Origin of the sequence: Serratia sp. BW106 (assembly GCF_002607755.1) — a bacterium.
Classification (GTDB): Bacteria; Pseudomonadota; Gammaproteobacteria; order Enterobacterales; family Enterobacteriaceae; genus Serratia; species Serratia proteamaculans.
This window is the reverse complement of record NZ_MCGS01000010.1, coordinates 57672-115342: the sequence shown is the minus strand read 5'-3', so window position 1 is coordinate 115342 and position 57671 is coordinate 57672. Positions and strand designations below refer to the sequence as shown.

General features: G+C 55.2%; 51 protein-coding genes (2 of these 51 cut by a window edge). 28 read left to right on the top strand and 23 right to left on the bottom strand.

Annotation, left to right across the window (positions count from 1 at the left end; translation table 11 throughout):
• Both BEI65_RS08325 and hslJ read left to right on the top strand, forming a co-directional pair.
• Positions 1-89 carry the end of a 2-hydroxyacid dehydrogenase gene (locus BEI65_RS08325; protein ID WP_099062918.1) on the top strand. The gene continues 904 nt to the left of window position 1, outside the view, so only the last 89 of its 993 coding nucleotides appear in the window; the start codon falls outside the window, past its left edge; it ends in the stop codon at positions 87-89.
• 22 nt (positions 90-111) lie between these two features.
• Positions 112-540, top strand: coding sequence for a heat shock protein HslJ (gene hslJ, locus BEI65_RS08320; RefSeq protein WP_099062917.1), 429 nt, complete (start codon positions 112-114; stop codon positions 538-540).
• Between the two features lie 41 nt (positions 541-581).
• On the opposite strand, the gene BEI65_RS08315 is transcribed toward hslJ, so the two are convergent.
• Together BEI65_RS08315 and BEI65_RS08310 are read right to left on the bottom strand one after the other, a co-directional pair.
• Positions 582-842 (bottom strand): DUF333 domain-containing protein, encoded by a 261-nt coding sequence (locus BEI65_RS08315; protein WP_099062916.1) that lies wholly within the window; start codon positions 840-842, stop codon positions 582-584.
• Positions 843-1278: 436 nt separating this feature from the next.
• Positions 1279-1611 carry an SMR family transporter gene (locus BEI65_RS08310; RefSeq protein ID WP_085116991.1) on the bottom strand — a complete coding sequence of 111 codons (333 nt, stop codon included), beginning with the start codon at positions 1609-1611 and terminating at the stop codon, positions 1279-1281.
• A 251-nt stretch (positions 1612-1862) separates the two neighbouring features.
• Between BEI65_RS08310 and nifJ the strand changes: the two genes are divergently transcribed.
• On the top strand, positions 1863-5396 hold the full coding sequence (gene nifJ / locus BEI65_RS08305; protein ID WP_099062915.1) for a pyruvate:ferredoxin (flavodoxin) oxidoreductase: 3534 nt from the start codon (positions 1863-1865) through the stop codon (positions 5394-5396).
• A gap of 201 nt (positions 5397-5597) precedes the next feature.
• Here the strand turns inward: nifJ and BEI65_RS08300 are convergent, their stop codons facing one another.
• Positions 5598-7397, bottom strand: a complete 1800-nt coding sequence (locus tag BEI65_RS08300; protein ID WP_099062914.1) for an alpha-glucosidase — start codon at positions 7395-7397, stop codon at positions 5598-5600.
• Between the two features lie 504 nt (positions 7398-7901).
• Between BEI65_RS08300 and BEI65_RS08295 the strand changes: the two genes are divergently transcribed.
• The 3 genes from BEI65_RS08295 (at position 7902) to BEI65_RS08285 (ending at position 11053) form a co-directional block, all read left to right on the top strand.
• Entirely contained in the window at positions 7902-8780 is an 879-nt protein-coding gene (locus BEI65_RS08295; RefSeq protein WP_369804751.1) for an oxidoreductase, read from the top strand.
• A 155-nt stretch (positions 8781-8935) separates the two neighbouring features.
• Positions 8936-10231 (top strand): MFS transporter, encoded by a 1296-nt coding sequence (locus BEI65_RS08290; protein ID WP_099062913.1) that lies wholly within the window; start codon positions 8936-8938, stop codon positions 10229-10231.
• Between the two features lie 15 nt (positions 10232-10246).
• Entirely contained in the window at positions 10247-11053 is an 807-nt protein-coding gene (locus BEI65_RS08285) for a substrate-binding domain-containing protein (protein ID WP_099062912.1), read from the top strand.
• Here BEI65_RS08285 and BEI65_RS08280 read toward each other — a convergent pair.
• Positions 11028-11927, bottom strand: coding sequence for a LysR family transcriptional regulator (locus BEI65_RS08280; RefSeq protein ID WP_099062911.1), 900 nt, complete (start codon positions 11925-11927; stop codon positions 11028-11030). The two genes, BEI65_RS08285 and BEI65_RS08280, sit on opposite strands and share 26 nt — an antisense overlap.
• 242 nt (positions 11928-12169) lie before the next feature.
• Between BEI65_RS08280 and BEI65_RS08275 the strand changes: the two genes are divergently transcribed.
• Positions 12170-12823, top strand: a complete 654-nt coding sequence (locus tag BEI65_RS08275) for a hypothetical protein (RefSeq protein WP_099062910.1) — start codon at positions 12170-12172, stop codon at positions 12821-12823.
• A 161-nt stretch (positions 12824-12984) separates the two neighbouring features.
• Here BEI65_RS08275 and BEI65_RS08270 read toward each other — a convergent pair whose 3' ends face one another.
• On the bottom strand, positions 12985-13590 hold the full coding sequence (locus BEI65_RS08270) for a TetR/AcrR family transcriptional regulator (protein ID WP_099062909.1): 606 nt from the start codon (positions 13588-13590) through the stop codon (positions 12985-12987).
• 144 nt (positions 13591-13734) lie between these two features.
• Between BEI65_RS08270 and BEI65_RS08265 the strand changes: the two genes are divergently transcribed.
• The 5 genes from BEI65_RS08265 to BEI65_RS08245 all read left to right on the top strand — a co-directional run bounded on the left by BEI65_RS08265 (position 13735) and on the right by BEI65_RS08245 (position 17735).
• On the top strand, positions 13735-14142 hold the full coding sequence (locus BEI65_RS08265; RefSeq protein ID WP_099062908.1) for a RidA family protein: 408 nt from the start codon (positions 13735-13737) through the stop codon (positions 14140-14142).
• A gap of 368 nt (positions 14143-14510) precedes the next feature.
• Entirely contained in the window at positions 14511-14867 is a 357-nt protein-coding gene (umuD, locus tag BEI65_RS08260) for a translesion error-prone DNA polymerase V autoproteolytic subunit (protein ID WP_198404421.1), read from the top strand.
• Positions 14867-16135 carry a translesion error-prone DNA polymerase V subunit UmuC gene (gene umuC, locus BEI65_RS08255; protein WP_099062906.1) on the top strand — a complete coding sequence of 423 codons (1269 nt, stop codon included), beginning with the start codon at positions 14867-14869 and terminating at the stop codon, positions 16133-16135. Before umuD ends, umuC begins: the two co-directional genes overlap by 1 nt.
• Before the next feature lie 127 nt (positions 16136-16262).
• Positions 16263-17195, top strand: coding sequence for a tRNA 2-thiocytidine(32) synthetase TtcA (gene ttcA / locus BEI65_RS08250; RefSeq protein WP_099062905.1), 933 nt, complete (start codon positions 16263-16265; stop codon positions 17193-17195).
• A gap of 141 nt (positions 17196-17336) precedes the next feature.
• Positions 17337-17735, top strand: a complete 399-nt coding sequence (locus BEI65_RS08245; protein ID WP_099062904.1) for a VOC family protein — start codon at positions 17337-17339, stop codon at positions 17733-17735.
• Positions 17736-17952: 217 nt separating this feature from the next.
• Here BEI65_RS08245 and zntB read toward each other — a convergent pair whose 3' ends face one another.
• Positions 17953-18936, bottom strand: coding sequence for a zinc transporter ZntB (gene zntB / locus BEI65_RS08240; RefSeq protein ID WP_099062903.1), 984 nt, complete (start codon positions 18934-18936; stop codon positions 17953-17955).
• A gap of 145 nt (positions 18937-19081) precedes the next feature.
• Between zntB and BEI65_RS08235 the strand changes: the two genes are divergently transcribed.
• Positions 19082-20158 carry a hypothetical protein gene (locus tag BEI65_RS08235; RefSeq protein ID WP_099062902.1) on the top strand — a complete coding sequence of 359 codons (1077 nt, stop codon included), beginning with the start codon at positions 19082-19084 and terminating at the stop codon, positions 20156-20158.
• 83 nt (positions 20159-20241) lie between these two features.
• Here the strand turns inward: BEI65_RS08235 and BEI65_RS08230 are convergent, their stop codons facing one another.
• From BEI65_RS08230 to BEI65_RS08220, 3 genes are all read right to left on the bottom strand, one after another.
• On the bottom strand, positions 20242-21876 hold the full coding sequence (locus BEI65_RS08230) for an ABC transporter substrate-binding protein (protein ID WP_099062901.1): 1635 nt from the start codon (positions 21874-21876) through the stop codon (positions 20242-20244).
• A 161-nt stretch (positions 21877-22037) separates the two neighbouring features.
• Positions 22038-22388 (bottom strand): hypothetical protein, encoded by a 351-nt coding sequence (locus BEI65_RS08225; RefSeq protein ID WP_099062900.1) that lies wholly within the window; start codon positions 22386-22388, stop codon positions 22038-22040.
• An 85-nt stretch (positions 22389-22473) separates the two neighbouring features.
• The gene (locus BEI65_RS08220) at positions 22474-23424 is read right to left on the bottom strand and encodes an NADP-dependent oxidoreductase (protein ID WP_099062899.1); all 951 of its coding nucleotides are present in this window, start codon (positions 23422-23424) and stop codon (positions 22474-22476) included.
• A 207-nt stretch (positions 23425-23631) separates the two neighbouring features.
• Here BEI65_RS08220 and mpaA point away from each other — a divergent pair, with 207 nt between their 5' ends.
• Positions 23632-24339 (top strand): murein tripeptide amidase MpaA, encoded by a 708-nt coding sequence (gene mpaA / locus BEI65_RS08215; RefSeq protein ID WP_099062898.1) that lies wholly within the window; start codon positions 23632-23634, stop codon positions 24337-24339.
• On the opposite strand, the gene ycjG is transcribed toward mpaA, so the two are convergent.
• A complete protein-coding gene (ycjG, locus tag BEI65_RS08210; protein WP_099062897.1) occupies positions 24336-25316 on the bottom strand; it encodes an L-Ala-D/L-Glu epimerase in 981 nt (326 codons plus the stop codon). The genes mpaA and ycjG overlap by 4 nt on opposite strands.
• A 223-nt stretch (positions 25317-25539) precedes the next feature.
• On the opposite strand from ycjG, the gene tpx reads away from it, so the two are divergent.
• Positions 25540-26043, top strand: coding sequence for a thiol peroxidase (gene tpx / locus BEI65_RS08205; protein WP_099062896.1), 504 nt, complete (start codon positions 25540-25542; stop codon positions 26041-26043).
• A gap of 71 nt (positions 26044-26114) precedes the next feature.
• Here the strand turns inward: tpx and tyrR are convergent, their stop codons facing one another.
• From tyrR to pspA, 7 genes are all read right to left on the bottom strand, one after another.
• On the bottom strand, positions 26115-27686 hold the full coding sequence (gene tyrR / locus BEI65_RS08200; RefSeq protein WP_099062895.1) for a transcriptional regulator TyrR: 1572 nt from the start codon (positions 27684-27686) through the stop codon (positions 26115-26117).
• Positions 27687-28015: 329 nt separating this feature from the next.
• On the bottom strand, positions 28016-29077 hold the full coding sequence (locus BEI65_RS08195) for a YcjF family protein (RefSeq protein ID WP_099062894.1): 1062 nt from the start codon (positions 29075-29077) through the stop codon (positions 28016-28018).
• Positions 29074-30471: a YcjX family protein gene (locus BEI65_RS08190; protein WP_099062893.1), complete on the bottom strand. Its 1398-nt coding sequence runs from the start codon at positions 30469-30471 to the stop codon at positions 29074-29076. Before BEI65_RS08190 ends, BEI65_RS08195 begins: the two co-directional genes overlap by 4 nt.
• Complete coding sequence (gene pspD / locus BEI65_RS08185) at positions 30452-30718, bottom strand: phage shock protein PspD (RefSeq protein WP_099062892.1); 267 nt, start codon at positions 30716-30718, stop codon at positions 30452-30454. The genes BEI65_RS08190 and pspD overlap by 20 nt, the downstream gene beginning before the upstream one ends.
• Positions 30719-30813: 95 nt before the next feature.
• Positions 30814-31173 (bottom strand): envelope stress response membrane protein PspC, encoded by a 360-nt coding sequence (gene pspC / locus BEI65_RS08180; RefSeq protein WP_099062891.1) that lies wholly within the window; start codon positions 31171-31173, stop codon positions 30814-30816.
• Positions 31173-31400, bottom strand: coding sequence for an envelope stress response membrane protein PspB (pspB, locus tag BEI65_RS08175; RefSeq protein ID WP_012145351.1), 228 nt, complete (start codon positions 31398-31400; stop codon positions 31173-31175). Before pspB ends, pspC begins: the two co-directional genes overlap by 1 nt.
• A 58-nt stretch (positions 31401-31458) precedes the next feature.
• Complete coding sequence (pspA, locus tag BEI65_RS08170; RefSeq protein ID WP_085117009.1) at positions 31459-32124, bottom strand: phage shock protein PspA; 666 nt, start codon at positions 32122-32124, stop codon at positions 31459-31461.
• 184 nt (positions 32125-32308) lie between these two features.
• Between pspA and pspF the strand changes: the two genes are divergently transcribed.
• Positions 32309-33316 carry a phage shock protein operon transcriptional activator gene (pspF, locus tag BEI65_RS08165; protein ID WP_099062890.1) on the top strand — a complete coding sequence of 336 codons (1008 nt, stop codon included), beginning with the start codon at positions 32309-32311 and terminating at the stop codon, positions 33314-33316.
• 193 nt (positions 33317-33509) lie between these two features.
• On the opposite strand, the gene zigA is transcribed toward pspF, so the two are convergent.
• From zigA to folE2, 3 genes are read right to left on the bottom strand one after another with little or no spacing between them, the layout of a single operon-like run.
• Positions 33510-34697, bottom strand: coding sequence for a zinc metallochaperone GTPase ZigA (zigA, locus tag BEI65_RS08155; RefSeq protein ID WP_085117011.1), 1188 nt, complete (start codon positions 34695-34697; stop codon positions 33510-33512).
• A 12-nt stretch (positions 34698-34709) separates the two neighbouring features.
• A complete protein-coding gene (locus BEI65_RS08150; protein WP_099062889.1) occupies positions 34710-35270 on the bottom strand; it encodes a carbonate dehydratase in 561 nt (186 codons plus the stop codon).
• Entirely contained in the window at positions 35260-36189 is a 930-nt protein-coding gene (gene folE2, locus BEI65_RS08145; protein ID WP_099062888.1) for a GTP cyclohydrolase FolE2, read from the bottom strand. The genes BEI65_RS08150 and folE2 overlap by 11 nt, the downstream gene beginning before the upstream one ends.
• Before the next feature lie 205 nt (positions 36190-36394).
• On the opposite strand from folE2, the gene sapA reads away from it, so the two are divergent.
• The 6 genes from sapA (at position 36395) to BEI65_RS08110 (ending at position 43357) form a co-directional block, all read left to right on the top strand.
• Positions 36395-38047, top strand: a complete 1653-nt coding sequence (gene sapA, locus BEI65_RS08140) for an ABC transporter substrate-binding protein SapA (protein ID WP_099062887.1) — start codon at positions 36395-36397, stop codon at positions 38045-38047.
• On the top strand, positions 38044-39009 hold the full coding sequence (sapB, locus tag BEI65_RS08135; RefSeq protein ID WP_099062886.1) for a putrescine export ABC transporter permease SapB: 966 nt from the start codon (positions 38044-38046) through the stop codon (positions 39007-39009). Before sapA ends, sapB begins: the two co-directional genes overlap by 4 nt.
• Positions 38996-39886 carry a putrescine export ABC transporter permease SapC gene (gene sapC / locus BEI65_RS08130; protein WP_099062885.1) on the top strand — a complete coding sequence of 297 codons (891 nt, stop codon included), beginning with the start codon at positions 38996-38998 and terminating at the stop codon, positions 39884-39886. Before sapB ends, sapC begins: the two co-directional genes overlap by 14 nt.
• Positions 39886-40878 (top strand): putrescine export ABC transporter ATP-binding protein SapD, encoded by a 993-nt coding sequence (gene sapD, locus BEI65_RS08125; protein WP_012145360.1) that lies wholly within the window; start codon positions 39886-39888, stop codon positions 40876-40878. The genes sapC and sapD overlap by 1 nt, the downstream gene beginning before the upstream one ends.
• A gap of 1 nt (position 40879) precedes the next feature.
• Positions 40880-41692, top strand: a complete 813-nt coding sequence (gene sapF / locus BEI65_RS08120) for a putrescine export ABC transporter ATP-binding protein SapF (protein ID WP_099062884.1) — start codon at positions 40880-40882, stop codon at positions 41690-41692.
• A 474-nt stretch (positions 41693-42166) separates the two neighbouring features.
• The gene (locus BEI65_RS08110) at positions 42167-43357 is read left to right on the top strand and encodes a peroxidase-related enzyme (protein ID WP_099062883.1); all 1191 of its coding nucleotides are present in this window, start codon (positions 42167-42169) and stop codon (positions 43355-43357) included.
• Position 43358: 1 nt separating this feature from the next.
• On the opposite strand, the gene BEI65_RS08105 is transcribed toward BEI65_RS08110, so the two are convergent.
• Together BEI65_RS08105 and dacD are read right to left on the bottom strand one after the other, a co-directional pair.
• Positions 43359-44255, bottom strand: coding sequence for a LysR family transcriptional regulator (locus BEI65_RS08105; protein ID WP_099062882.1), 897 nt, complete (start codon positions 44253-44255; stop codon positions 43359-43361).
• Between the two features lie 80 nt (positions 44256-44335).
• Positions 44336-45505 carry a serine-type D-Ala-D-Ala carboxypeptidase DacD gene (gene dacD / locus BEI65_RS08100; protein WP_099062881.1) on the bottom strand — a complete coding sequence of 390 codons (1170 nt, stop codon included), beginning with the start codon at positions 45503-45505 and terminating at the stop codon, positions 44336-44338.
• Positions 45506-45786: 281 nt separating this feature from the next.
• Between dacD and BEI65_RS08095 the strand changes: the two genes are divergently transcribed.
• From BEI65_RS08095 to BEI65_RS08085, 3 genes are all read left to right on the top strand, one after another.
• A complete protein-coding gene (locus BEI65_RS08095) occupies positions 45787-48093 on the top strand; it encodes an FdhF/YdeP family oxidoreductase (protein ID WP_099062880.1) in 2307 nt (768 codons plus the stop codon).
• A 208-nt stretch (positions 48094-48301) separates the two neighbouring features.
• Positions 48302-50236: an exoribonuclease II gene (locus tag BEI65_RS08090; protein WP_099062879.1), complete on the top strand. Its 1935-nt coding sequence runs from the start codon at positions 48302-48304 to the stop codon at positions 50234-50236.
• Between the two features lie 239 nt (positions 50237-50475).
• Complete coding sequence (locus BEI65_RS08085; protein WP_099062878.1) at positions 50476-52533, top strand: carbon starvation CstA family protein; 2058 nt, start codon at positions 50476-50478, stop codon at positions 52531-52533.
• 226 nt (positions 52534-52759) lie between these two features.
• On the opposite strand, the gene fsa is transcribed toward BEI65_RS08085, so the two are convergent.
• On the bottom strand, positions 52760-53425 hold the full coding sequence (gene fsa / locus BEI65_RS08080; protein ID WP_085117024.1) for a fructose-6-phosphate aldolase: 666 nt from the start codon (positions 53423-53425) through the stop codon (positions 52760-52762).
• Positions 53426-53571: 146 nt separating this feature from the next.
• On the opposite strand from fsa, the gene BEI65_RS08075 reads away from it, so the two are divergent.
• The 3 genes in view from BEI65_RS08075 to BEI65_RS08065 are tightly spaced (at most 48 nt apart) and all read left to right on the top strand, a layout consistent with a single transcriptional unit that may run on beyond the window.
• On the top strand, positions 53572-54471 hold the full coding sequence (locus BEI65_RS08075; RefSeq protein WP_099062877.1) for a glycyl-radical enzyme activating protein: 900 nt from the start codon (positions 53572-53574) through the stop codon (positions 54469-54471).
• A 4-nt stretch (positions 54472-54475) separates the two neighbouring features.
• Positions 54476-56908 (top strand): formate C-acetyltransferase/glycerol dehydratase family glycyl radical enzyme, encoded by a 2433-nt coding sequence (locus BEI65_RS08070; RefSeq protein ID WP_099062876.1) that lies wholly within the window; start codon positions 54476-54478, stop codon positions 56906-56908.
• Between the two features lie 48 nt (positions 56909-56956).
• On the top strand, positions 56957-57671 hold the 5' portion of the coding sequence (locus BEI65_RS08065; RefSeq protein ID WP_099062875.1) for a DNA-binding transcriptional regulator YciT. It continues 32 nt past the right edge of the window; 715 of the gene's 747 nt are visible here — the first part of the coding sequence; it begins with the start codon at positions 56957-56959; the stop codon falls past the right edge of the window.

Genomic DNA, 57671 nt, shown 5'->3' with positions numbered 1-57671 from the left:
AGGCGCTGACCAGCATCTCGGAAACCACGTTGAAAAACATTAATCAATTGGATCGCGGTGAGAACTGCCCTAATCAGCTCAATGCCTGATGATTTTAACAAGGAAGAAAATATGAAGAAGTCCATCTCAGTGGCGTTAACGGCGCTGCTGTTAGCGGGGTGCGGAATGAGCCAGAACGGTAAAACGGTGACAGAAAGTGACCTGTTGCATCATAATTTTGCGCTGAAAAGCGTCGACGGCGTGGCGGTGAAGTCGCGTCCCGGTAACGGACCCAACCTTGAGTTCGGTGAGAAAATGCATATTTCCGGTGCCATGTGTAACCGCTTCTTCGGTAGCGGCCAATTGCAGGATGGCGTGTTGACGGTGCCGGGGCTGGCTTCTACCCGCATGGCCTGCTCTGACCCGCAACTCAACCAGTGGGACTGGGTGATTGGCGACGTACTGGCTAAAGGGGCAACAGTCGCCCTCAGCGCTCAACAGTTAACGCTGAGCGGCAGCGGCCACGTCCTGGTCTATACCCAGCGAGACTGGGTGCAGTGATCCCTGTTCACCAGGCCTGATGGCCTGGTGTTCCTTTCGGCTTACCCGGCGGTTGAGCAGGCTCCCTGACCCAGGGTCCATTCTTCACACTGCTTGCCGTTCGGCATCTGGCACATTCTTACAGCCTCACCGTTTAAATTGTGGGCCACGGTTGTGGTGCCGCCCACGCTGGCGCAGTTCGCGCTGGTCTGTAAGGTATTGATTCTGGCACTGTTGCCCTGCTGCACTGGCTCTTCATTCTTGCTGCTGCATGCGGCCAAAAGCAGTACGGCGCTGGCCAGCAACCATTTTGATGTCGTCATTATTCCACTCCTGAACCCGGAACTACGCTGTGTAAAATCGCCATTGCTGATAACTCGCATCACTTTATGCGGACGCGTTTTGTTATCTTTGATGCAAACCTGTTTAATCTAGCCTGATATATAAATAATGAAAATATATTCCTGCAATTATTTGGCGTTTATTTGAGCACTGTGATCTTTATTAGGGTTCCCTGGGGGGTCACCCGCGTGCCTGGACAGCCACAGAGCGGTCTGAGCGAAGGGAGCTGTGCCGGTTTGACGGAGAGATTGGGGGGGCAGTAAGACGGACTGGGAATGGTCAAACAACAGTAACAAAACAGCGCCTGTTTTGTTACTGGGTTGATATAACTAATTCATTATTTTCAGTTATTATTACTGAGACCTTCAGCCAGCGTCACTGAATGTCACGCTGGCTATATTTACCTTAAAATAACAATTAGTGCGCCGCCGTTTTCGACAGTAAATTAATCACCAGTACACCGGCAATAATTAACCCCATGCCAAACACCGCCGGTAGATCCAGCTTTTGCTGATAAACAAATACCGCCGCTATCGATACCAGAACAATCCCCATGCCCGACCAGATTGCATAGACAATGCCCAATGGCATGGTTTTCACCACCATCGACAGCCCCCAAAAAGCAACCGCGTAACCGACCACCACCACCAGTGACGGCCACAGACGGGTAAAGCCTTCAGAGGCTTTCAGCATGGTGGTGGCGATGACTTCCGCCACAATCGCCATGGTCAAATACATAAATCCGCTCATCGTTTTTTCTTCTCTAAGTTCACCTGTTCAACAGTATGACGTGCCGGAAATAAATTGTCGTTAAACAACCGCAACAATTCTTCGTCATCGCGCAGTTTTAATTCAGGAAATATCAGCTTACAGCAATTTTTGTCGATTTTTGCTCCGCCACACAAACGCGATAAAGGGCCAATATATCCCTCTGCTAGACTTTGTTAATTACTGCGAGAGGTGACTTTTGCAGCTTTTTGAGCAATGAAAGGTAAAGTCGAATGATTACTACAGATGGTAATAATGCAGTCGCTTCCGTCGCCTATCGCGCCAGCGAAGTGATTGCCATCTACCCGATCACTCCCAGTTCGACCATGGCAGAACAGGCGGATGCCTGGTCCGGCGACGGACGTCAAAACATCTGGGGAGACGTACCGCGAGTGGTAGAAATGCAGTCGGAAGGCGGAGCGATTGCCACAGTGCACGGTGCGTTGCAGACCGGCGCGTTGTCGACCTCGTTTACCTCATCGCAGGGCCTGCTGCTGATGATCCCGACGCTGTACAAACTGGCCGGTGAACTGACGCCGTTTGTCCTGCACGTTGCCGCACGCACCATCGCCACCCATGCGCTGTCGATTTTCGGCGATCATTCCGATGTGATGGCGGTACGCCAGACCGGTTGTGCCATGCTGTGCGCCAGTAACGTGCAGGAAGCGCAGGACTTTGCATTGATTTCTCAAACGGCGAGCCTCAACAGTCGCCTGCCGTTTATTCACTTTTTTGATGGCTTCCGCACCTCGCATGAAATCAACAAAATCGTACCGCTGAGCGACGATACCCTGCGCCAGATGCTGCCGCAGGAGGCGATTGATGCGCACCGCAGCCGCGCGCTGTCGCCAGACCATCCGGTGGTGCGCGGCACCTCCGCCAACCCGGACACCTATTTCCAGTCACGTGAAGCGACCAATCCCTGGTACGACGCGGCCAGCCGGCACGTGATTGATGCGATGGACAAATTTGCCCAGATCACCGGCCGGGCCTATCAGCCTTTCGAATATTACGGTCATCCGCAGGCCGAGCGCGTGGTGATCCTGATGGGTTCCGCTATCGGTACCTGCGAAGAAGCGATCGATGCCCTGCTAACCCGTGGCGAAAAAGTCGGCGTACTGAAAGTGCGACTGTTCCGGCCATTCTCCGCACAATACCTGCTCAACATGCTGCCGGAGAGCGCCAAGAAAATCGCCGTGCTGGACCGCACCAAAGAGCCGGGAGCGCTGGCCGAACCCTTGTATCTGGACGTGATGACCGCACTGGCCGAAGCCTTCAGCCGTGGCGAGCGCACCAGCATGCCGATGGTGATCGGTGGTCGCTATGGGCTGTCCTCGAAAGAGTTCGGGCCAGACTGTGCGCTGGCAGTGTTTAACGAACTGACGCTGGACAAACCGCGCCCGCGCTTTACCGTCGGTATTTTTGACGATGTGACCGGCCTTTCTCTGCCGCTCAGCGAAGAAACCCTGCCGCCGCGCGCCTCGCTGGAAGCGTTGTTCTACGGCCTGGGCAGCGACGGTTCGGTTTCCGCCACCAAGAACAACATCAAAATCATCGGCAACAGTACGCCACTGTACGCTCAGGGCTATTTTGTCTACGACTCGAAAAAGGCCGGTGGCCTGACGGTGTCGCATCTGCGCGTCAGCGAGCAGCCGATTAACTCGGCCTATCTGGTCAGCCGCGCCGATTTTGTCGGCTGCCATCAGTTGCAGTTTATCGATACCTACCAGATGGCAGAACGCCTGAAACCCGGCGGTATCTTCCTGCTCAACACGCCGTACGGTGCCGAAGAGGCGTGGTCGCGACTGCCACAAGAAGTGCAGGCCGTGCTGCTACAACGTCAGGCACGTTTCTACATCATCAACGCCGCAAAACTGGCGCGTGAATGTCGGCTCGGTGCGCGCATCAATACCGTGATGCAGATGGCGTTTTTCCACCTGACCCAAATTCTGCCGGGCGATGTAGCGTTGCAACAGTTGCAGGACGCCATTGCCCGCAGTTACAGCAGCAAAGGCCAGGATATCGTCGAGCGCAACTGGCAGGCGCTGGCCGCCACGCTAGAGGCGCTGATTGAGATCCCGCTGCAGCCGGTTAACGACAGCAGCCCAATGCGGCCGCCGGTGGTTTCCGATGCTGCCCCCGACTTTGTCAAAACCGTCACTGCCGCGATGCTGGCCGGACTGGGTGATGCACTGCCGGTATCGGCCTTCCCGCCGGACGGCACCTGGCCGGTGGGCACCACCCAGTGGGAGAAACGCAATATCGCCGAAGCGATCCCAATCTGGCAGCCGGACCTGTGCACCCAGTGCAACCACTGCGTTGCCGCCTGTCCGCACTCCGCCATTCGCGCCAAAGTGGTGCAGCCGGAGGCCATGGAGCACGCCCCTGCCTCGCTGCAGTCGCTGGATGTTAAGGCGCGAGATATGCGCGGCCAGAAATACGTCCTGCAGGTAGCGCCGGAAGACTGTACCGGCTGCAACCTGTGCGTTGAGGTGTGCCCGGCGAAAGACCGCCAGAACCCGGACATCAAGGCGATCAACATGGCACCACGGCTGGATCATCTGGCAGTGGAAAAGGAACACTACGACTTCTTCCTGCAACTGCCGGAGATTGATCCGGCACAGATCGAGCGGATCGACATTCGTACCTCGCAGTTGATCTCACCGTTATTCGAATACTCCGGTGCCTGCTCCGGCTGCGGCGAAACGCCGTACATCAAGCTGCTGACCCAGCTTTATGGCGACCGGTTACTGATTGCCAACGCCACCGGCTGCTCATCCATTTACGGCGGTAACCTGCCCACCACGCCTTACACCACCAATGCCGAAGGGCGTGGACCGGCCTGGGCCAACTCGCTGTTTGAGGACAACGCCGAATTCGGCCTGGGCTTCCGCGTGACGGTCGACCAGCACCGCAGCCGCGTATTACGCCTACTGAATACCCTGGCACCGCAGTTGCCGGCACAGCTGGTTAATGCTCTGCAGATGGAGGAGATCGCGCCGGAACCTCGCCGCAAACAGATCGCGGAACTGCGCAGCCTGCTGGCGCAGATCGAAGGTAACGACGCTCGCCAACTGGCGACCGACGCCGATTATCTGGTGGATAAATCCATCTGGCTGATTGGGGGTGACGGCTGGGCTTACGACATCGGGTTTGGTGGGTTGGATCACGTCCTCAGCCTGACCGAGAACGTCAACGTGCTGGTACTGGATACCCAATGCTACTCCAACACCGGTGGCCAACAGTCGAAAGCCACTCCGCTGGGTGCAGTCACCAAGTTCGGTGAGCACGGCAAGCGCAAGGCGCGTAAGGATCTGGGCGTCAGCATGATGATGTACGGCCATGTGTATGTGGCGCAGATCTCGCTGGGCGCGCAGCTCAATCAGACGGTGAAAGCGATCCAGGAAGCCGAGGCCTATCCGGGCCCGTCACTGATTATCGCCTACAGCCCCTGTGAAGAACACGGTTACGATCTGGCGCTCAGCCACGACCAGATGAAGCAGTTGACCGCTACTGGTTTCTGGCCGTTGTACCGCTTCGATCCGCGCCGCGCTGATGAAGGCAAACCGGCATTGGCGTTGGACTCCCGACCGCCAAACAGCAACCTGACCGAAACGCTGCTGAAAGAACAGCGCTTCCGTCGCCTGAACTCACAGCAGCCGGAAGTTGCCAGCGCGCTGTATCAGGCCGCAGAGAAAGAGCTGAAGGAGAAGTACGACTTCCTCAGCCTGCTGGCCGGTAAAGGGGAAAAAACCTCCGCCGAGTAACTCATCTGGGCGCGACCGGTTCGCGCCCCACTTCCAGCCAGCTTTGCCGCTGCGCCTCTTTTACCGCCCCTCGTACATAGCTCGCCTTCCCCTGCCATTGCGCCGCATTCTCTCTTAGGACACAATGATGAAACGCGTATCGATTAACGATGTTGTAAAAAAAGGGTACTCTTATAAATGGTACCCTTCCTGTTCCACTGGCTAATTGAGTTTATAAATCCCAGCCTGCCATGGATTTAAATTAAGTGTCGTTTCATTTTTTTTCGCAGCATGCCTGGCATCACTTTCTATAATCGTGGTGTTAATAGACATATTCTCAGGTAATTTGTAGTTTACCCTTTGCTGTTTGAAATTCACGACGACAAGATACTTTTCCGTACCGAGGGTTCTGGTATAGGCATAGACAGTATTATTTTTGGGATCCAGATCGGTGTAAGCACCATAGGTTAGTGCAGGAGTATCATGACGAATTTTGATCAACTGGCGGTAATAGTTAAATACCGAAGCAGGACTCTTAATTTGACTGGCAGCATTGATCTCTTCGTAGTTTGGATTGACCTTGAACCAGGGTTTTCCTGTGGTAAATCCCGCATTTTTGCTGGTATCCCATTGGAATGGTGTCCGACTGTTATCTCTGCTGGTCAGGCGTACATTTTGCAAGAACTCATCGGCTTTAACCTTGCCATTTTCAACGTAGTCGTGCCAAAAACCTTTGACTTCAATATCATCAAACTCATCAATGGTTTTAAAGGGATAATTGGTCATACCCAACTCTGAACCCTGGTAAATGAAAGGCGTGGCTCGCTGAGTCAGCATTAGGGTTGCAAGCGCCTTAGCTGAGTGTTCTCGCCATTGTGGGCGATCGTCGCCGAAGTGTGATACCGCGCGTGGATTGTCGTGGTTATCCAGGAAGAAGGCATTCCAGCCATACTCTCCCGCCGTGTGGTCAACTTTATCGATAGTTTGGCGAAATTGTGACAAGCTCCAGTCCTTGCGACGCCACCTTTCATCAACGTACCGATCAAGCCTGACAAGGTCAAAGGTAAAGGCCATGTCCAGTTCATTACGACGGTAGTCGAAAAACTTAATTGATTGGTCCAAGGGCACACCAAAGATCTCACCGGCTGTCGCCACGTCGTAATGGGATAAGACCTCTCGATTCATTTCGTTGATATAACGATGAATATTAGGGCCCTGGGTGTATTCCTCAGCAAAATTCGTCAACTGCTGCTGGGTAAGATTCGGAAAACTCGGGATTTTCGAATAGGTGGCCACCGTATCAAAGCGCATGCCAGAAACACCTTTGTCTAACCAAAAGCGCAACATAGCGTACAGGTCTTGGCGAACTTTGGGATTATCCCAGTTTAGATCCGGCTGTTGTTTGGCAAAATAGTGAAGGTAGTATTGATTGGTTTTTTCATCTTTTTGCCATGCTGAACCGCCAAAAAAAGAAGGATAATTATTAGGTGCCTGACCTTCTTTGGCATCTTTCCAGAAGTAATAATTGCGATAAGGATTACTCTTACTGCTTTTACTCTGAACAAACCATTCATTTTGATCGCTTGTATGATTGATGACAACATCAATCATTAAACGCATATTACGTTTTTTCATTTCAGCAATCAGACGGTCGAAATCTTCCATCGTGCCATATTCTTTCATGATTTTTCGAAAATCACGTATATCGTAACCATTATCCGTGTTCGGAGAATCATAATGCGGGTTGATCCAAATAGCATCAATACCCAAGGTTTTTAGATAGTCTAATTTTTCTATGATGCCGTTAATATCACCGATCCCATCACCATTAGTATCTTTGAAGGATCGTGGATATACCTGATAAAAAACAGCCTCCTTCCACCATGCAGGGATAGCATCCGACTGTTGAACGACTTCCTTATGGGGCAAAGATTGTGTTGTGCCGAAAGCTTGCTGACAAGAGGCTGATAATGATGTGGTTAGAAAAATTGCTATAGCGGTATTCAATCCATGACGAGGCATTACATTACTCTCCAAATATTTCACTTATGAAATCATAGTCAATCCAATATTCTCCACGGTGTTTAGAAATGTACGTTAATTTAACTATCATTTAGTGACAAAGAACTCACCTGCTCTATTCGGCATTTTTTAAATTATGTTCTCTAACAGGTCACAGGTAAAGGACAGAGGAAAAACAAAGTGATATTTACTGCAAAAATGGACATGAGCGACACACAAAGCTGAATCGTGTTAGCTTTTACTCGATACACGCATTAAACAACCATTAATTCGCTATAATAAAAAACAATTTCGATATAACCTCATTTATACATTAATTAACCGAAGTTATGGTTAGCGTGAAATTAATTTTTCAGAGACATGCATTTTGTAAACTAACCACCTCAATACAATATGGCGCGAACATCACTTGTTGGGTTGCTTTACTTATCTCTCTGCTGACGTATCTTTTGCAAAGACGCTGGCATATCGTGTTATGAACATTAGCTCATTAACAGGAACAGGATGATGCGTAACCTCCCCCCTACTATTGCTCTGATTGGTCCCGGTGCGATTGGGACGACTATCGCCGCTGCACTGCACGAAGTTGGCCGCACACCGCTGCTTTGCGGGCGCACCGCACACCCGCAATTAATTCTACGTCACGATGAGGGTGAAGTGGTGGTTCCAGGTCCTGTGTTGAGCACGCCGCCAACCCGGCTCCGTCCGTTCGATCTGGTCTTTGTTGCGGTGAAAACTACCCAGGTGGTTGAGAGCGCCGGCTGGCTTGCCGCGTTATGTGATGAAAACACCGTCGTGTGTGCGCTGCAAAACGGCGTCGAACAGAAAACACTGTTGGAACCCTATGTTAACGGAGCAACGGTACTGCCTTCGGTCGTATGGTTCCCGGCACAGCGGGAGTCAGACTATTCTGTCTACCTGCGGGCCAAACCGCGTTTGACACTGCCGGATGTACCGCAGGCAAAACGGGTCGCTGATGCACTCAGCGGTACCCGCTGCACTGTTGAGCTGTCATCCGATTTCCTTTCGGTCGCCTGGCGCAAACTATTGCAGAACGCGGTCGCGGGTCTGATGGTTCTTGCAAACCGCCGTGCGGGGATGTTCTCACGCGGGGATATCACGAAGCTGGCACTGGCTTATCTGCATGAATGCCTGACTGTCGCACGCGCCGAAGGTGCGGTACTTAACGATAACGTTCCGCAAGAGATCGTTGACGGTTTTCATCGTGCGCCTGCGGACTTAGGTACCTCCATTCTTGCCGACCTTCTGGACTGTCTCCATTTCGGTATTTTGTGCCCCTTCGCCTTATATGAACCTTGTCACAAAACGCGCATGAAGTTTTTAGCCTGTAACGAACAAGGTTGCACAAGGCAATCTTGTTAATGGCCCGTTACAGCCTGTCGCAACCAATTGTTAACCGGGATTCATGCGCCAAACGCATCGGCCCATGAGTTTATTGCGCTTATTTACTTCATTTTCCTGCTCCAGTCTGCAGCAACAGACGCGGTAAAAGCGTCAATGACAAACTGGAGATAAAGATGCATTCCTCTAACGCACCCATGACGATTAGGGCAAGAACCAGCGCGATACTGCGTGTGACCTCTGGCAACTTTTTGGAGCAATTTGATTTTTTCCTGTTCGGATTTTATGCCACCTACATCGCCCATACATTCTTTCCGGCCAGCAGTGAATTTGCCTCGCTGATGATGACCTTTGCGGTCTTTGGCGCGGGTTTTTTGATGCGTCCTATCGGTGCAATCGTGCTGGGTGCGTACATTGATAAAGTCGGCAGACGTAAAGGGCTGATTGTGACCCTGTCGATCATGGCCGCGGGTACTTTCCTGATTGTCCTCATCCCCTCTTATCAAGCCATCGGGCTCTGGGCACCGTTGTTGGTGCTGGGTGGTCGTTTATTACAAGGCTTCTCAGCGGGTGCTGAGCTGGGCGGCGTTTCCGTGTACCTGGCTGAGATTGCCACGCCGGGCCGTAAAGGTTTTTACACCAGTTGGCAATCTGGCAGCCAGCAAGTGGCCATTATGGTGGCGGCTGCCATGGGCTTCGCACTGAATGCCGTCATGGAAGAAAGCGCCATTCGCGAATGGGGCTGGCGTCTGCCTTTCCTGTTCGGCTGCCTGATTGTTCCTTTCATCTTTTTCCTGCGTCGCAAACTGGAAGAGACCGAAGAGTTCACCGCCCGCCGCAACCACCTGGCGATGCGCGACGTGTTTAAAACCCTTTTAGCAAACTGGCAGGTGGTTATCGCCGGCATGTTGATGGTCGCCATGACCACCACCGCGTTTTATCTGATCACTGTATATGCACCGACCTTCGGCAAAAAAGTGCTGATGCTCAGCGCATCAGACAGCCTGCTGGTGACCTTGCTGGTTGCGATATCCAATTTCCTCTGGCTACCGGTAGGCGGCGCCCTGTCGGACCGTTTTGGCCGTAAGCCGGTCCTGGTTACCATGGCGTTGCTGGCCCTGGTCACTGCGTATCCGGCGCTTAGCCTGCTTGCTGAAGCCCCCAGCTTTTCCATGATGCTGGCGGTGCTGTTGTGGCTGTCCTTCCTCTACGGCCTTTACAACGGTGCCATGATCCCGGCGTTAACGGAGATCATGCCGATAGAGGTCCGGGTTGCCGGTTTCTCGTTGGCCTACAGTCTGGCAACCGCTGTTTTTGGCGGATTTACGCCGGTTATTTCTACCGCACTGATTGAGTACACCGGCGATAAGGCCTCACCCGGTTACTGGATGAGCTTTGCTGCAATATGTGCATTACTGGCGACGCTTTATCTGTACCGTCGCAGCCCGTTATCACTACAAACCGCACGTTAAATCAGGGATTACGTCATGCAAAAAATTTATCGTTCACTCCTCGCTGCGCTGGTGATTTCGTCTGTCAGCACGGGAGTCTCGGCCAAAGAAGTGACCGTCATGATTTCAGGCGGGTTCAAAGCCGCGCTGGAAAAACTGGCGCCAAAATTTGAAGCAAAGAGCGGCGACACTATCATTTTGGTATCCGGCCCCTCTATGGGTAAGACCCCTCAGGCGATCCCGGCACGCCTGGCGCGCGGAGAAAACGCGGATGTGGTGATTATGGTAGGTGATGCGCTGAAAAGTCTGGAAAAGGATAATTGGCTGCAGCCGGGTTCGCGAGTGGAGTTAGCCGACTCCTCGATTGGTATGGTGGTCAAACAAGGTGACCCCAAACCCAATATCAAAACGGAGGCGGACCTGCGCAATACCCTGCTGCAGGCCAAATCTATCGCTTATTCGGACAGTGCCAGCGGCCGCTATGTCAGCAGCCAACTGTTCAAAAAACTGGGTATTGAGGACCAGATGAAAGAGAAGGCGCATATGATTGAGCGCATTCCGGTGGCATCCGAGGTAGCGAAAGGGAAATATGCTGTAGGTTTCCAGCAGGTGAGCGAACTGCTTCCGGTGCCGGGCGTAACCTTTATTGGCGAACTGCCTGAAAATGTACAGTACATTACTCGTTTTGCCGGCGCGGTCACTGCTAAAGCAGAACATCGCCAGGAAGGCAAAGCGCTACTGGACTTTCTGTCTTCCGCCGAGGCGAAAAACACCATTCGCGCCACTGGAATGAGATCCGTTAAGGCTGAATTGCCGGTTAAACAGCGTGATACTGTTCAGTGATTAACTTTTCCAACTCGGCGGCAACGTAGGACTGCATGCGCCCACTGCGCCTGATCAGGCCAACCGTGCGCTTCACCACCGGGTCAGTCAGCGGCAAGTGGGTCAGCACTGAATGCTCTGACGTCGGCATCGACATAGCGGGCACGGCGGCAATGCCGACTCCCGCTTCAACCATGCCCAGCATGGTCGTCACATGGCGGGTTTCGCAGATACTGGGGCGCTCAGGAATGATGTGTTCCAGCATCTTATCCAGCAGATTGCGGTTACCTGAGGTCTTATCCAGCCCCACATAATCCTGCTGATAAAACTCGCGCCAGGTCAGGTTTTTTTTACTGGCGATGGGATGATCGCGCCTGCAGGCAGCCACGTAGACATCCTCCACCAACGGCAGAAATTCGATATTGGATTGCAGGTTTCTCGCAAAACAGATGCCAAAGTCAGCCTGACCACTGGCAACCGCTTCAATAACATTACCCGCGCTGCTGTCGATAAGCTTAACGCGTACCCGTGGATAGCGGGCCTGGAAACGGCGAATCACATCGGGCATGAAATAGTAGGCCGCCGAGGGCACCGTAGCGACGGTGACCAGCCCTACGCGGTCCTGGCTGACCTTATTGATATCCGCTAATACCAACTCAACATTCGCCAGGAGCTGATCTGAACGCTCAGCGAAAGTCTGCCCATAGAGTGTCAACGTGACGCGCCGGGTCGTTCTGTCGAACAACTTGATACCCAGCGCGGATTCCAGCTTCTCTATCCTGCGGCTCAGTGCTGACTGTGAAAGGCAAATAGACTCCGCGGCAAGCCGAAAATTACCGTATTCAACCAGGGCTCGGAAGGCATAAAGATCGTTGAGATCGAAATTCACGGGCATAGCGGCAGACAATCCTTTCAAGGGTAGCGAGGGCTTAAAGAAAAGATGATAGCCGCATATTGGACAACGGCAACCCTTAAAGACTGACCGACATTCGCCACCGGCGCGCTACTTGGGGGATCTGTAACCAGGCAGAGTGGAATTTCTATTTCAGTACGACTAAAACCTGAACTGTGTTGTCGCAGAGGAGCAATACGGGCAGTATGGATGCTGCCTGAAACAATAATAAATAAGGGATTTTAATGTTCCGAAGATCGACTCTGGTGACTTTACTTCCGCTGATGACGTCGGTATTCCTGCTGACAGGATGCCCCCCTGCTCCGGATCTGACACAGTGGCAGCGTCCTGATACGGATATCGACGGCGTGCGCGTCGCGATGGGTAAATGCGGCGTGCAACTTCCCGGTTCCGATATTCCCAAAACGGATAATGAATCCGTTCTGTATTACCAATGCATGGAGAATATAGGGTTTACCCGTAAAGACGGATTCAAAATTTGCAGCGTTCGTGTTTACCATGATACGCCAGCCTGCCTAAAACAAGAGCAGGGGCACCCCTTGAGTCAGAGCCAGCTAGAAGCGCTGCCTTTTGTCGCAGACAGGGGTTTTCATCCGATTAAGCCGGATTCAGGCGTGAGCAAGTTTTCCTTGATTACCTGGCGTAAAGTGGGGGCCTCGTTGCATTTTTCTCATGAAGTTGAAAACGATAAACAAGCACTGGCGGTGATGTATCAATGCGGTTATCCGCAACCTTTGGGCTCGGTACCTTACGTGCCGACGCTGCTCAAAGCCGCTAATGTTCAGCGATGCATGCTGGATAAAGGTTTCGAGCCGAAAAACAAACTCAATCTGGTATGTCGCAATTACCCGCAAGTCACGGGCTGCCCAAAAACATAAAGCTTCCCCGAACTTACCCCGAAGAAGCTGTATAGATGACCTGCTCACGCTTGATTAACATACTTAACTGTTCGTAACTTCCGCTTCTGGCTGACGGTCAAATCAAATGCAATTACACGCATGAATTATAAGGTCTTGGCTCACTGCACCATATAAACGTCTCATCGCAGTTTATTGGAACTATTCCGTAAGCCGCTTGCCAGTTGAGTAAACACTTCAATAATTTTTGGCAGCGCCCGTTGCGGATCGTCGCTCGCAGCAATCCAAAGTGCGGAATTCAGCGCGGCACTGTTTAACAGATGTGCAGCGGCATCCGCGTCAACCGATTTAAGTACGCCGCGTTCGATCAACTTTATGACAGTCTGGCGGGTGGATTCGAGGCAACTATTCTGGCTGGGCCATTGTGCCGGATCCCCAAGGAAAGCCGGACCATCAAGCAGAACGATGCGCCTTACTTCTGTGTCCAGCGCCATCTTAATGTAGGCAATCCCTTCAGCCAGCAGCCTTTCCCAGTCGTCACCGGCATTCGCGGCGGCGGCTTTGGCTCGTTGTGCCATTTCACCATCTACTTGAGCAACAACAGCGGCAAGCAGCCCCTTTTTATCACCAAAGTTGTGGTATAGCGCCCCGCGTGTCAGGCCAACGCTGGCGGTTAATTCATCCATTGATACGGCAGCAAACCCCCTTTCGGCAAAGGATTTCCGCGCTGCCGTAATCAATTTGGCGCGGTTCTCTTCCATTGTTTCGGCGCGGCGTTTGGCAGCCATACGATCTCCTTTTTGACAGACGTAACGAATGTCATTTGACATACGCAGCGTATGTGTGATTAATTCAACATACGCCGCGTATATTAAATCAATTTTGCATACCGCGCATCCCGCATCACACATTGGCTTAAGAAAGGAAATTCCATGATCCAGCGTGAACCTATTTTTCCTGCTAATCGCCATGCTCTCTATGAAGAGCACGGTTATTCCGCCGCGATCCGTTCTGGCGATATGTTGTTCGTTTCCGGTCAGGTTGGCAGCCGCGCCGACGGTACGCCGGAGCCGGATTTTGCCGCGCAGGTGCAACTTGCGTTTGATAACCTGGCAGCGACTCTTGCAGCAGCGGGTTGTACGTTTGACGACCTGCTTGATGTCACCACCTTTCATACTGACCCGGAAAATCAGTTTCCGACGATCATGCAGGTGAAACAGTCCATTTTCCCGCAGCCCCCTTACCCGAACTGGACAGCCGTTGGCGTTACCTGGCTTGCGGGATTCGATTTTGAAATTAAGGTCATTGCCCGAATTCCAACATCAACCTCCGCAGGTTGACAGACCGTAATGTTAGTGACGTCTTCATCAACGGGATGAGGACGTCACCATGAAAAGTTTTGTTTCAGAACCGACATAACGTCTGCTCTGGCACCGTGGATGCAAAGCTGTAGCATTCAGCCGGAAGCCTGGGCACCGTTTGCAGAAGATTAGACCATGCAAGCCGCTGTGAACTAAATTCCCCCAAACTTCAAAACATTCGGAGCGCCGTCTAAAAACCGTCTTGACTCATTCCCCACACCTATAATACTGTATATAAACACAGTAAATTAATAGGGCAGTAAATCATGTATAAGGCTTCGAGCAGCACTACTGTGGTCAATCAAAAGCAGCTGTATTTTCTCCAGGATTGACAATATATGGCTAGAATGAGTGCATTTGGGAATCCTGCGCAAGACTATATACACGCGAGGATCGACCTCAACGAGTACTGCATTAGTCATCCTTCGGCGACCTACTTTTTGATCGCCTCTGGGGAAAGCATGATCGAAGCCGGGATCACCGACGGATCCCTGTTGGTTGTCGACCGAAGCATTGGCGCCTGTCACGGCGATATCGTGATCGCCAGCATCGCAGGCGAGTTCACGGTTAAACGTCTCTGCCTGCGTCCTGTCAAACAGCTTGAACCAATGAATCCGAACTTCCGGCCAATACCGCTGCGGGATGGCGGCGATGATCCGAGCATCGTCGGCGTGGTGGTTTCAACCATCACCAGGCTGAAATAATGTACGCCCTGGCCGATGTAAACAGCTTCTATGCGAGTTGCGAAACGCTGTGGCGTCCGGATCTGCGTGGTCGACCGGTGGTTGTTCTGTCTAACAATGACGGTTGCGTGGTAGCGCGAAGCAAAGAGGCAAAGGCCCTGGGCCTGAAAACCGGCGCGCCCTATTTCAAAATAAAGCGCGATTTTGAGCGTGCCGGCGGTATCGCATTCAGCAGCAATTACGAGCTGTATGCCGATATGTCGATGCGAGTGATGGCCGTGTTCGAAGAGATGGCACCACGAGTCGAAATTTACTCCATCGACGAAAGCTTTCTTGACCTTGACGGGGTACAAAACTGCGTCGATTTGGCAGCGTTCGGGCACCAGCTACGGACCAAAGTGCTACGTGATACCGGGCTTACCATAGGCGTGGGTATCGCCCAGACCAAAACCCTGGCAAAGCTGGCGAACTTCGCAGCAAAAAAATGGGAGCAAACCCACGGCGTGGTTGACCTTTCCAGCCTGGAACGGCAGCGAAAATTGATGGCCTTGGTGCCGGCAGAAGAAGTCTGGGGTATCGGACGGCGTCTCACCAAAGAACTGCGGAATATGGGGATCGAAACCGCACTGCAACTGGCGGATGCAAGCACCACAATGATCCGCAAGCATTTCAGCGTGGTGGTTGAACGCACGGTGCGTGAACTGCGTGGTGAACCCTGCTTGTCACTTGAAGAATTTGCCCCAACCAAACAGCAGATCATTTGCAGTAGGTCATTCGGCGATCGCGTCACTGAGTACAATGATATGCATCAGGCTATCTGCATGCACGCTTCACGCGCAGCAGAAAAACTGCGCGAAGAGCACCAATATTGCCGGAATATCAATGCATGGGTTAAAACCAGCCCCTTCTCAACCAACGAAAAATATTACGGCAACACCGCGAGCATCAAGCTCAGCACGCCGACGCAAGATACCCGCGACATCATCGCCGCCGCGATTCGATGCCTTGACAAGATTTGGCAGCCCGGCCATCGCTATCTAAAAGCCGGCGTTATGCTGCAGGACTTCTATTCGCAAGGCGTCGCTCAGTTGAACCTGTTCGACGAGTATCAGCCGCGCCCCAACAGTGAACGCTTGATGGCAGCCTTGGATCAGATCAATCAGTCCGGGCGCGCTGGAGTCTGGTTTGCCGGACAAGGCAATCAACAGACCTGGTCGATGAAACGTGAATTTCTCTCCCCCGCATACACCACGCGGGTCAGCGATTTACCGCATGCTCGCGTGTACTGAGGTCGACAAGGCGTCTTTGCGGTCATGAAATAAAGGAATAATGACCCAATCAGCCTATAGAATGCTAAACTCGCTGCCTAAAACTTCATGCCCATAGTGCCCCCAATTGAGAACGAGCACGATTTAAATGTCAGAACAACAAACAGTTAGTCAAAAAGAGCAGTACAACCTGAACAAATTGCAAAAGCGCCTGCGTCGTAACGTGGGCCAGGCGATTGCCGATTTCAACATGATTGAAGAAGGCGACCGTATCATGGTTTGCCTGTCCGGCGGCAAAGACAGCTACACCATGCTGGAGATCCTGCGCAACCTGCAGCAGAGCGCACCGGTCAATTTCTCACTGATTGCGGTCAACCTCGATCAGAAACAGCCTGGTTTCCCCGAGCATATCCTGCCGGCCTATCTGGAAAGCCTCGGTGTGGAATACAAGATTGTTGAGGAAAACACCTACAGCATCGTCAAGGACAAGATCCCGGAAGGCAAAACCACCTGCTCACTGTGTTCACGCCTGCGCCGCGGCATTCTTTACCGCACCGCTACCGAGCTGGGAGCCACCAAGATTGCCCTTGGCCACCACCGTGACGACATTCTGCAGACGCTGTTCCTCAACATGTTCTACGGCGGCAAACTGAAAGGCATGCCACCTAAACTGATGAGCGACGATGGCAAACACGTGGTGATTCGCCCGCTGGCTTATTGCCGAGAAAAAGACATTGAGCGTTTCTCGGTTGCTAAAGGCTTCCCGATTATCCCGTGCAACCTGTGCGGTTCGCAGCCCAACCTGCAGCGCCAGGTGATTGGTGACATGCTGCGTGACTGGGATAAACGTTATCCGGGACGCCTGGAAACCATGTTCAGCGCAATGCAAAACGTGGTGCCTTCGCACCTGAGTGACTACAACCTGTTTGATTTTAAAGGGATCCACCACGGTAGCGAAGTGGTTGACGGTGGCGATCTGGCCTTTGACCGTGAAGATCTCCCGATGCAGCCGATCGGCTGGCAACCGGAAGACGCGGATGAAGCCGTCCCGGTCCGTTTAGACGTTCTCGAAATCAAATAAGCCGTTTTGCCGCCCGTTCTCCGCGGGCGGCTCTTTCCCTTCATCAGTTGTCGATCCCGCTCGCAATTTCAGCAGAATTCATCGGACAGTGCCGTTTTTATCCTATACTGTGTTTTTATACAGTCACCCTGGAGATTACCGATGAACATCACTCCCTGCTTGTCTCACGTTTCTCTCGGCAGCAATAATTTTGACGCCGCAGCCGATTTTTACGATCGCACTCTCGCCGCACTAGGCTGTCGACGGGTGTTGGAACACCCTGGTGCCATTGGCTATGGGCGCGATTATCCGGAATTCTGGCTGCAAGTGCCGATCGACGGTAAACCGGCCACGAACGGCAATGGTCTGCACGTGGGGTTTTTCGCCACCAGTAAACAACAGGTTGATGATTTCTACCGCCATGCGCTGGAGGCCGGCGCGACAGATGAAGGGGCCCCCGGCTCACGGCCGCACTATGGTGAAGCCTATTATGGCTGCTTTGTTCGTGACCTGGACGGACATAAGATCGAAGCCAGTTTCTGGGATGAAAGTGCAGCCTGACGGGGTAAATTGCAGACAAAAAAATGCCGGTGATTAAACCGGCATCGTATGAATCAATGTGCTATGCAGTAATTCTAAATATAAGAAAGTAAGACAATTATGGAGCGCAACGCCCATCGCTTGACGTTGCATTCACCTGCGAGATAGATCATGCCCCATTTCCCCCCGGCAAAAGTTGATATCGCTCAATGTTAACCGGGTTATCGGCGCTTTTTGGCTACAACCAGCGGCGCCGCTTCAGCCACCAGCCCAGACCGAACACCAATCCGGTCAGCGTCAGGCAAAACGCAGCAAAACCGAAAGGATTGCCACCGCCGGGAATGCCGCCCAGGTTAACGCCGAATAACCCGGTCAAAAAGGTGGTAGGCAAAAACACCATCGCCAATAGCGACATGGTGTAGGTACGACGGTTCATGGCATCAGCCATCACGGTAGTGATTTCGTCAGAAAGGATCGCGGTGCGCGCAATGCTGCCATCCAGATCGTCCAACCCGCGCCCCAACCGATCGGCAATGTCCTGCATACGGCGACGGTCGTCATCATTCATCCAGGGCAAGCGATCGCTGGCCAGCCGAGAGAATACGTCACGCTGCGGTGCCATATAGCGACGCAGTACGATCAGTTGTTTACGGATCAGTGCCAACTGCCCACGCTCAGGAACCTGTTGTTCCAGCAGCGAATCTTCCAGATCGATGATTTTGTCGTGCAGATCCTCGATAAACTCACTGGCGTGGTCGGTCAGTGCATCCGATATTTCCACCAGCCAGTTACCGCTGTTGGTCGGCCCGCTGCCAGTTTGCAGATCGTTCACTACCTGGTCGATGGAATACACCTTGCGATGACGGGTGGAAACAATCAGTTTATCGGTCATGTAGACGCGGATAGTCACCAACTGATCCGGCCGCGAGTTGGCATTAAAGTTAATGCTGCGCAGCGTGATCATGGTTCCCTCACCCACTTTACTGACGCGCGGCCGCGAGCTCTCCCCGGATAGCGCCTCTCTTACCGCATCCGGTAGCAGCGGCGTGGTGGTCAGCCATTCGGCGCTGGCGGGGTGTGCATAATCGAGATGCAGCCAGCAAGGCTCGTCACAGGTGACCTTATCATCGTCATCAATCGATGTTACGCCACCCTTGCCATCGAGCTGGTAGGCATACACTGCGTCAGGAACCTGTAACTCGCGCCCCTCAATGACTTCCATTCCTCATCCCCTCTGCTTTTCAGTTATTCCAGAGTCTAGCGTTAATGGTAGGCGGATCAAAGATGAAGCCGTGCGAATGCTGCACCTGGAACGGCCTTATACGCTAACATGGATAAATAACGCACAATGCACGGCCGGACACCCGATGAAATCCACTTCGATATTCTTGTTAGCCTCCGTTTTGGCATTTGCTCCGGCGTCGTTTCATCCGCTGTTTGCCGCAGATAACTCACTCAACACTATCGCTGATGCATATCAGGTCAAATTGGGTAAGTCGGCAGGCAGCTTGCCTTACTTCATAGCGAAATCCCATGGTCCCACACCACACAACGCGTTAATCGTGCTGCACGGACATCCCAGAGACGCGGGGAAAACCCTGGCTGCGGCGCTGAAAGCTGCTCAACTTGCCGCCAAAACCGACGGCACATTGTTGGTCGCTCCGCTGTTTCCGGTTAGCGATGCGCAGGCGACACGTTGCCATTCGCCTGGCGTTCCTCCAGCGCAGCCAGGTGACGCTCTCTGGAGTTGCAGTTCCTGGATAGAAGGCGGTTTGGACCACCAGGGTAATACCACCTCATTTGCCGCTGTTGATCGGCTGATTGTCGAATTGAAAGGAAAATGGCCAAAGCTACAGTCGGTCACCGTCGCCGGTTTCTCCGCCGGGGCGCAATTTGTGCAGCACTATGTCGGGTTCGCCCATCCGCCTGCCGGCGTGAAGGTGCGTTACGTTATAGCCGACCCCGGCAGTTGGCTCTATTTTGATAACCACCGGCCACAGCCGATAAAAAATGCCCACCCCGCCGACTGGCGCGACTGTAGCCAGCAAAGAAACTGCAGCTTTGATTGGGTGAAAGTTAACAGTGACGCCTGTCCGAAGGTCAATCGTTGGAAATACGGCCTTGAGGCCATTCCGGCCTTTCTCGATCAAAATCGTGCATCGGTGCAGCAGCGTTACGCTGCAGCAGATATCACCTATATTGAAGGCGAGAAAGACAGCGGGAATTCACCCGGTACCTTCTACAAAATACTCGATAAGTCCTGCGCGGCGCAGTCTCAGGGCCCCTATCGACTGCAACGTGGCCTGGCCTATGCCGCTTACGACCGACGCTTTATTGCTCCGCACGCCAAACGTGATTTGCTGATTGTTCCCGGCTGCGCACACGACGTAAGCTGTGTATTTCCTTCAACGACGGCGCGTGCTGCCTTGTTTGCCACTCCATAAATTACGCCATTCCTCTGCCACAAAAATAACAAACCCCGCAATTAGCGGGGCTTGATGAAAACTCATGGGGATACCGCAACCTGTCAGTGTTTCAAAATATACATCGTCTGACTGTAAGCCACGTCTTCCGGATTGGTGATCGGGTAGCCTTTCACCCAGGGTTTGATCAATCGGCCATTGGTATACTGATAAATCGGTGCGATTGGTGCCTGATCGGCGATGATCTGCTCCAGCTTATTGTAATCCGTGGTCAGCGCTGCCGGATTGGTTTCATGACTGGCCAGCGCCAGCAGCTTATCGTAATCCGCACTTTTGAATTTGGCGATGTTACCACTGTGGGTTGAGCTCAACAGCGACAGGAAGGTCGAGGCCTCATTGTAATCGCCGACCCAGGAGGCGCGTACCACGTCGAAATTACCGGTGTTACGGCTATCGATGTAGGTTTTCCATTCCTGGTTTTGCAGTTTGACGTCGATACCGAGCGTTTTCTTCCACATTGAAGCCACGGCAATGGCGATTTTCTGGTGACTTTCCGAAGTGTTATACAGCAGCGTCAACTTCAGCGGATTGTTCGGGCCATAGCCGGCCGCCTGCATCAACGCCTTAGCCTGCGCGTCCAGTTCCGCCTGCGGCTGTTGCTGCAACAGGCTCACCTCCGGCTTAAACCCGGCGGTGACGTCTGGTGTGAAGTGGTAAGCCGGTTTTTCACCGGTGCCCAACACTTTCTCGGCGATAATTTTGCGATCAATAGCGTAAGACAATGCCTTACGTACCCGAACATCGTTAGTCGGCGCGCGTTGGGTGTTGAAGGCATAATAATAGGTCCCGAGTTGATCTGGGGTATAGACCTGGTCCGGAATGTCTTTCAACAGCTTTTGGTACATATTCTTCGGGAAGGACTCGGTGATATCGATATCGCCGGCCAGATAACGTTTGGTGGCGTTGGATTCCTGGTTGATCGGCACAAAGGTCACCTTGGTCAGCACCGTATGCGCATGATCCCAATAGTGCTCGTTTGGCGTCAGGACCAGCTTTTCGTTGACCACCCGTTCCTGCAGTTTAAACGCGCCATTACCGACCAGATTGCCGACCTTGGTCCAGTCATTGCCAAATTTCTCCACCACTGCCTTGTTGACCGGGAACAGGCTGAAGTTGGCGGTCAGGCTGACAAAATACGGTACCGGTTTGTTCAACTGCACTTTAAAGGTGTAATCATCCAGCGCCGTGACGCCCAGCTTATCGGCGGGCAGTTTGCCGGTAACGATCTCATCCGCATTTTGAATGCCAGCCAGTTGGGCAAACCAGGCGAAAGGAGACAGATTTTTCGGCTCGACCAGCCGTTGCCAGCTATAAACAAAGTCTTTCGCCGTGACAGGGTCACCGTTAGACCAGCGCGCATCTTTACGCAGGGTGAAAATATAGGTTTGGTTATCGGTGGTTTGCCAGCGCGTGGCCACGCCTGGGATCACCTTGCCGTTAGCATCCTGATTCACCAGCCCTTCAAACAGATCGCGTGCCAATTGCGCTTCCGGCAAGCCTACCGCTTTGATCGGATCGAGTGAGGCCGGTTCATCTTTAATGTGGCGAACAATTTCCTGTTTTTCCGCCAGAGTGGTACCTGGGGGAACCTGCGCCGCCATAGCGCTGCTTAACCCTGCGCCGATCGCCACGGCACACAGCGCCAAACGAAAACCTTGTTGAATTTTTTTTCTCGTCATTCTGATTCATCCCCGTTAACCATCTGAATTTTTTATCTTATAGCACAAGATTAGTCTCACCTAGAGTTCTAGGCGGACAAGATGTAAAAACTGGGGGCCAGGCAATAAAAAATGCCCGCACGACGATGTCGATACGGGCATTTCTCGCTTAACGAACGTGATTAGTCGTAAAGGTGAATACTATTGATGCGGTAGCTGAATTCCTCACCCTCTTCTTCATCAAAAATGGTGAAGAAACCTTTCTCGGCCAACGGCTTGGCATGGATATCGGTTTTCTGCATCTGACGTGACTCGGCATCGTCAAAACCATAGTCGAGATAGAAGCTGTTTTTCTGGTAGTCGACGTGCAGGGTAAACGGATAGTTGGACTCATCGCCACGCCCGTCATCGTTCTTCACCACGCCAAACCATTCACCCTGACGGATCTGGTTTTCCTCGTCCACACCGCACAGCAGCGTAATGGTATCCTGATCATTTTCGCTATAGCTGGCAACTATTCTGGCTACTGGCATGTTAAATCCCCTGTTGGGTAATTGGGTTAGCTTTGCCGATAGTATAACAACAGCGAACAAAATAGCTGGCGTGGTTTTATTAGCTTCACCAATCAATATTCAGCACGGTTTTGCCGCGTGAGCCGCCAGCCTTACTTTGCGCCAGCATTTCCGGTGCCTGTTTAATCGATACCAGACGTTCCACCGGTACCTGCAACTCCCCACGCGCTACGCTCTGCAACAGTTGCTCCAGCTCATCCGCGCTGATCTGGGCCTCAAGGTTGCCGCCGCGCAGGCCCTGTTGCTGCATCTGTTCCGGAACTGCCGACCAAATGGTGCTTAGCGCCACACCGCCCTTGCGCAGGATGACCAGCAATGCGCTGAAAGCCTCGGCATTGCTGACCAGATCGATCATGCCGTCAATGCCCTGCGGATATTGTTGCTGCACCTGCTGCAGCACGGGTGCCCGGTGATGATCAATCACCTTCTCAGCCCCCAATTCACGCAGTGCGGCTTCGGCATCAGCCCCGCCGGTAGCAATCACTTTCAGCCCCTGACGTTTGGCCAGTTGGATAACGAAACGCCCAACCCCCCCGGTCGCCCCCACCACCAGCAGCGTCGCGCCCGCGGGCAGTTGCAACTTTTCAACCAGTTTTAGCGCGGTACCGGCGGCAATCGGCATGGCCGCCGCCTTGGTCAAACTCACCTCATCAGGCACCTTTGCCAGCACCGCACGTTGGTCAATCGCCGCATACTCGGCGTAACTGCCGGCACCAACAATGCCGAACATAAACTTACCGGCCACCCGCTCATTGACGCTGAATCCAGTGACATCATCAGCAACGGCCTCAATCACGCCAGCACCGTCAGTGCCGATCACCAAAGGAAAAACATGCGGCAATTTTCCTTCCAACATGCCGTCGGCTATCCGCCAGTCAACCGGGTTCAGCCCGGCAGCGGCCATTTTGACCAGTATCTGTCCGGGTTGTAGCGAAGGTTTGGCGATCTCTACCTGTTCTGGCGTAGCACCAAGCTGTTTGACTGCAATGGCTTTCATGATGAGCTCCAATTATTTGTTCACGATAGAGCCAGTGTAGCGAAGCGGGTATCGTCCGCCAGTCATCAATAATCGGACTCACTGTTCAAGAATTTAGGACAATTAATTTTGTTATCAGGTGAGAAATTGCTCTGGGAAAGTTAAGCGAAAGCGTAATACACTGAATAAAATGATAATCACTCTCGACCTTTAAATCAGGGAACCATCATGATCCAGCATCGACCGCGCAGTGACCGTGGCCAATTGGCCGTTGCAGGAGAGAATTACGGCAGTTCGCTGTTGGGCGCACCGCTACTTTATTTTCCGGCGGCCGTCAGTGGCCCGGAAACCGGGCTGATTATTGCCGGCACCCATGGTGATGAAAGCGCCGCTATCGTTACCCTGTCCTGCGCATTACGCAGCATCGCACCCAATCAGTTGCGTCACCATGTGGTGCTGGCGGTCAATCCCGACGGCTGCCAGCTCGGGCTGCGCGCCAATGCCAACGGGGTCGATCTGAACCGTAACTTCCCGGCGGCCAACTGGCGCTCCGGTGATACGGTTTACCGTTGGAACAGTGCGGCGGAAGCTCGGGATGTTAAACTCTCGACCGGCGGCCGCCCCGGCTCCGAACCGGAAACCCAGGCGCTATGCCATCTGATCCACCGGTTGAAACCGCACTGGGTGGTGTCGTTCCACGAGCCTCTGGCCTGTATTGAAGACCCGGCCAGTTCCCAGCTCGGCGTTTGGCTTTCGCATAAATTTGCCTTGCCGCTGGTCACCAGCGTCGGTTATGAAACACCGGGGTCATTCGGCAGTTGGTGCGCCGATTTGTCACTGCCCTGCATTACTGCGGAATTCCCCCCGATCTCGGCCGATGCCGCCAGCGAAAACTACCTGGACGCGATGGTAGAGTTACTGACTTACCCGGGTTAAATCGGTTGTGGGGCGAGATTAATCGCCCCACATTCAAACGCCAGCCCTGGTTCAGCGTCATTCGCCAGCCAGGTTGGGCCGTCCAAATCGACAAATCGCGCGCCCGGTGCCAGCGGCAATGCGGCATTGATCGCCCGCGAAGTGCAAAGCATACAGCCGAGCATGATGGCGAAGCCCTGTTCCCGTGCCGACTCAGCCAACGCCAGCCCCTCTGTCAGGCCGCCAGTTTTATCCAGCTTGATGTTAACCATCTGATAACGACCTGCCAGTTTGGGCAAGTCACCTCGGGTATGGCAGCTTTCATCTGCACAAATGGGCAACGGGTGAATAAAGTTTTCCAGTGCGCTGTCATCCGTCGCCGGCAGCGGTTGCTCCAGCATCGCCACGCCCAGATCGGCCAACAGCTGGCAGCGCGCCGCCAACCCTTCCGCCTGCCAGGACTCATTGGCATCGACAATTAACGTGGTATCCGGCACCGCCGCGCGGATCGCCACCAGTCGTTCGCTGATCAGATGGTTATCCAGTTTGATTTTCAGCAACCGCGCCCCTTGCTGTTCAAGTTCACGCGCGGCGAAAGCCATGGCTTCCGGCGAACCGATGCTGACCGTTTGCGCCATCAAAATACGTTCCGGTTCTGCAACACCGCTGCACTGCCAACGGCTCTGGCCACTCAGTTGACACTCCAAATCCCACAACGCGGAATCCACGGCGTTACGAGCAGCACCAGCCGGCATTAGCTGCTGCAGTTGCTCACGCGTCACACCCTGTTCGACAACCGGTGCCACTTCCGCCAGCAATTCCATCACCGAAGCCTCACTTTCACCGTAACGCGGATAAGGCGTGCATTCACCGACCCCCCGTACGCCCTGTTGCTCAATTTCGACCACCACCACTTTGGCTTCGGTACGGCTGCCGCGGGCAATAACAAAAGCTGTATGTAATGGCCAGGCTTCTGGATAAAAACGCATGCTTCTCATAACGGCTCCTGAGCGGAAATTACGCATAATATCGGACGAATACGCGGGTGATTTTTTGGACACACTCTAATATATACAACTATTTAGCAAACTATATATATCCAACCTACAATTGTTGACATAAACTGATGCCAGGGTGTGAACCTAATGTTAAAGGCGGCCGAAAGGCCATTTTATTAGGCTCATGCCCTTTGTATAAACACTTGTAAAAGGAATCAAGCTAATGACTCAGACAGTACATTTTAAAGGCAACCCGGTTAGCGTTGCAGGCCACCTGCCCCAGGCTGGCGAACAAGCCAAAGCCTTCTCGCTGGTTGCCAAAGACCTGTCAGACGTAGCGCTGAGCAGCTTCGCCGGTCAACGCAAAGTTCTGAACATTTTCCCAAGTATTGATACCGGCGTTTGCGCGACCTCAGTACGTACATTCAACCAACTGGCCAGCGGCCTGGATAACACCGTAGTGCTGTGCATCTCGGCTGACCTGCCGTTCGCACAGTCACGCTTCTGCGGTGCAGAAGGCCTGGAAAACGTGGTAACCCTGTCCACCCTGCGTGGTGCTGAATTCAAACAGGCTTACGGCGTTGAGATCACCGATGGCCCACTAACGGGTCTGACTGCGCGTGCGGTTGTGGTGCTGGATGGCCAGGACAACGTGCTGTACAGCGAACTGGTGGATGAAATCACCCACGAGCCGAACTACGATGCGGCGCTGGCTGCCCTGAAGTAATACCAAGAGGCCGACGAATGCCGGCCTCTGAGAGTTAACTGTAGAAACGGGCGCTTATGGCGCCCGTTTTTTTATTCTTCGTTTTCACCGGTAGGCTTACGGCTGCTAAGGCCATATTCGCGCAACTTATTGGCAATCGCGGTATGTGAAACCCCCAGGCGTTTCGCCAGTTTTCGCGTACTTGGGTAAGTACGGTACAGCCGTGTCAGCACCGAGCGTTCGAATCGCTTGCTGATATCGTCAAGCGATCCATCCATAACCTCATCGCCGAGTGACATTTCAACTTCAAACTCCGGCAGTACGATGTCCTGCGGGCGCAGTTCGAACCCTTCAGTTTGCGTCAGCGCGCGGTAAATCGCGTTCTTCAACTGTCGCACGTTGCCCGGCCAGCCGTATTTGCTGAGGAAACTGCCCAGATCGTTCGCCAACTTCGGCCGCGCGACACCCTGCTCATCGGCAAAACGCGCCACAAACAGCTCGGTCAACGGCATGATGTCCTGCGGACGCTCACGCAGCGGCGGAATAGTGATGGTCAGCACGTTAAGGCGATAGTAAAGATCCTCACGGAACTCACCACGCTGTACCAGTTCGGTCAGGTTTTTCTGCGTCGCGCAAATCACCCGGACGTCCACGTGCACTTCGTGTTCTTCACCCACACGACGGAAGGTACCATCGTTAATAAAGCGCAGCAGTTTGGTCTGCATGCGCGGCGACATCTCGCCGATCTCATCCAGCAGCACCGAGCCACCGTGAGCCTGCTCGAAGAAGCCCTTCTTGCCTTCCAGCGCATTCGGATAGGCGCCAGGCGCATGGCCAAACAGCTCACTTTCCGCTACGTCATCCGGCAATGCGGCACAGTTCAGCGCCAGGAACGGCTGCTTGCCACGCGGGCTGCGCAAATGGCAGGCCCGGGCCAGAATATCTTTGCCGGTACCGGTGTCGCCGACAATCAACAGCGGCGCATCCAGCATTGCCAACTTGCGTGCCTGCTCCAGCACATGGCGCATTTTCGGGCTGGCGGCAACGATATGATCAAACTCGGTATCGTCGTTCACCGACAGATTCTGTAACTGGCGTCCCATACGGGCCGTGGATTTCAGCATCACTACCGCGCCTACGGTGGCATTCTGCTGGTTTTCATCTTCCAGGTAGATAGGTGTGATATCCATCAGGAAGTCCTGACTGCGGATCACCACCCGTTCAGATTGCGGCGTCGTCTGTTCGCTCTCCAGCCAGCGGTTAAAGTTGTAGCCGCCAATCAAGGCTGTGGCTGTCTGGTTACGGATTTTGTCTTCGCTAAACCCGAACAGCGCCTGCGCCGCCGGGTTGGCCAGTTCGACTTTGCCCTTCATATCGATCGAGAACACCGGTTCCGGCATCGACTCCAACAGCGCGCGCAGTGCGCGGTGTTCGCGTTCAGATGGCATGAAATTCACGGTGCGTACATCGGTCACGCCGGCAATGCGACGGATCTCGACCATCAGCGCGCGGAAGGTGTCAAAATCCAACTGGGAAAAATTGAGGTAAATGCGGCCGATAGGATCGATTTCGATGCCACGTAAATCTATGCTGCGCAATACCAAAAGATCGAGTAACTCTCGAGTCAGACCGAGCCGGTCTTCGCAAAAAACTTCCAAACGCATCAGTATTGGCCTTATCTCTGCAGGTGCGGGGATGACTGATGACGATGATACTCTCTCACCCCGAGCGGTAGAAGCAATCTGTCAGCAAAAGTTGACAGAACTCTGATTTATCGCTGTTGTTGATGATTTTAAACGCAAGTGAATGACACCATCGGCGTCATTTTAGCTTATCTGTAGAGAGTTATCACAACCACCAATAAATTTGCAGATAAATATAATGCATTTACAGGGCGATCGTCTTTCGTCAAGTGAGGGTTACGTATTGGTGTTAGCGGGGAATGATTGCTGCAAGAATGAACAGCGGCGCCTGGGTGAGCGCCGCTGACAGATTATTTGGTTTTGTTATCGCTCTTTTTCAGGGTGTCTTTCAGTTGGCCAATCAGTTGGCTGCGGAAATCACCCAGCTTCGGTTTTTCCCCCTCCAGCCAGGGCAGCGGACGACATAGCTCCATCGCCTTGATACCCAGTCTGGCGGTCAGCAAACCGGCACCAATACCCTGCGCCGCTCGGGCGGACAGTCTGGCAGCCAGGTCTTGTGACATCCAGTCCATTCCCACTTCGCGTACCAGTTCGGACGCACCGGCAAAGGCAATATTCAGCAGCACCAGGCGGAACAACCGCAAACGGCTGAAGTAACCCAGTTCGATACCATACAGCGCCGCGATGCGATTGATCAGCCGAATATTACGCCAGGCGATAAACGCCATATCCACCACCGCCAGCGGGCTGACGGCGATCATTAACGTGGATTCTGCGGCTGAACGGCTGATTTCACGCCGCGCCTGATTATCCAATACCGGCTGCACCAGCTTGGCGTACAGCGCCACTACCTCACGATCGTTTTGAGTTTCATGCAGCGAAGCCTGCCAGCGTTGCAATGCCGGATGTCCCTGATCGAGGCCGGCCTGGCGCGCCAGCTTCTCGCAAAACTCACGCCCTTTGCCCAATCCGTGGCTGTGTAACAGCTCGCGTGCCACATCTCGCTCTTCTGCCCGTTGACGCAGACGATACAGCCGACGCCATTCGGTCACCACCGAACCCACTCCGGCAAAGACAATCAAACCGCCCGCGACACCGCCGCCTATAGCAATCCAATCCTGTTGCACCCAGGCGGTATGTACCCATTGCACGCCCTGTGCCACCACACTGACGCCGAACAACGTCAGCCCGGCGGTGACCATTTTGCGCCACAGGCTGCGTTTGGGTTTCAGCGCCGCGTTGATAATGCCTTCAGCGCGCCCTTCTTCCTCTTCCTGCTCCAGTTCCGGTGCCGCCGGGAAAAAACTTTCCGCCTGCTGTTCATCGAAGGCCACATTGGCGCGTAACACCGGCTCCTGCGGTGGCTGCAGCGGCTGTTCGAAATCGATACGCGGTTTTATCGGCTCGCTCATCGCAATTTATCTCCCAGTAAAAACTCCATCACCGCATCCAGACGGATATGCGGCAATGGGCTATCCACACTCATCGCGCGGGGGCGAAACTGATCAAAATGGAAGCCCTGATTTTGCCAGAACGTCGGCCCCGGTAAACGCGCCGGCACTTCGCCGGGGAACACGGTCAGCGGCGCTCCGTCGTTCAGACGGTTGCCTTTCAACGCAGGGATGCGCTGCCCCTGATGGTCGACAATGCCACTTTCGGTAGCCTGCACCGAGGCCAGCCCGACGCAGTCCATGCTGATGCCCTCAAACGCCGCGTTCTGCCACGCTTCCTGCACCAGCTGTTGCAGCAACGACACCAGATTGGCGTGCTGATCGGCAGTGATATGATCCGCCTTGGTGGCGGCGAACATCAGTTTATCGATGGTCGGCGAAAATAACCGGCGAAACAGCGTGCGCTTACCGTAGTGGAAACTCTGCATCAGTTGGGTCAGCGCCAGCCGCATGTCGTTGAACGCTTGCGGGCCACTGTTAAGCGGCTGCAGGCAATCCACCAGCACAATCTGACGATCGAAGCGGACAAAATGCTCTTTATAAAAGTTTTTGACGATGGTCTGGCAGTAATAGTTGAACCGCGCTCGCAGCATGCCGATGTTGCTGTGCTTATCCGCCTGCGCCAATTTGGATTCACCGAGACTGTCGACATTGGGCCAGGGGAAGAACTGTAATGCCGGTGCACCGGCCAGATCGCCCGGCAGCACGAAGCGGCCCGGCTGAATAAAATGCAGCCCTTCACTTTTGCAACGCAGCAGGTAATCGGTATAGGCCTGGGCGATGGCCGCCAGCTTGTTTTCATCGGCCGGGGCCAGCGGATCGCAGCTTTTACACAATTCCAGCCAGGGCTTGGCCCACTCGGCGCGATCGCCCTGCAGCAGACCGGCCATTTGCCGTGACCAGGCAAGATAGTCCTGTTCCAGCATCGGCAAGTCCAACAACCATTCGCCGGGGTAATCGACAATCTCCAGATACAGCGTTGAAGTGTCTTTGAAGTGACGCAGCAATGAGTCGTTGGAACGGTAACGCAACGCCAGGCGAATTTCGCTGACGCCACGCGTCGGGGTTGGCCAGCTCGGCGGAGTGCCATAAAGCTGTGCCAGCCCTTCATCATAGGTAAAACGCTGAATGCCGAGATCGCGTTGCGGAATGCGCTTCACGCCCAGCAGACGTTCTTCACGCACCGGCGAGAACAGCGGCATACGCGCACCGCTGTGAACGTGCAGCAATTGGTTGACGAAAGCGGTGATAAAAGCGGTTTTACCGCTGCGGCTCAGGCCGGTCACCGCCAGGCGCAGGTGTCGATCCATCCCGCGGTTGACCAGCGACGTTAACTCATTTTGCAGTCGTTTCATTGTTCTCCTTGGCATAACGCCCAAATACCTTGTTCAGGCCTTTGCGGAACAGCGGTTCCAGCACCAGCGCCAGGACAAAGCGAATCGGTTTGCGACCCACGGTACGCAGCAGCCAACCGGCCGCCCCTGCCGGGCCGTAATTCAGTAACGCTATGATGATGACTTTAGACAATGTCTTCAACATTGTACCGGCTCCTTGTTTAAATCCACCGGATTTAACGGCGTTTACGGCATAGGTTTTTTTCATTATCAATGCCCTCCGGCACAATTTTGTTCAACAGGATGATGTCAGCTGCAATGCCTGACCTGCGCCACGCGCAGGCCATTGCACTCAAGGCGGGGTTATAACTTGCGGAAACGACTCTGTACGCCGAAGGTATCCGACGTGACATAACGCTCAACCTGCCGCAGTTGCTGTTCGCCACTGCCCAGCTCGTACTCTAATTGGTCGAGCAACTGGCGCGGTGTTTTTTGCTGTTCGCCGTCAAAACGGCTGGCTGGCGCTTCATCCAGCACGAACACCAGGGCGAAATAGGCGATCAGGGTGAAGAAGAACAGTCCGAAGAACATCGACAGCACCACAATCACTCGGATCAGGCGCACCGGCACGTCAAAATAATGGGCCAGACCGGCGCAGACGCCCTTCAGCATGCCTTCTTCAGGGACGCGATAAAGCTTTTTACTGCCCAGAGTGTTGTTCATCAAGACTGTCTCCAGTTCGGGTGTTCTGCATCGAGGATCTCTTCCAGCGCCTGAATGCGTTCACGCATGCGCTTGGCATCTTCCGCCAACTGCGCCAGACGCTGCATTTCCTGATGGCTCAGTTGAATGCCGTTTTGTTGCCGATTGCTGTAATGCAGCCAAAGCCAAATCGGTGCGACAAACAACACAAAGATTGTCAACGGAATGGCAAGTAATAGAGCACTCATTTCTTTTCCTTCTTAATGCGTCTTGGTGAGCGGCCACATCACCGTGGCCGCTGTCGCCTTACTCAGAGCGGTTCATTTTCGCTTTCAGCGCCGCCAGCTGCTCACTGATGGCATCATCGGCTTTCAGCTCGGCAAATTCTTGATCCAGAGACTTCTTTTTACCGATGATGACGCTTTCCGCCTCGGCTTCCATATGGTCGATGCGGCGTTCGAACTGCTCGAAACGTGCCATCGCCTCATCCAGTTTGCCGCTGTCGAGCTGACGGCGTACGTCGCGGGAAGATGATGCCGCCTGGTGACGCAATGTCAGCGCCTGCTGGCGAGCGCGGGTTTCGGTCAGCTTGTTTTCCAGCTCGCCGATTTCGCTTTTCATGCGCGCCAGCGTTTCTTCTACGGTAGACACTTCATGGGTCAACGTAGAGATCAGGTCGGCCACTTTTTGTTTTTCGATCAGGGCCGCACGGGCCAGATCTTCTTTCTCTTTGCGCAGCGCCAGTTCGGCTTTGTCCTGCCAATCGCTAAGCTGGTTTTCACCCTGCTCAATGCGGCGCAGCAACTGTTTTTTCTCCGCCAGCGCACGCGCTGAGGTAGAACGCACTTCAACCAACGTGTCTTCCATCTCCTGGATCATCAAACGGACCAGCTTTTGTGGATCTTCCGCCTTATCCAGCAACGTATTGATGTTGGCGTTCACGATGTCGGCAAAACGAGAAAAAATACCCATAATTCACTTCCTCTTGGTTCTGATGGCGTCTGAAGCGCCGCGTTAGGTCATACAGATTTCCCTAAGACTTAATCAAAACTCGTGCCAACTTTTATTTCATTGAATAACAACAATTATTTGTTTTTGACTCTCTGCGGACTTACTGTAGAGTGATTATTTTCACCAAACATTGGCGAATTTCATCATGAGCGAACAGTTAGAAAACCTGCTGGGCGAAGCAAATGCCTTTGTCGAAGTATTGGAGCAAGTCTCGCAACTGGCAAAGTTGAACAAACCGGTGTTGGTGATCGGCGAGCGCGGTACCGGTAAAGAATTAATTGCCCACCGTTTGCATTACCTTTCCAACCGTTGGCAGGGGCCGTTTATCTCGCTTAACTGCGCGGCGCTGAATGAAAACCTGCTGGACTCCGAACTGTTCGGCCACGAGGCCGGTGCCTTTACCGGCGCACAGAAACGTCATCTTGGTCGCTTTGAACGTGCCGACGGCGGCACTTTGTTTCTCGATGAGCTGGCCACCGCCCCAATGCTGGTACAGGAAAAACTGCTGCGGGTAATTGAATACGGTCACCTGGAACGCGTTGGCGGTAGCCAGCCGCTGCAGGTTGATGTCCGGCTGGTGTGCGCTACCAATGACGACCTGCCTGCACTGGCGGCGGCGGGTAAATTCCGCGCCGACTTGCTCGACCGTCTGGCATTCGACGTGGTGCAGTTGCCGCCGCTGCGCCAGCGGCAGCAAGACATCATGTTACTGGCCGAACACTTTGCGATTCAGATGTGCCGCGAGCTGTCGCTGTCGCTGTTCCCCGGCTTTACCGAACGCGCCAGAGACACCCTGCTCGGTTATCACTGGCCGGGCAACGTGCGTGAACTGAAAAACGTGGTGGAACGTTCGGTATATCGGCACGGTACCAGTGACAGCGCGTTGGATGAAATCATCATCAATCCGTTCGCCCAACGGGAAACCCTGCCATTGCCCACCCAACGCGAGACGGGTGATGAACGTCCCACACTGCCGCTGGATTTGAAAACCTGGCAGTTGGCGCAGGAAAAATCGCTGATTGAAGCGGCGCTGCAACAGGGAAGATTTAATCAGCGTAAGGCGGCGGAGCTGCTGGGGCTGACCTATCACCAGTTGCGCGGCATGCTGAAAAAGCACGCATTGTTGCAAAATGGCGAGGTAGAAGAAGAATAACAGGCAAAAAAAAAGCCAGCACCCGAGCTGGCTTAAAAAACACTGGAAGCAATGTGAGCAATGTCGTGCCTTTCACAGCAGAGCCACAAGCTGTGGCCTTCCGTGAACTGCCAGGTGATGATAATAGTTCTCAGTATCACCTGTAAAGCACTTTGTTGAGAATTTTTCTCATTACCACACTGTCATTGTGCAATTACCACTCAGGGAAGGGATCGGCCATCTCATGCCAATAGTCCACCCCCGCGGCCATTTCCTCGTCGTTCAGCAGGCAGGCATCCAGTAAACGCGTTATTTCGGCCTGCTGCAGATTTTGACCGATAAACACCAGTTCCTGACGCATATCACCAAAAGGCTCGACCCATTTTTCCCTAATCTGCGCCTGAGTCTCTTCATCCTGCGGCCAGTTATCTTGCGCAATGGCACGCCAGAAAGTCCCCGCCAGCCCATAGTGGGCGATGCCACCGGCCTGGCTCCACTGGCCAGCCTGACGCGGACGCGTCGCCAGCCAGTAGAAGCCTTTGGACCGCAGCAGCTTGCCACCGCCCCAGTCGCCATTGATCACCCGATAGAATTTATCCGGTGCAAAGGGTCGCCGCGCCTGATAGACAAAACTGCTGATGCCGTAGTTTTCCGTTTCCGGCAGGTGCTCGCCACGCAGCTCTTTCAGCCAACCCGGTGCCTGCTGCGCTTTGTCAAAGCTGAAGCTGCCGGTGTTCAACACCGCCTCCAGTGGCAATTTACCGGGGGAGATGGCGATAATATTGGCATCCGGATTCAGGCTGGCGAGCAGCGCCATCACTTCGCCCTGCTGTTCCGCAGTCAGCAAGTCGGTTTTACTCACCAGCATCACGTCGCAGAACTCAATCTGCTCGATCAGCAGATCGGCCACGCTGCGTAAATCATCCTCGCCCAGGCTTTGCCCCGCTTCCTGCAGCGACTGTGCCTGCTGGTACTGCTGGATAAAGTTAACCCCGTCCACCACCGTGACCAGGGTATCCAGGCGGGCAAAGTGCGACAGGCTTTCCCCCTGCTCGTCCTCAAAAGTGAAGGTCTCCGCTACCGGTAAGGGTTCGGAGATGCCGCTGGACTCGATCAGCAGATAATCAAACCGGCCGGCCTGCGCCAGTTCACGCACCGAGATCAGCAGATCTTCACGCAGCGTGCAGCAAATGCAGCCATTACTCATCTCCACCAGCTTCTCCTGTTGGCGATCGAGCTGGACTTCGTTCTCGACCAGCGCGGCGTCAATGTTGACTTCGCTCATGTCGTTGACGATCACCGCCACGCGCATGCCCTGGCGATTATTCAAAATATGGTTCAGCACCGTGGTTTTACCGGCTCCGAGAAAGCCGGAAAGCACGGTTACGGGTAATGGATTCATGGCAGTCCTCACTCAAAACTCATTGCGTAATGCCTGGTAGCCGCGCACCAGTTCGATGTTGGTGGCAGCCACCTCTTCAGAAAATTGCAACGCGCCGCGATCGACCTGCGCGTAAAGCGACAGATCGCTGTCAGCGCCGACGCGTTCGGTTGACGGGATATACAGGTTTTCCGGCAGCGTCACACCGTCCACCACCGCGTTGTAGCGCACCACACAGCCGGAACCGATATGACAATTGAACAGCACGCTGTTGAAGCCGATAAACACCCGATCTTCAATGCGGCACGGGCCATGGACGATGGCGCGATGGGCGATAGAGCTGAAGCGGCCGATGGTGACCGCCGCACCGCTTTTCGAGTGGATCACCACGCCGTCCTGAATATTGGAATGGGAACCGATAATGATCGGTTCCATGTCCCCGGCTGAATTCATTTCATCCGCGCGGATCACCGCGTACGGCCCAACGTAGACAAAGTCTTCGACAATCACCCGGCCACAGATAATGGCGGTGGGATCGATATAGGCTTTCGGCGAGACCTGAGGCAGGTGGCCACTGGGGTTTTTACGCAGCATTTCCCGGCTCCTGCCAGTTCAATTCCGCCACGGCATTGTGGGCGTGCAGGCTTTCCTGATGCTCCACCCGCAACGAAAACGCGCGCTGATTGCACTGACTGCGTAGCATCCGATACAGGCGGCGTGCAGCATCCTCACAGAACATCAGGTTCTGGCCGTTAGCCAAGGCAAATGCCTGCTCGTCCTGACGTTTCACCAACGTCTGTAGCGGTGTGCCCAACGCATGCTCGATGCGATCGATTAAATTGACCACCGGCAAGGCGACTTCGTCCTCATTCAGCGTGACCGTCACCCAGGCCCAACTGCGTTGGCTGTGCGGCGTGGCAGGCATACCCTGTTCGCCCAGCCAGTCAATCACCTGCTGTTGATCGACTTTCTCGGGTGACTGTTCGAAATCAAACTGAAATTGCTGCTGTGCCAGTTGACGGCTAAGCGCCGCCGAACTCGGACAGGTGGAGGAATAAGGCACACCGACCGTCAGGGACAGGGTCAGTTCGCTGGTCAGCGTGGCGTCAATTTTCAGTGGATAAGCTTTCCAGCCACGCTGTGGCGACAACAACGCCGGGCGTGACAGCAGCAGTTCGCCGCTGATACTCAGGTTGGCGCGGTCGCTGTTCTCCGGCTGCGACGCCAGAAAGGCCTGCAGTTGATCGCTAATACGCTGCGGCGTCAGTTCGCCCTGGGTTAATTCATCCAACGCCAGGTAGAGGCGCGACATATGTATCCCGCGCGCACCCTGGCGACTGGCTCGCAGATTGATCCCGGCATTGACCTTTGCCATCAGCGGCTTGCCTGCCAACTCCAGCGGCAGTGCGATCCCTTGCATCCCTACCCAATCGAGCCCAACCTCGCTCATTGCGCCCTGCCAGGCCTGCGCGTCCGGCAGCGGTTGGCGTGGTGGAAGTGCAACCATGTTCATACATCCCCTTGCGATTATCAGTACATTGCCAGAGAACGGTAACATGATTTTGTTATGTTATAACATATCAATTGTAACTTTTTTGCCGATACGGGGGAATTGTTCAATCAAGTAGCAGAAAACTCAGCCATTTTGCTCAATGGATTGGGCTGTTCGCCAGAGTGCGATACACTAATGCTATTGCTTATTAACCCATGAAGCCTCTATGCGTGGTTTACCCCTTTGGATTTTGTCGTTGAGTTGCCTGGCGGGCACCGCCCTGGCCTCAACACCTCCTGCGCCCACCGCGGCTCCTCCGTTGCCGGACATCCGCCAGAGCGGCTTTGTCTACTGTGTCAGCGGCATACTGAACACCTTTAACCCGCAGATGGCCAGCAGCGGCCTGACGGTCGATACCCTGGCTGCACAGCTGTACGACCGCCTGCTGGATGTCGACCCCTATACCTACCGCCTGATCCCTGAGCTGGCGCAAAGTTGGGAAGTGCTGGATAACGGTGCGACCTACCGCTTCCATTTACGCAAGGACGTGCCTTTTCAGAGCACCGCCTGGTTCACACCAACCCGTAAACTGAACGCCGACGATGTGGTATTCAGCTTCCAGCGCGTGTTTAACCAAAAGCACCCTTATCATGACGTCAACGGCGGCGAGTATCCGTACTTTGACAGCCTGCAGTTTGGCGACTCGGTGCAAAGCGTGAAAAAGCTCGACGACTACACGGTTGAGATCCGCCTGCAAGCGCCGGACGCCTCTTTCTTATGGCATATCGCGACCCACTATGCGCCGGTACTGTCGGCGGAATACGCTGACGACCTGACCCGTGAAGGTCGCCAGGAGATGATCGACCGCGAACCGGTTGGCACCGGCCCCTTCCTGCTGAATGAATACCGCTCGGGGCAATATATTCGTCTGGCGCGCAACGACGTCTACTGGAAAGGCAAACCACGCATGCCGCAGGTGGTCATCGACCTGGGTGCCGGTGGCACCGGCCGGTTATCCAAGCTGCTGACCGGCGAGTGTGATGTGCTGGCCTACCCGGCCGCCAGCCAGCTGTCGATTCTGCGTGATGACCCGCGCCTGCGCCTGACGTTGCGCCCGGGGATGAATATCGCCTATCTGGCCTTCAACACCCGTAAACCGCCGCTCAACGATTTGAAAGTCCGTCAGGCGATTTCGCTGGCGATCAACAACCAGCGTCTGATGCAGTCGATTTATTACGGCACCGCAGAAACGGCCGCCTCCATTTTGCCGCGCGCCTCCTGGGCGTACGACAATGATGCGCACGTCACCGAGTTTGATCCGGCCAAATCACGCGAAATGCTGAAACAGGCCGGCATTGAGTCACTGAACCTTCGTCTGTGGGTACCTACCGCGTCGCAATCCTACAACCCCAGTCCGTTGAAAACCGCCGAGCTGATCCAGGCCGATTTGGCCCAGGTAGGGATTAAAGTCACCATCGTGCCGGTCGAAGGCCGCTTCCAGGAAGCACGGCTGATGGAGATGAATCACGACCTGACCCTGACCGGCTGGGCCACCGACAGTAACGATCCGGACAGTTTCTTCCGTCCATTACTGAGCTGCGCGGCAATCCGCTCGCAAACCAACTATGCTCACTGGTGTGACCCGGGGTTCGACGAAGTGCTGCAAAATGCCCTGCTGTCACAGCAGTTGGCGCAGCGAATTGAAAACTATCAGAAGGCGCAGAAAATTCTCGAACAACAACTGCCGGTGTTGCCGCTGGCGTCTTCATTGCGCCTGCAGGCCTATCGTTACGACATCAAAGGACTGGTACTGAGCCCGTTCGGCAATGCGTCATTTGCCGGCGTGTTCCGTGAATCTGCGGAGGGGCCGAAAAAGTGATTATCTTTACCTTACGTCGTTTCTTGCTGCTGCTGATCACCCTGTTCTTTCTGACGCTGGTCAGCTTTAGCCTGAGCTATTTCACACCGCACGCGCCGCTGAACGGTGCCGCCCTGCTGGACGCCTACCAGTTTTACTTTGTCAGTCTGTTGCACTGGGATTTTGGCGTCTCCAGCATTAACGGTCAGGCTATCAGTCAACAGTTGGCTGAAGTGTTCCCGGCAACCATGGAACTGTGCATTCTCGCTTTCACCCTGGCGCTGTTTATCGGCATTCCGCTGGGCATTATTGCCGGCGTGATGCGCGGTAAATGGCAAGATACGGCCATCAGCACCTTTGCGCTGCTCGGTTTTTCAATGCCGGTATTCTGGCTGGCGCTGCTGCTGATGCTGTTTTTCTCACTGCACCTCGGTTGGCTGCCGGTTTCCGGCCGTTTCGATTTGTTGTATCAGGTTAAGCCGATCACCGGTTTCGCCCTGATTGACGCCTGGTTATCTGATTCACCCTATCGCAGCGAAATGATCGGCAGTGCATTGCGCCACATGATTTTACCGATCGCCGCACTGGCGGTAGCACCGACCACCGAGGTGGTGCGTCTGATGCGCATCAGCACCGACGACGTGCTCAATCAGAATTACATTAAGGCCGCCGCGACCCGCGGGTTATCCCGTTTCACCATTATCCGCCGCCACGTATTGCATAATGCGTTGCCGCCGATCGTGCCCAAGCTGGGGCTACAGTTCTCTACCATGCTGACGCTGGCGATGATCACCGAAGTGGTGTTCAGTTGGCCGGGCCTGGGGCGCTGGATGATTAACGCCATCCGCCAGCAGGATTATGCGGCGATCTCCGCCGGTGTGATGGTGGTCGGCACGCTGGTAATCACCATTAACGTGCTGGCCGATATTTTGGGCGCTGCCACCAACCCACTGAAACATAAGGAATGGTATGCCCTTAGATAACGTATACCGCGAAAAGAAAATGCCGAGTCCGCTGCTCTACACCTGGCGGATTTTTTACGGTGATGCACTGGCGATGATTGGCTTCTACGGCGTGATAGCGCTGCTGCTGCTTTCCCTGTTCGGCAGCCTGCTGGCGCCTTATGCGCTAGACCAACAGTTCCTGGGCTATCAACTGTTGCCGCCTTCCTGGTCGCGTTACGGCAACGTTTCCTTCTTCCTCGGCACTGACGACCTGGGCCGCGATATTCTCAGCCGTCTGCTGGCGGGTACCGCCTCTACTTACGGTGCCGCACTGCTGGTCACAGTGGCGGCCGCCATTGTCGGGGTGATCCTCGGGGTGTTTGCCGGCGTGACCCGCGGTTTTCGTTCTGCGGTGCTCAATCATATTCTCGACACCCTGCTTTCTATCCCTTCGCTGCTGCTGGCGATTGTGGTGGTGGCGTTCCTCGGGCCCAAGCTCGAACACGCCATGCTGGCCGTCTGGCTGGCGTTGTTGCCACGCATGGTGCGCACCATCTACAGCGCAGTGCACGACGAGCTGGAAAAAGAGTATGTCGTCGCGGTGCGTCTGGACGGTGCCTCTACGCTGCAAATTTTGTGGTACGCCGTGATGCCAAATATTGTGGCGGTGCTGGTGACTGAATTTACCCGCGCGCTGTCGATGGCGATCCTGGATATTGCGGCCCTCGGCTTTCTTGACCTTGGCGCACAGTTACCCTCTCCGGAATGGGGAGCCATGCTCGGCGATTCGCTGGAGCTGGTGTATGTTGCCCCCTGGACGGTCATGCTGCCCGGGGCCGCGATCCTGATCAGCGTGCTGCTGGTTAACCTGTTGGGCGACGGTATGCGCCGCGCAATCAATACGGGGGTGGAATAATGCCATTACTTGATATCCGCAACCTGACGATTGAATTTATGACCGCCGAAGGGCCGGTCAAGGCGGTTGACCGCGTCAGCATGACGCTGAGCGAAGGGGAAGTACGCGGCCTGGTGGGGGAATCCGGCTCGGGCAAGAGTTTGATCGCCAAGGCGATCTGCGGCGTCACCAAAGACAACTGGCGCGTTACCGCGGACCGCTTCCGCTTTGACGATATCGATCTGCTGCAGTTAACCCCGCGTGAACGACGCAAACTGGTCGGGCATAACGTCTCGATGATTTTCCAGGAGCCACAGTCCTGTCTGGATCCCTCCGAAAGCATCGGCCGTCAGTTGGCGCAGGCGATCCCGGGTTGGACCTACAAAGGCCGTTGGTGGCAGCGTTTTAACTGGCGCAAACGCCGCGCCATTGAGCTGCTGCACCGGGTGGGCATCAAGGATCATAAAGACATTATGGGCAGCTTCCCTTATGAGCTGACCGACGGTGAGTGCCAGAAAGTGATGATCGCCATCGCCCTGGCCAATCAGCCGCGCCTGTTGATTGCCGATGAGCCGACCAACGCCATGGAGCCGACCACCCAGGCCCAGATTTTCCGCCTGCTGGCACGCCTGAACCAAAACAACAACACCACTATTTTGCTGATCAGCCACGATTTGCAAATGATGAGCAAATGGGCGGATCGGGTCAACGTGCTGTACTGCGGCCAGACGGTGGAAAGTGCACAGTGTGAAGACCTGCTGGCCGCACCGCACCATCCTTACACCCAGGCACTGATCCGCTCAATGCCGGACTTCGGCCGCGCACTGCCGCATAAAAGCCGGCTCAATACTCTGCCGGGGGCTATTCCCTCACTGGAACATTTGCCGATCGGTTGCCGCCTGGGGCCACGCTGCCCCTATGCACAGAAAAAATGTATTGAAACACCACGCCTGCGCCCGGTGAAAAACCACCTGTTCGCCTGCCACTTCCCGTTGAACATGGAGGAGCAATAACATGGAAACGCTGTTGGAAGTGCGCAATCTGAGCAAAACCTACCGCTACCGCACCGGGCTGTTTCGCCGTCAACACGTAGAAGCGGTGAAATCGGTCAGCTTTACGCTGCGTGAGCGGCAAACGCTGGCCATCATCGGCGAGAACGGTTCCGGTAAGTCGACGCTGGCCAAGATGCTGTCCGGCATGGTGGAACCCTCATCCGGCGAACTGTTGATTGATGACCATCGGCTCAACTATGGCGATTATCGCTATCGTAGCCAGCGCATTCGCATGATATTTCAGGATCCGAGCACTTCGCTCAATCCGCGTCAACGTATCGGCCAACTGCTGGATGCCCCATTGCGGCTGAATACCGAAATGGCCGCCCCGGAGCGCGAGCAGCACATCAATCAGACGCTGCGACAGGTAGGGATGCTGCCGGACCACGCCAATTATTACCCGCACATGTTGGCTTCCGGTCAGAAACAGCGAGTGGCGCTGGCCCGAGCGCTAATCCTGCAGCCCAAGGTGATCGTTGCCGATGAAGCACTGGCCTCGCTGGATATGTCGATGCGCTCGCAGATCATCAACCTGATGCTGGAGCTGCAGGAGAAACACGGCATCTCCTATATCTATGTAACTCAGCATCTGGGGATGATGAAACACATCAGCGATCAGGTGATGGTGATGCACGAAGGGGAAATCGTCGAACGCGGTAGCACCGCCGAAGTGTTGGCTTCCCCGCTGCATGAACTGACCAAACGGCTGATCGCCAGCCACTTCGGCGAAGCCCTGACCGCAGACGCCTGGCGGCGCGATGGCGGCAGGTTCTGATCCTTCGGTCCTGAGATGCATGAGCCCCTCACCCCGACCCTCTCCCTCTGGAGAGGGTGACGTCCGCTTAAGCCATGCCGGACAGACTTGTTGATCTACCCGGCATGGCGCTTAGCCAAAATCCTCAAATACAAATTACAATTTTGTTATATCTCATTATATTTTATTCCATTCAGTTATTGATTAGCACTTAACATTATTTTATCTCGCCAATCGAATCGGTGAGGATATCCCCTACGTTGAGCTTATTAAACGACAGGATATCGCACTGATGACCAGCCCCCGCAATCGCCGACTCACGCAGTTCTTGCTCGCTTTAGCCGCAGGTTTCTCTGTTTATGGCCACGCACTGTGTTGCGATGGTCAGCGCTGATCCTGTCATTTCGTGCCCCTCTACGGGCATGTTGCCTTTTCATCTTGCCGCCGCTGCCTTATGCATCGGTGGCTGTTGCTCTTGATTAAGGATCCTTCCCTATGGAACTACTACGTCGACAACATAATGCCCAGTGGTATCACGAAACCCAAAGCAGCGTCCGGGGTGACCAACCGCTGGAGCCACAGGCCGCCGGCATCCGCGATCGCTTCCTGCTGGGGTTGGGAGCCTTTGCCGACGAAGCGTTGAACAGCGCATTGACTGCCCGCGGCGGGGTGTTTAACGCCTCGCTTGCCAGTTATCACGTGCTGTTCCCGGACCAGATCGAATTAACCCGCTTTGTGACACTGTCACCTTATGATCGTCTCAGCACCGCACTGACCGTCGCTCAGGTGACCGGGGTTCAGTCTCTTTGTAGTCACTACGCGGCCCGCCTCGCCCCGCTGTACAGCCCCGATGCCTCGCGTGAAAGCAATATCCGCCTGGCCCAAATCACCCAATATGCCCGCCAACTCGCCAGTCAGCCGACCTTGATTTGCCCTAAAGCCTTACAGCAGCTCAGCGATGTCGGGTTAAGCCCGGCAGATATCGTGGCGTTTTCACAAATTATCGGGTTTGTCAGCTATCAGGCACGGGTGGTCGCCGGTGTCGCGGCCTTAGCCGGGCGGCCCACCGGTGTGGTGCCCGGTTTTCCGAACATAGAGGATGCAAAAGGTGTGGAATTCACGCAGGAAGAACTGGCCTGGCAATCACGACTGCCGTCGGTAGTGCTGGAAGAGGCCCGCGCTGAACAGCTCGACGTGCTCGATCAAAGCCATCCCGATGCCCGCAGTGAGTCTTATTATCTGTTGCTGGCTCATGATGCTCCGGCACTGCGTGAGCGCAATGGCGTGTTTAACAGCATCAACGCCGAGGGTTATGGCCTATCGGCTCGATTGAAAGCGCTGGCGACGCTGGCGGTTTCCCGCATTAACGGCAGCCGCTACTGCGCATCCACCGTCGCACAGGATATTGAAGATGACTTATTGGTCAGTGCCCTGTTCGACAATGTTCATCACGGGCTGGAGAGTACCGATAATTCGGTTTCTCAGGCAGTGATCCGGGTGGTTGCAGACCTGACCCGCACGCCGGAAAAATTCACGCCACGCAGCGTGCAACCATTGTTTAACAGTGGGCTGAATCAGGCGCAGGCGCTGGACGTGATCCTCACCGGGGCGCTCTATGCCTGGGAGAACCGTTTACGCCAAACCCTGGGGGACACACAGCGCCTCAGCGAAAGCCAGGCGGAATAAGTTACCGCAATAGCCAACCGCGCGCGGCATCAAAGAAGTGCTGCGCCAATGGTGATGCACGCCCCGGCTCGGCGGCCACCACGGCGGCATGGCGCGACATTGCCGCGATAGCGATCGGTCGGCGTTGCAGCTCTGGCATCATGGTCGGCAACAGGTTGCCGTGCGGAAACACCCCGCATCCCAGTCCAACAAAAATGCCCTGCAGCAATTGGAATATTGAGGTGGTTTCCATGCGCACATGCAGCGTCAAACCGGCTTCACGGAAGTTTTGATCAAGGTAGCGGCGGAAGTAACGCGTCGGTTCCGCCAAACACAGCGGCAATGCGGCTACTTCCTCCAGCGTCAGTGGCGCATCCCCTGCCAATTCGGGGAAATGCTCGGGGTGGTACACCAGCTCAACACCGGCATCCGCCAGCGGTTGCGACTGGAAATGCAGTTCCTGCAGCGTGGAAAACTCAAAAAATCCGATGCCAATATCCACGGTATGTGCCGTCAGCGCCTCAAGTAACTGATCGGCGCTCAGTACCGACACCCGGTAATCCAACTGAGGAAAACGCTCACTGACCGCCTTTAACATTTGCGCCAGTGAAATGCTGCACTGAGGAACGGCGCCGATGCGCAGCGTGCCGTTAAGGCCGTGCTTAAGCGACTCCACCTCCAGCTTCAGTCCCTGATAAACCGAGACAATCTCACGCGCCCACGACAGCACCCGCTCGCCTTCGGCGGTAAAGCCTTCGAAATTGTTACCGCGGTTGATCAACGAAACGCCCAACTCTTTTTCCAGGTTTTTCAGCCGCATGGATAACGTCGGCTGGCTGACGAAGCTGGCCTCGGCCGCCCGACCAAAGTGGCGCTCACGTTCGAGATTACACAGGTAGATCAGTTGCTTAATATCCATAAAACGGCTCAATAAGTCATGACTGGCCTGAGTATATCATCGCCGCAGGATTTCGGGCGCAGCGCCCTGCGCCCGGAGGGTCAGATTTTCAGCTTCACATAGTCCATCAGGCGCGAGAACATTCCGCCCTGATTGACCGGCTGCAACGCCACCAGCGGTAAGGTTTTCAGTACCTTGCCGTTATCGCTGATACGAATTTCACCGATCGCTTGCCCCTGTGCCAACGGCGCATCAAGACGCGGCGCATTGATCACATATTGCGCCTTCAATTTGGCCGCCTCGCTTTTCGGCAGGCTGAAGTATTGATCCTGCACACTGCCTACCGCGACTTCATGGCGGTCGCCGTACCACACTTTTTCCTGACCCAGACTTTGCCCGGCATTGAACAGATGCACGGTGGCGAAATCACGCAGGCCCCAGGTCAGCAGTTTACGCGCCTGTTCTTCACGGCCTTTCGAGCTTTTTCCACCCATCACCACCGCAATCAGCCGGCGGTCACCTTCGGTGGCAGAGGCAATAATGTTAAAACCGGCCGATTCGGTATGCCCGGTTTTCAGGCCGTCCACCCGCAGGTTTTTGTCCCACAACAGCCCATTGCGGTTCTGCTGGGTGATGCCGTTCCAGGTCAGCGATTTCTCGCTGTACATATGGTATTCCGCCGGCTCACTCATGATGATGGCACGTGCAATCACCGCCAGATCGCCCGCCGTGGTGAATTGCCCCGGCGCATCCAGGCCGTGGACGGTTTCAAAATGGGTATTTTGCAGACCCAACTGGGCGCTCTTTTCATTCATCAGCTTGACGAAGGCAGCCTGACTCCCTGCCACGTAATCCGCCATGGCGACACAGGCGTCGTTACCGGAATCGATGATAATGCCACGGCTAAGATCGCGAACCGTGACCCTGTCACCTGGCTTCAGGAACATCAACGATGAACCCTTGAACACTGGGTTGCCCTGCGCCCAGGCATCTTTACCCACTGTCACTACGTCATCCAGGCCAATCTTGTGCTGATCGAGCGCATGGTCGATCACCAACCCGGTCATCAGTTTGGTCAGGCTGGCCGGATTGCGACGCTGATCTGCATTGGCCTGCGCCAGCACCTGGCCGGTGGTGTAATCCATTAATACGTAAGAGGCGGCGTCTATCGCCGGCGGGGTATTAAGGGGAAAACTCTGGGGTGCATCTGCCGCCTGTACCGCCAACGGCAGCAAAACCCCGGTGATAACCACCAATACTGAACGCTTCAATCGCTGTTCCTCAGGCCCTGTGGGCAAAATAAAATACCAATATAATCCGTGGCATAGACTGCATTAATTGTGAGGAAAGCGGAATCATTACTCTTTTTCAGCAGATGTCATTATGCAACGATTTGTATGCTGCGGCCGACGGCGCGATAAACCGGCTCTATGCCGCCATAGCCCGATTCGATTAGACGCTGTCGCCGCCCCCTCCTAAACTTGTGACATAAATACTGAAAACGCTTAAAAAAGCGTTCACTTTTTAGCTACAACCACCTGCGAAGACCAATATGAAATTCAAACCGTCAATAAAGCCCTATACCGGCGCGGCGGGCGGCTGGGGTTCTCTCGAAGCCACCACCCGCTATGTGCTCGACAGCAAACAGACGCTGAAAAACCTGCGTAACCTGATGCGCGTGAATAAAGCCCGCGGCTTCGACTGCCCAGGCTGTGCCTGGGGCGATGATAATCACAGCACTTTCAGTTTCTGTGAAAACGGCGCCAAGGCGGTCAGTTGGGAAGCCACCCGTAATGCGGTGGAACCGGAATTTTTTGCCGCCCACAGCGTCAGCACCCTGCAGCAGCAAAGTGATTACTTCCTGGAATATCAGGGCCGCCTCACCCACCCGATGCGCTATAACGCCGAGACTGACCATTATCAGCCGATCGATTGGCCAGACGCGCTGGCGTTGATCGCCCAGCATATCCACCAGATGGACAACCCCAACCAAATCGAGCTGTATACCTCGGGACGCGCCAGCAACGAAGCGTCCTATCTGTATCAACTGTTTGGCCGTATGCTCGGCACCAGTAATTTCCCCGACTGTTCCAACATGTGTCATGAGGCCAGCGGTGTCGGCCTGAAACAAAGCATCGGTGTGGGTAAAGGCACCATCCGTATGGATGACTTTGAAAAGGCCGACGCCATCTTCGTGTTTGGTCAGAACCCCGGCACCAACCACCCACGCATGTTGCACAGTTTGAAAAATGCGGCCAGTCGTGGCGCACGTATCGTCAGCTTTAATACCCTGCGCGAGCGCGGCCTTGAGCGCTTTGCCGATCCGCAAAGTCCGATTCAAATGCTGACCCCCAAGTCGTCACCGATCAGTTCGGCCTATTTCCAACCCAACCTCGGCGGGGATATGGCAGCGGTACGCGGCATGGTGAAAGCGCTGCTGGAAGGCCATCGTCAGCGTCTGGCGGCCGGTGAAGCTGGTCTGTTTGACCTGGCCTTTATTGAGCAATACAGCGTCGGCGTGGAAAGCTATCTGGCGCAGGTAGATGCCACCGCCTGGGAGCAAATCACCCAGCAGTCCGGTCTCAGTGAAGCGCAGTTGCGCCAGGCAGCGGCCATTTATCAGGGGGCTGAGCGCGTAATCTGTACCTGGGCGATGGGCATCACCCAGCATAAACACTCAGTACCGACGGTGCGTGAGATCACCAACCTGCAACTGCTGTTCGGCCAGTTGGGTAAGCCGGGCGCCGGCCTGTGCCCGGTTCGCGGCCACAGTAATGTGCAAGGCAACCGCACCATGGGTATTGATGAGAAGTCACCCAAGGCGCTGCTCGACAGCCTGGAACAGCATTTTAACTTCTCGCCGCGACGTGAGCCGGGCCATAACACGGTAGAGGCGATTGAAGCGATGCTGCGTGGCGAAGTGAAGGTATTGCTGGCGCTGGGTGGCAATCTGGCCGCTGCCGCACCGGACACCGAACGCACCGCCCGCGCCCTGCGCTGCTGTGACCTGACGGTACATATCAGTACCAAACTTAACCGCAGCCATCTGGTTACCGGCAAGGACGCCCTGATCCTGCCGACCCTCGGCCGAACCGAACAGGATCTGCAGGCCAGCGGCCCGCAGTACATCACGGTGGAAGACTCGTTCAGCATGGTGCATGCATCTGAAGGCGTCGGAAAACCCCTGGCGGATACCCAGCGCTCGGAAACCGCCATTGTCTGCGGTATTGCCGATGCGGTACTGGGCAACCAACAGCTCGACTGGCTGGAATTGGCAGATGACTATTCGTTGATCCGTAATCACATCGCCGCCACCATTCCCGGCTTCGAGGATTTCAACCGTCGTTGTGATCAACCGGGTGGTTTCTATCTGGGTAACGCCGCCGCTGAACTGCGCTTCGCGACACCCAGCGGCAAAGCGGAATTTGGCGCAGCCCCGTTACCGGACAGCCTGTTCCCGCAGTTGGACGGTCGCCAGGCCCCCTTCACGCTGCAGACCTTGCGCTCGCACGATCAGTACAACACCACCATCTACGGGCTGGATGACCGCTATCGCGGCGTCTATGGCCAGCGAGAAGTACTGTTTATTCACCCGGAAGATCTGGCGGCTCTGGGTATGCAGGACGGCGAACTGGTGGAGATCGAAACCCTGTGGAATGACGGCATCACTCGCAAGGTGAGCGGTTTCAAACTGGTGAGCTACGATATCCCGCGCGGCAATCTGGCGGCCTATTACCCCGAAACCAACCCGCTGGTGCCGCTGGCCAGTTTTGGTGACGGCACCGGCACGCCGACCTCCAAGTCGATACCGGTAGAGATCCGCCGTTGTGTCGCGCAACCGACACGGCGTATCGCCTGACCCGCAGCGCCCGGTTTACGCCGGGCGCGCTAATATATCGATCGCTGTCTGTGCCGGTTTTCTCTCCGATGACTTTTGACTGCTGGATATTCCCTAAAATCACGCGCTAACGCGGTAAAACCGTGACGTTAGGCTTGCTCGCAGCAGGTGATTCGCGTAAAACTGTCAGCCGCAAATCTTGCCACTCACAACCCATTCACTGGACGATATGTTTCAAGATAACCCGCTGCTGGCGCAGCTTAAACAGCAACTTCACTCTCAGACCCCGCGCGTTGAAGGCGTAGTAAAAGGGACTGAGAAAGGCTTTGGCTTTCTTGAAGTAGACGGTCAAAAAAGTTATTTCATTCCGCCACCGTACATGAAGAAAGTCATGCACGGCGATCGGGTGAGCGCGACCCTGCACACCGAGAAAGAACGCGAAATCGCCGAGCCGGAAACCCTGATCGAGCCATTTCTGTCGCGCTTTGTCGGCCGTGTGCAAAAGCGCGATGACCGCTTGTCCATCGTGCCCGATCATCCTTTGCTGAAAGACGCGATCCCATGTCGTCCAGCGCGTGATCTGAAGCATAACTTCCAGGCTGGTGACTGGGCAGTTGCCCAGATGTGCCGCCACCCGCTGAAGGGCGATCGTGGTTTTAACGCCGATCTGACCCATTTCATTACCGAAGGTGAAGATCACCTGGCACCGTGGTGGGTAACTCTGGCCCGTCACAATCTGGAAAAAGAAGCCCCGGAAATGATCGCTACCCGCGAGCCGGACGCTTCGCTGCCGCGTGAAGATCTGACTGCGCTGAACTTTGTCACCATCGACAGTGCCAGCACCGAAGACATGGACGATGCGCTGTTCGTGCAGGACAACGGTGACGGCTCACTGCAGTTGACCATCGCCATTGCCGATCCGACCGCTTACGTCGAGCAAGGTAGCCCATTGGATGAAATCGCCCGCAAGCGCGCCTTCACCAACTACCTGCCGGGCTTCAACATCCCGATGTTGCCCCGTGACCTGTCAGAAAACCTGTGTTCACTGCGCCCGAACCAACGCCGTCCGGTGCTGGCCTGCCGCGTGACCGTCGGTGCCGACGGCGCATTGGCTAACGACATTCACTTCTTCGCCGCCGAGATCGAGTCAAAAGCCAAACTGGTTTATGACGAAGTGTCCGACTGGCTGGAAGGCATTGCCGGCTGGCAACCGCCGAGTGACGACATTGCGCAGCAAATCACCCTGCTCAAGCGCGTGTGCGATGTGCGTAACGCCTGGCGCCACCAGCACGCTCTGGTGTTCAAGGATCGCCCTGACTACCGCTTTGTGCTGGGCGAAAAAGGCGAAGTGCTGGAGATCGTCACCGAGCAGCGCCGCAGCGCCAACCGCATCGTTGAAGAGTGCATGATTGCTTCTAACGTTTGCGCCGCTATCGTGCTGCGCGACCGTCTGGGCTTCGGCATTTACAACGTGCATACCGGTTTCGATCCGCTGCTGGTCGAGCAGGCGGTTACCGTGCTGCAGGCTAACGGCGTAGAAGCCGAAGCCGAGAAACTGCTGACGCTGGACGGGTTCTGTGAACTGCGTCGTCACCTGGATTCACAGCCGACCCAGTTCCTCGACAGCCGCATCCGTCGTTCCCAGACCTATGCCGAGATCAGCACCACACCGGGCCCGCATTTCGGCCTGGGGCTGGAAGCCTATGCCACCTGGACTTCACCGATCCGTAAATACGGCGATATGGTTAACCACCGCCTGCTGAAAGCCATTATTACCGGGCAGTCCGCTGAGAAGCCGCAGGATGAAGTGACCGTCCAGTTGGCCGAACGCCGTCGTCTGAACCGCATGGCGGAGCGCGACGTGGGTGACTGGCTGTACGCTCGCTACCTGAAAGATAAAGCCGGCACCGATGAGCGCTTCAATGCGGAAATCATCGACGTCACCCGCGGCGGCCTGCGTGTGCGCCTGCTGGACAACGGTGCTGTAGCCTTTATCCCGGCGCCGTTTATTCACGCGGTACGTGATGAAATGGTCTGCAGCCAGGATACCGGCACGGTGCAGATCAAAGGCGAAGTCGTCTATCGTCAGGGCGACAGCCTGCAGGTCACCATCGCCGAAGTGCGTATGGAAACACGCAGCGTGATCGCCAGACCGGCGGCCTAACCCCGCGAGAGTCATCTCACGTCAGACAAACACCGGACGGGTCAACCTCCGGTGTTTTTTTTCGCCTGCTGATGACCGCAACAATCTCATCACATTGTTTTTACGCCATTACTTAACCAGCATCACATTTCTCATCCGACCTGCTGTTCTTCACGCGCAAAACTCCTACTTTTAATGGGTATCCATTATCCATAACAACATCGCTTTCTTTATTTCTGCACACCAAGGAGTCGTTGAAGATGAAGAACGTCAAGTCCGGGATCATCTGGCTGGTGGTGGCGTTGGTGGGCGCATTTGCCTTCGCCATGCTGGCCCTTAGCCGTGGCGAACATGTCAACGCGGTTTGGCTGGTGGTGGCGGCGATTGCCTGCTACAGCATCGCTTACCGCTTCTATAGCCTGTTCATCGCCAAAAAAGTATTTGAGCTCGACGATCGCCGCATGACGCCGGCGGAGCGTCGCAATGACGGGCTGGATTATGTTCCTACCAACAAGTGGGTGCTGTTTGGTCACCACTTTGCCGCTATCGCCGGAGCCGGGCCGCTGGTTGGCCCGATCCTGGCGGCGCAAATGGGCTTTCTGCCCGGCACCATCTGGATCCTGGTCGGGGTGATGCTGGCCGGTGCGGTGCAGGACTTCCTGATCCTGTTCATTTCCACCCGCCGCGACGGTCGCTCGTTGGGTGAAATGGCCAAGCAGGAACTGGGGGCCTTTGCCGGGGTGATCACCATGCTGGGCGCACTGGGGGTGATGATTATCATTCTTTCCGCGCTGGCACTGGTGGTGGTAAAAGCCCTGGCCGACAGCCCATGGGGATTGTTCACCATCGCCGCCACCATTCCTATCGCGCTGTTTATGGGCGTGTATATGCGTTTCATCCGTCCAGGTAAAATCGCTGAAATCTCGGTGGTGGGCTTCGCCCTGATGCTGCTGGCGATCATTTATGGCGGCAATGTGGCGCAAGATCCCTACTGGGGCCCCTTCTTCACGCTGCACGGCACCACGCTGACCTGGGTGCTGGTGGTCTATGGCTTCGTTGCCTCGGTGCTGCCGGTATGGCTGCTACTGGCGCCGCGTGACTATCTGTCCACCTTTATGAAGATTGGCGTCATTATCGGGCTGGCGGTCGGTATCGTCTTCGCCATGCCAGAGATGAAAATGCCGGCGGTATCGCGCTTTATCGACGGCAGTGGCCCGGTATTCGCCGGTTCGCTGTTCCCGTTCCTGTTTATCACCATCGCCTGCGGCTCGATTTCGGGCTTCCATGCACTGGTATCCAGTGGCACTACGCCGAAGCTGGTGGAACGTGAAAGCCATATCCGCTTTATCGGCTACGGTGCCATGCTGATGGAATCCTTCGTGGCGATCATGGCCCTGATCTGCGCCTCGGTCATCGATCCGGGCGTTTACTTCGCCATGAACTCACCGGCGGCGCTGATCGGCACCACGGTGGAGAATGCCTCGCAGGTGATCAACGGTTGGGGCTTTATGATCACCCCGGAAACCCTGACGATGATTGCCAAAGACGTCGGGGAGCATTCGATTCTGTCACGTGCCGGTGGCGCACCAACCTTTGCGGTGGGTATGGCGCACATCATTACCGAGGTGTTCAACAGCCGTGCGATGATGGCGTTCTGGTACCACTTCGCCATTCTGTTTGAAGCCCTGTTTATTCTGACCGCCGTCGATGCCGGGACCCGCGCCTGTCGCTTTATGGTGCAGGATTTGGTCGGCGTGGCGATCCCAAGGCTGGCCAATAACCGTTCGTGGTTCGGTAATCTGGCGGGCACCACGGTAGCCGTCGCCGGTTGGGGCTTCTTTGTGTATCAGGGGGTGGTCGATCCGCTCGGCGGTATCAACACCCTGTGGCCGCTGTTTGGTATCGGCAACCAGATGCTGGCGTCGATGGCGCTGATCCTCGGTACCGTGGTGCTGTTCAAAATGAAAAAACAGCGCTATGCCTGGGTGACCATCCTGCCGACCGTCTGGTTGTTTATTACCTCAATGACCGCCGGCTGGCAGAAAATCTTCCATGAGAAACCGAGTATCGGCTTCCTGGCGCAGGCGAAGAAATTCTCTAACGGTATTGAGCAAGGTACGTTGATCGCCCCTGCCAAAACATTGAAGGATATGGAAACCATCGTTTTCAGCAACCAGATTAACGCCGCGCTCTGTGCTTTCTTTATGCTGGTGGCGGTCACCATGCTGGTCTCCGCCTTCTTTGTGATCCGTCGTGCGCTGAACGCCAGCCAGCCAACGGTGAAAGAGTCGCCGATCGTCCTGCGTGAGAATGGCTAACTCCGACTGGTGATAACCAGGGCGCTTCCGCGCCCTCAGACAACTTAAAAGTCCGTTATTAGGGAGAGCGTGCCGAAGGGGTCGTAGCAGCTTTAGCTGCCGACCAACTTGCTGGGAGCAAGTTGGAACGACTTCCAGTCGGCCCGCAGGGTGGGACACAAGGATGTGTCCCATAATTGCCCCTCGGTGCGCTAGGCCCGAGTATCTCAGGCTAAAAGACGACTTTTCAGTTCAGCAAGTTAGTCCCAAACGCCCCCTGCCAATCCTGCTCGAACTTTTCTACCGCCGCCTGAACCGCCGGGGCTGCAAGGAACTGCTCAGCCACGTCGACCGGCAAGGTGATGGCCTGACAGCCCGCCAGCAAGCATGCCAACGCCTGACGCGGCGTTTTAAAACTGGCGGCCAACACCCGGGCTCCCGGCGCATGCAGCGTCAGCAACTGCTGCAATTCATGCACCATTTCGATGCCATCGCCGCCCTGCGCGTCCAAACGGTTAACGTAAGGCGCTACGTACTCCGCCCCGGCCAGCGCCGCCAACAACCCCTGACCCGCGCCATAGACCGCCGTCCCCAAAGTAGGGATCGACATCGCCTTCAGTTTTTTAATCGCGGCCAGCCCTTCTGCGGTCGCCGGCACCTTCACCACCAGCCCCGGCACCCGCTGATGAAGCAACGCCGCTTCGGCCACCATGCGCTCGGCATCGTTGGCCATCACCTGAGCAAACAGCTTGCCGGTGCCCCCCAGCGCATCACGCAGCGCCGGTAACACCTCCCAAATGGGCTTTCCTTCTTTGGCAACAATGCTTGGATTGGTGGTCACACCGTGCAACGGCAGGATGCGCGCCAGGCGTTTTACTGCGTTCACATCAGCGGTATCGAGATAAAGCTCCATTACGGACTCCTGAATCTTCTGTGGGCGAATTCAAACTCTCATCATAGTAGGACATGCAATGCGTTTATATTTGATCGAAATCAAATCAACTTTCATTCGAAACAACTTTAATGACATCAGTAAAGCAACTGAATGACAGGTGACTCGTGATCTTCAATCTGCAGCGCTATTCCACCCATGATGGCCCCGGCATTCGCAGCGTGGTGTTCCTGAAGGGCTGCTCACTCGGCTGCCTCTGGTGCCAGAACCCGGAAAGCCGCGCGCGACAGGCCGATCTGCTGTTCGACCCTCGCCTGTGTCTGAGCGGCTGCACGCTGTGTGGAGACGACCACTCGCCGGCAATCCGACGCACAGACGACAAGCTGGTGATCCAACGCGATTTGCTCAGCCACGAAGATTATGCCGCATTGGCCGCCCGTTGCCCAACCTGCGCACTCAGCCTGTGCGGTAACGCAGTCAATATCGACGATATCATGGCCGAGGTACTGCGCGACCGGCCCTTTTATTTACGTAGCGGTGGGGGCCTGACGCTGTCCGGCGGTGAACCCTTTATGCAACCGAGCGTGGCGGCAGAGCTGCTGCGTCGCGGTCGTGAAGCCGGTATTCATACCGCGGTAGAGTCCTGCCTGCATACCCCGTGGTCGCACATCACCCCTTCACTGCCCTGGCTTGACCTGATGCTGGCAGATTTGAAACACGTCGATGAACGACGTTTCAAACAGTGGACCGGCGGATCCGCCAAACGGGTGATGGATAACTTCCGCCGACTGGCCGCCCAGGGCACCCCAACTACCGTACGCGTCCCGCTGATCCCAGGGTTTAACGCCGATCGCCACTCTGTCCGCGCGATTGTCGATTTCGCTGCCGATGAAGCCGGTGCCAAAGAGATCCATTTCCTGCCGTATCACACGCTGGGCATCAATAAATATCATCTGCTTGGCGAACCTTATCACGCTGCCCGTACCCCACTGGATGCGCCCGAATTGCTGGCCTATGCCGAGCAGTACGCCGAAGCCAAAGGGCTGACCGCCATTTTGCGAGGATAACATCATGACCACGCTGGACCTGACCACCCTGACCGCACGTACCCTGGCCCACAAGAACGCACTGATCCATATCGTCAAACCGCCGGTTTGCACCGAACGCGCACAGCATTATACCGAGGCCTATCAGCAGCATCTGGACAAACCCTTGCCGGTGCGCCGGGCACTGGCGTTGGCCAACCATCTGGCCAAACGCACGCTGCGCATTGACAACGATGAGCTGATTATCGGCAACCAGGCCAGCGAATTACGCGCCGCGCCGATCTTCCCGGAATATACCGTCGGTTGGATCGAAGATGAGATAGACCAGTTGGCCGACCGTCCGGGTGCCGGTTTCTCCGTCAGCGAGGAGAACAAGGTAGTTCTGCACCGGATATGCCCATGGTGGCGAGGTCAAACGGTACAGGACCGCTGCTACGGCATGTTCACCGATGAACAAAAAGCCCTGCTGGCCACCGGCATCATCAAGGCCGAAGGTAATATGACCTCGGGGGATGCGCACCTGGCGGTGAATTTCCCACTGCTGCTGGAAAAAGGCCTCGACGGGCTGCGTGACAAAGTGGATGAGCGCCGCAGCCGCATTCGGCTCACCGACTGGCAAGAGCTGCAGCAGGAGCAATTCCTGAAGGCCATCGACCTGACGCTGGAAGCACTGAGCGAACATGTCCTGCGCTTTGCCCGGTTGGCCCGCAGCATGGCCCAGGCGGAAAGCCGTCACTGGCGCAGTAAGGAGTTGCTGGCCATCGCAGAAAACTGCGAGCTGATCGCCCACCGTCCGCCACAGACTTTTTGGCAGGCTCTGCAACTGTGTTACTTCATTCAGTTGACGCTACAAATTGAATCCAATGGGCATTCAGTGTCCTTTGGCCGTCTCGACCAATATCTCTATCCCTGGTATCGCCGTGATGTCGAGCTGGAGCAGACTTTGCCGCGCGAACGCGCGATTGAAATGCTGCACAGCTGCTGGCTGAAACTGCTGGAGATCAACAAGATCCGTTCCGGCTCACACTCCAAAGCCTCGGCAGGCAGCCCGCTGTATCAGAACGTGACTATCGGTGGGCAGCAACTGCTCGACGGCAAGCCGTGCGATGCGGTTAACCCCCTGTCCTATACCATTTTGGAATCTTGTGGTCGCCTGCGCTCTACCCAACCCAACCTCAGCGTGCGCTACCACGCCGGGATGAGCAGCGATTTTCTCGACGCCTGTGTGCAGGTGATCCGCTGCGGGTTTGGCATGCCGGCCTTCAACAACGACGAAATCGTCATTCCCGAGTTTATCAAGCTGGGGGTGGAACCGCAGGATGCTTATGACTATGCGGCAATCGGCTGCATCGAGACCGCTGTGGGGGGCAAGTGGGGCTACCGCTGCACCGGTATGAGCTTTATCAACTTTGCCCGCGTGCTGCTCGCCGCGTTGGAACAGGGGCGCGATGCCACTTCCGGCCAGATCTTCCTGCCGCAGGACCTGGCGCTGTCACAGGGCAACTTCAGTCATTTCGACCAGGTGTTGGCGGCCTGGGACAGCCAGATCCGCTATTACACCCGTAAGTCGATTGAAATTGAGTGCGTGGTCGATAGCGTGCTGGAAGAAAATGCGCACGACATTCTGTGCTCAGCACTGGTGGACGACTGTATCGAGCGCGGTAAAAGCATTAAGCAAGGTGGGGCAAAATACGACTGGGTTTCGGGCCTGCAGGTCGGTATCGCCAACCTGGGCAACAGCCTGGCGGCAGTCCGCAAATTGGTGTTCGAACAGGGGGTGATCGGTCAGCAGCAGTTAGCGGCTGCGCTGGCCAATGACTTTGACGGGCTGAGCGGCGAGCAGTTACGCCAGCGGCTGCTCAACGCCGCGCCAAAATACGGCAACGACGTGGATGAAGTTGACCAACTGCTGGTGCGGGCTTATCAGACCTACATTGATGAACTCAGGCAGTACCACAACACCCGTTTTGGTCGTGGCCCGATCGGCGGCACTTACTACGCCGGTACCTCGTCCATTTCGGCTAACGTCCCCTTTGGGGCCGCCACCCTGGCAACGCCGGACGGCCGCAAAGCACATACGCCACTGGCGGAAGGTGCCAGTCCGGCTTCCGGGACCGATCACCTGGGGCCTACCGCCGTGTTCAACTCGCTGTCCAAGTTGCCTACCGCGTCGATCCTCGGTGGCGTACTGCTGAACCAGAAGCTGAACCCGACCACGCTGGAGAACCCGGCCGATCGCGAAAAGCTGATGTTGATGTTGCGTACCTTCTTTGAGGCCTACCAAGGCTGGCATGTGCAGTACAACATCGTGTCGCGGGAAACCCTGCTGAAAGCGAAGCAACATCCTGACCAATATCGTGATTTAGTGGTTCGCGTTGCTGGATATTCCGCTTTCTTTACCGCATTATCCCCTGACGCGCAGGATGATATTATTACGCGAACAGAACATACTATTTAAACAATAAATATTAGCGGCCGCACCTTGGTGGCCGCACATCAGGTTGATATGAATTCAAGACAACAGACAATATTGCAATTGGTTAACGACCGCCGGCGCATCAGCGTCAGCGATTTGGCTGCCGCCACCGGCGTTTCAGAGGTGACAATCCGCCAGGATTTGAACCTGCTGGAGAAACGCAGCTATCTGAAGCGGGTACACGGCTCCGCACTGGCGCTGGAAAGTGACGACGTCGATGCGCGCATGATGTCCAACTTCACCCTCAAGCAAAAGCTGGCGCAGTATGCCGCTTCGCTGGTTAACGACGATGAAACCATCTTTATCGAAAGCGGTAGTGCCAACGCGTTGCTGGCTCGCTACATTGCCGAACGCAAGCGCATCACGTTGATCACCGTCAGCCACTATATCGCCAACCTGCTGAAAGAGACCGACTGCGAGGTGATCGTGCTGGGGGGCATGTATCAGAAAAAGAGTGAAACCGTGGTCGGCCCCTTAACGCGCCAGTGCATTCAGCAGGTTCATTTCAGCAAGGCGTTTATCGGCATTGACGGCTACCATGCGGACACCGGCTTTACCGGCCGCGATATGATGCGCGCCGACGTGGTTAATGCCGTGCTGGCGAAGGGCGTGGAAAATATTGTCCTGACCGACTCATCCAAATTTGGCCAAATCCAGCCCAATCCGCTGACTCAGCAGGGAAAAGTGCATCGGGTAATCACCGATTCGCGGCTGTCACTGGAATATCAACACCAGTTGAAACGCC

Coding starts and splice junctions, on each gene's coding strand:
- BEI65_RS08220 (WP_099062899.1), bottom strand. CDS start 23,424: ATGAAAGCCATTGCAGTCAAACAGCTTGGTGCTACGCCAGAACAGGTA.
- zigA (WP_085117011.1), bottom strand. CDS start 34,697: ATGAATCCATTACCCGTAACCGTGCTTTCCGGCTTTCTCGGAGCCGGT.
- BEI65_RS08230 (WP_099062901.1), bottom strand. CDS start 21,876: ATGACGAGAAAAAAAATTCAACAAGGTTTTCGTTTGGCGCTGTGTGCC.
- hslJ (WP_099062917.1), top strand. CDS start 112: ATGAAGAAGTCCATCTCAGTGGCGTTAACGGCGCTGCTGTTAGCGGGG.
- nifJ (WP_099062915.1), top strand. CDS start 1,863: ATGATTACTACAGATGGTAATAATGCAGTCGCTTCCGTCGCCTATCGC.
- sapC (WP_099062885.1), top strand. CDS start 38,996: ATGCCCTTAGATAACGTATACCGCGAAAAGAAAATGCCGAGTCCGCTG.
- BEI65_RS08285 (WP_099062912.1), top strand. CDS start 10,247: ATGCAAAAAATTTATCGTTCACTCCTCGCTGCGCTGGTGATTTCGTCT.
- BEI65_RS08090 (WP_099062879.1), top strand. CDS start 48,302: ATGTTTCAAGATAACCCGCTGCTGGCGCAGCTTAAACAGCAACTTCAC.
- BEI65_RS08225 (WP_099062900.1), bottom strand. CDS start 22,388: ATGCCAGTAGCCAGAATAGTTGCCAGCTATAGCGAAAATGATCAGGAT.
- BEI65_RS08085 (WP_099062878.1), top strand. CDS start 50,476: ATGAAGAACGTCAAGTCCGGGATCATCTGGCTGGTGGTGGCGTTGGTG.
- BEI65_RS08265 (WP_099062908.1), top strand. CDS start 13,735: ATGATCCAGCGTGAACCTATTTTTCCTGCTAATCGCCATGCTCTCTAT.
- pspA (WP_085117009.1), bottom strand. CDS start 32,124: ATGGGTATTTTTTCTCGTTTTGCCGACATCGTGAACGCCAACATCAAT.
- umuD (WP_198404421.1), top strand. CDS start 14,511: ATGAGTGCATTTGGGAATCCTGCGCAAGACTATATACACGCGAGGATC.
- BEI65_RS08315 (WP_099062916.1), bottom strand. CDS start 842: ATGACGACATCAAAATGGTTGCTGGCCAGCGCCGTACTGCTTTTGGCC.
- ycjG (WP_099062897.1), bottom strand. CDS start 25,316: ATGAGAAGCATGCGTTTTTATCCAGAAGCCTGGCCATTACATACAGCT.
- BEI65_RS08195 (WP_099062894.1), bottom strand. CDS start 29,077: ATGAGCGAGCCGATAAAACCGCGTATCGATTTCGAACAGCCGCTGCAG.
- ttcA (WP_099062905.1), top strand. CDS start 16,263: ATGTCAGAACAACAAACAGTTAGTCAAAAAGAGCAGTACAACCTGAAC.
- pspD (WP_099062892.1), bottom strand. CDS start 30,718: ATGAAAAAAACCTATGCCGTAAACGCCGTTAAATCCGGTGGATTTAAA.
- mpaA (WP_099062898.1), top strand. CDS start 23,632: ATGATCCAGCATCGACCGCGCAGTGACCGTGGCCAATTGGCCGTTGCA.
- fsa (WP_085117024.1), bottom strand. CDS start 53,425: ATGGAGCTTTATCTCGATACCGCTGATGTGAACGCAGTAAAACGCCTG.
- pspF (WP_099062890.1), top strand. CDS start 32,309: ATGAGCGAACAGTTAGAAAACCTGCTGGGCGAAGCAAATGCCTTTGTC.
- zntB (WP_099062903.1), bottom strand. CDS start 18,936: ATGGAAGTCATTGAGGGGCGCGAGTTACAGGTTCCTGACGCAGTGTAT.
- BEI65_RS08280 (WP_099062911.1), bottom strand. CDS start 11,927: ATGCCCGTGAATTTCGATCTCAACGATCTTTATGCCTTCCGAGCCCTG.
- umuC (WP_099062906.1), top strand. CDS start 14,867: ATGTACGCCCTGGCCGATGTAAACAGCTTCTATGCGAGTTGCGAAACG.
- pspC (WP_099062891.1), bottom strand. CDS start 31,173: ATGAACAACACTCTGGGCAGTAAAAAGCTTTATCGCGTCCCTGAAGAA.
- tpx (WP_099062896.1), top strand. CDS start 25,540: ATGACTCAGACAGTACATTTTAAAGGCAACCCGGTTAGCGTTGCAGGC.
- BEI65_RS08300 (WP_099062914.1), bottom strand. CDS start 7,397: ATGCCTCGTCATGGATTGAATACCGCTATAGCAATTTTTCTAACCACA.
- BEI65_RS08235 (WP_099062902.1), top strand. CDS start 19,082: ATGAAATCCACTTCGATATTCTTGTTAGCCTCCGTTTTGGCATTTGCT.
- tyrR (WP_099062895.1), bottom strand. CDS start 27,686: ATGCGTTTGGAAGTTTTTTGCGAAGACCGGCTCGGTCTGACTCGAGAG.
- sapD (WP_012145360.1), top strand. CDS start 39,886: ATGCCATTACTTGATATCCGCAACCTGACGATTGAATTTATGACCGCC.
- BEI65_RS08270 (WP_099062909.1), bottom strand. CDS start 13,590: ATGGCTGCCAAACGCCGCGCCGAAACAATGGAAGAGAACCGCGCCAAA.
- BEI65_RS08295 (WP_369804751.1), top strand. CDS start 7,902: ATGATGCGTAACCTCCCCCCTACTATTGCTCTGATTGGTCCCGGTGCG.
- BEI65_RS08310 (WP_085116991.1), bottom strand. CDS start 1,611: ATGAGCGGATTTATGTATTTGACCATGGCGATTGTGGCGGAAGTCATC.
- sapF (WP_099062884.1), top strand. CDS start 40,880: ATGGAAACGCTGTTGGAAGTGCGCAATCTGAGCAAAACCTACCGCTAC.
- BEI65_RS08105 (WP_099062882.1), bottom strand. CDS start 44,255: ATGGATATTAAGCAACTGATCTACCTGTGTAATCTCGAACGTGAGCGC.
- folE2 (WP_099062888.1), bottom strand. CDS start 36,189: ATGAACATGGTTGCACTTCCACCACGCCAACCGCTGCCGGACGCGCAG.
- BEI65_RS08245 (WP_099062904.1), top strand. CDS start 17,337: ATGAACATCACTCCCTGCTTGTCTCACGTTTCTCTCGGCAGCAATAAT.
- BEI65_RS08150 (WP_099062889.1), bottom strand. CDS start 35,270: ATGCTGCGTAAAAACCCCAGTGGCCACCTGCCTCAGGTCTCGCCGAAA.
- BEI65_RS08190 (WP_099062893.1), bottom strand. CDS start 30,471: ATGAAACGACTGCAAAATGAGTTAACGTCGCTGGTCAACCGCGGGATG.
- BEI65_RS08110 (WP_099062883.1), top strand. CDS start 42,167: ATGGAACTACTACGTCGACAACATAATGCCCAGTGGTATCACGAAACC.
- BEI65_RS08275 (WP_099062910.1), top strand. CDS start 12,170: ATGTTCCGAAGATCGACTCTGGTGACTTTACTTCCGCTGATGACGTCG.
- BEI65_RS08095 (WP_099062880.1), top strand. CDS start 45,787: ATGAAATTCAAACCGTCAATAAAGCCCTATACCGGCGCGGCGGGCGGC.
- BEI65_RS08290 (WP_099062913.1), top strand. CDS start 8,936: ATGCATTCCTCTAACGCACCCATGACGATTAGGGCAAGAACCAGCGCG.
- pspB (WP_012145351.1), bottom strand. CDS start 31,400: ATGAGTGCTCTATTACTTGCCATTCCGTTGACAATCTTTGTGTTGTTT.
- BEI65_RS08070 (WP_099062876.1), top strand. CDS start 54,476: ATGACCACGCTGGACCTGACCACCCTGACCGCACGTACCCTGGCCCAC.
- sapA (WP_099062887.1), top strand. CDS start 36,395: ATGCGTGGTTTACCCCTTTGGATTTTGTCGTTGAGTTGCCTGGCGGGC.